At 71.9% G+C, this 57,671-nt stretch carries 37 protein-coding genes (1 of these 37 running past the window's edge); 20 read left to right on the top strand and 17 right to left on the bottom strand.

Translation table 11 applies throughout. From position 1 onward, the window contains the following. The 4 genes from PPSIR1_RS15125 to PPSIR1_RS15110 form a co-directional block, all read right to left on the bottom strand. On the bottom strand, positions 1–1,053 hold the 5' portion of the coding sequence (locus tag PPSIR1_RS15125; RefSeq protein WP_006971951.1) for a monooxygenase. Its footprint begins 390 nt before the window's first position; 1,053 of the gene's 1,443 nt are visible here — the first part of the coding sequence; the start codon lies at positions 1,051–1,053; the stop codon falls past the left edge of the window. Positions 1,054–1,200: 147 nt separating this feature from the next. Further along, entirely contained in the window at positions 1,201–1,959 is a 759-nt protein-coding gene (locus PPSIR1_RS15120) for a lytic transglycosylase domain-containing protein (RefSeq protein ID WP_006971950.1), read from the bottom strand. 90 nt (positions 1,960–2,049) lie between these two features. Next, entirely contained in the window at positions 2,050–2,538 is a 489-nt protein-coding gene (locus PPSIR1_RS15115; protein ID WP_006971949.1) for a hypothetical protein, read from the bottom strand. Between the two features lie 97 nt (positions 2,539–2,635). Then, a complete protein-coding gene (locus PPSIR1_RS15110; RefSeq protein WP_157595574.1) occupies positions 2,636–3,124 on the bottom strand; it encodes a hypothetical protein in 489 nt (162 codons plus the stop codon). Positions 3,125–3,218: 94 nt separating this feature from the next. On the opposite strand from PPSIR1_RS15110, the gene nadB reads away from it, so the two are divergent. The 7 genes from nadB to PPSIR1_RS15075 all read left to right on the top strand — a co-directional run bounded on the left by nadB (position 3,219) and on the right by PPSIR1_RS15075 (position 11,383). Next, complete coding sequence (gene nadB / locus PPSIR1_RS15105) at positions 3,219–4,829, top strand: L-aspartate oxidase (protein ID WP_045116044.1); 1,611 nt, start codon at positions 3,219–3,221, stop codon at positions 4,827–4,829. After that, positions 4,826–5,494 carry a hypothetical protein gene (locus tag PPSIR1_RS15100; protein ID WP_006971946.1) on the top strand — a complete coding sequence of 223 codons (669 nt, stop codon included), beginning with the start codon at positions 4,826–4,828 and terminating at the stop codon, positions 5,492–5,494. Before nadB ends, PPSIR1_RS15100 begins: the two co-directional genes overlap by 4 nt. Before the next feature lie 260 nt (positions 5,495–5,754). Then, positions 5,755–6,252: a CarD family transcriptional regulator gene (locus PPSIR1_RS15095; RefSeq protein ID WP_006971945.1), complete on the top strand. Its 498-nt coding sequence runs from the start codon at positions 5,755–5,757 to the stop codon at positions 6,250–6,252. A gap of 127 nt (positions 6,253–6,379) precedes the next feature. After that, positions 6,380–6,880, top strand: coding sequence for a macro domain-containing protein (locus PPSIR1_RS47845; protein WP_086001342.1), 501 nt, complete (start codon positions 6,380–6,382; stop codon positions 6,878–6,880). Between the two features lie 143 nt (positions 6,881–7,023). Beyond that, positions 7,024–8,601 carry a hypothetical protein gene (locus PPSIR1_RS15085; protein ID WP_157595573.1) on the top strand — a complete coding sequence of 526 codons (1,578 nt, stop codon included), beginning with the start codon at positions 7,024–7,026 and terminating at the stop codon, positions 8,599–8,601. Further along, positions 8,598–10,013 carry a hypothetical protein gene (locus PPSIR1_RS15080; RefSeq protein WP_006971942.1) on the top strand — a complete coding sequence of 472 codons (1,416 nt, stop codon included), beginning with the start codon at positions 8,598–8,600 and terminating at the stop codon, positions 10,011–10,013. The genes PPSIR1_RS15085 and PPSIR1_RS15080 overlap by 4 nt, the downstream gene beginning before the upstream one ends. Positions 10,014–10,045: 32 nt before the next feature. After that, a complete protein-coding gene (locus PPSIR1_RS15075) occupies positions 10,046–11,383 on the top strand; it encodes an MFS transporter (protein WP_006971941.1) in 1,338 nt (445 codons plus the stop codon). Here PPSIR1_RS15075 and PPSIR1_RS15070 read toward each other — a convergent pair. Further along, positions 11,337–13,226 (bottom strand): ArnT family glycosyltransferase, encoded by a 1,890-nt coding sequence (locus tag PPSIR1_RS15070; protein ID WP_006971940.1) that lies wholly within the window; start codon positions 13,224–13,226, stop codon positions 11,337–11,339. The two genes, PPSIR1_RS15075 and PPSIR1_RS15070, sit on opposite strands and share 47 nt — an antisense overlap. A 55-nt stretch (positions 13,227–13,281) precedes the next feature. On the opposite strand from PPSIR1_RS15070, the gene PPSIR1_RS15065 reads away from it, so the two are divergent. Next, positions 13,282–14,508: a hypothetical protein gene (locus PPSIR1_RS15065; protein ID WP_157595572.1), complete on the top strand. Its 1,227-nt coding sequence runs from the start codon at positions 13,282–13,284 to the stop codon at positions 14,506–14,508. 3 nt (positions 14,509–14,511) lie between these two features. On the opposite strand, the gene PPSIR1_RS42755 is transcribed toward PPSIR1_RS15065, so the two are convergent. Next, positions 14,512–15,393, bottom strand: coding sequence for an STAS domain-containing protein (locus tag PPSIR1_RS42755; protein ID WP_006971938.1), 882 nt, complete (start codon positions 15,391–15,393; stop codon positions 14,512–14,514). Between the two features lie 102 nt (positions 15,394–15,495). After that, the gene (locus PPSIR1_RS15055) at positions 15,496–16,668 is read right to left on the bottom strand and encodes a hypothetical protein (protein WP_006971937.1); all 1,173 of its coding nucleotides are present in this window, start codon (positions 16,666–16,668) and stop codon (positions 15,496–15,498) included. A gap of 270 nt (positions 16,669–16,938) precedes the next feature. On the opposite strand from PPSIR1_RS15055, the gene PPSIR1_RS15050 reads away from it, so the two are divergent. After that, positions 16,939–17,586, top strand: coding sequence for a 2OG-Fe(II) oxygenase family protein (locus tag PPSIR1_RS15050; protein ID WP_157595571.1), 648 nt, complete (start codon positions 16,939–16,941; stop codon positions 17,584–17,586). A gap of 70 nt (positions 17,587–17,656) precedes the next feature. Here PPSIR1_RS15050 and PPSIR1_RS15045 read toward each other — a convergent pair whose 3' ends face one another. The 3 genes from PPSIR1_RS15045 to PPSIR1_RS42750 all read right to left on the bottom strand — a co-directional run bounded on the left by PPSIR1_RS15045 (position 17,657) and on the right by PPSIR1_RS42750 (position 22,997). Continuing rightward, positions 17,657–18,709: a hypothetical protein gene (locus PPSIR1_RS15045; RefSeq protein WP_157595570.1), complete on the bottom strand. Its 1,053-nt coding sequence runs from the start codon at positions 18,707–18,709 to the stop codon at positions 17,657–17,659. Between the two features lie 244 nt (positions 18,710–18,953). Next, the gene (locus PPSIR1_RS15040) at positions 18,954–19,721 is read right to left on the bottom strand and encodes a LolA family protein (protein ID WP_006971934.1); all 768 of its coding nucleotides are present in this window, start codon (positions 19,719–19,721) and stop codon (positions 18,954–18,956) included. Between the two features lie 279 nt (positions 19,722–20,000). Then, positions 20,001–22,997, bottom strand: a complete 2,997-nt coding sequence (locus PPSIR1_RS42750) for an FtsK/SpoIIIE family DNA translocase (protein ID WP_006971933.1) — start codon at positions 22,995–22,997, stop codon at positions 20,001–20,003. Positions 22,998–23,149: 152 nt separating this feature from the next. On the opposite strand from PPSIR1_RS42750, the gene PPSIR1_RS15030 reads away from it, so the two are divergent. Both PPSIR1_RS15030 and PPSIR1_RS15025 read left to right on the top strand, forming a co-directional pair. Continuing rightward, positions 23,150–23,938 carry an OmpA family protein gene (locus tag PPSIR1_RS15030; protein WP_006971932.1) on the top strand — a complete coding sequence of 263 codons (789 nt, stop codon included), beginning with the start codon at positions 23,150–23,152 and terminating at the stop codon, positions 23,936–23,938. Positions 23,939–24,007: 69 nt separating this feature from the next. Beyond that, entirely contained in the window at positions 24,008–24,667 is a 660-nt protein-coding gene (locus tag PPSIR1_RS15025; RefSeq protein ID WP_006971931.1) for a transglutaminase-like domain-containing protein, read from the top strand. A gap of 252 nt (positions 24,668–24,919) precedes the next feature. Here the strand turns inward: PPSIR1_RS15025 and PPSIR1_RS15020 are convergent, their stop codons facing one another. The 3 genes from PPSIR1_RS15020 to PPSIR1_RS15010 are packed head-to-tail and all read right to left on the bottom strand — an operon-like array spanning position 24,920 to position 26,463. Further along, positions 24,920–25,198 (bottom strand): EF-hand domain-containing protein, encoded by a 279-nt coding sequence (locus PPSIR1_RS15020; protein ID WP_006971930.1) that lies wholly within the window; start codon positions 25,196–25,198, stop codon positions 24,920–24,922. 33 nt (positions 25,199–25,231) lie between these two features. Continuing rightward, positions 25,232–25,900 (bottom strand): hypothetical protein, encoded by a 669-nt coding sequence (locus PPSIR1_RS15015; RefSeq protein ID WP_006971929.1) that lies wholly within the window; start codon positions 25,898–25,900, stop codon positions 25,232–25,234. A 56-nt stretch (positions 25,901–25,956) separates the two neighbouring features. Then, entirely contained in the window at positions 25,957–26,463 is a 507-nt protein-coding gene (locus PPSIR1_RS15010) for a hypothetical protein (protein ID WP_006971928.1), read from the bottom strand. 63 nt (positions 26,464–26,526) lie between these two features. Between PPSIR1_RS15010 and PPSIR1_RS15005 the strand changes: the two genes are divergently transcribed. Continuing rightward, positions 26,527–28,185 carry a benzoate-CoA ligase family protein gene (locus tag PPSIR1_RS15005; RefSeq protein ID WP_006971927.1) on the top strand — a complete coding sequence of 553 codons (1,659 nt, stop codon included), beginning with the start codon at positions 26,527–26,529 and terminating at the stop codon, positions 28,183–28,185. A 6-nt stretch (positions 28,186–28,191) separates the two neighbouring features. Here the strand turns inward: PPSIR1_RS15005 and PPSIR1_RS15000 are convergent, their stop codons facing one another. Next, a complete protein-coding gene (locus PPSIR1_RS15000; protein WP_006971926.1) occupies positions 28,192–28,836 on the bottom strand; it encodes a 5-formyltetrahydrofolate cyclo-ligase in 645 nt (214 codons plus the stop codon). Between the two features lie 97 nt (positions 28,837–28,933). On the opposite strand from PPSIR1_RS15000, the gene PPSIR1_RS14995 reads away from it, so the two are divergent. Both PPSIR1_RS14995 and PPSIR1_RS14990 read left to right on the top strand, forming a co-directional pair. Next, positions 28,934–29,281 carry an STAS/SEC14 domain-containing protein gene (locus PPSIR1_RS14995; RefSeq protein ID WP_157595569.1) on the top strand — a complete coding sequence of 116 codons (348 nt, stop codon included), beginning with the start codon at positions 28,934–28,936 and terminating at the stop codon, positions 29,279–29,281. 69 nt (positions 29,282–29,350) lie between these two features. Continuing rightward, positions 29,351–30,889: an amidase gene (locus tag PPSIR1_RS14990; RefSeq protein ID WP_006971924.1), complete on the top strand. Its 1,539-nt coding sequence runs from the start codon at positions 29,351–29,353 to the stop codon at positions 30,887–30,889. 1 nt (position 30,890) lies between these two features. On the opposite strand, the gene PPSIR1_RS14985 is transcribed toward PPSIR1_RS14990, so the two are convergent. Beyond that, positions 30,891–31,949 carry an NAD(P)H-dependent flavin oxidoreductase gene (locus PPSIR1_RS14985; RefSeq protein WP_006971923.1) on the bottom strand — a complete coding sequence of 353 codons (1,059 nt, stop codon included), beginning with the start codon at positions 31,947–31,949 and terminating at the stop codon, positions 30,891–30,893. A gap of 121 nt (positions 31,950–32,070) precedes the next feature. Between PPSIR1_RS14985 and PPSIR1_RS14980 the strand changes: the two genes are divergently transcribed. Further along, positions 32,071–34,512: a GH92 family glycosyl hydrolase gene (locus PPSIR1_RS14980; protein WP_006971922.1), complete on the top strand. Its 2,442-nt coding sequence runs from the start codon at positions 32,071–32,073 to the stop codon at positions 34,510–34,512. A gap of 15 nt (positions 34,513–34,527) precedes the next feature. On the opposite strand, the gene PPSIR1_RS14975 is transcribed toward PPSIR1_RS14980, so the two are convergent. Further along, entirely contained in the window at positions 34,528–36,006 is a 1,479-nt protein-coding gene (locus PPSIR1_RS14975; RefSeq protein ID WP_006971921.1) for a flavin monoamine oxidase family protein, read from the bottom strand. A gap of 110 nt (positions 36,007–36,116) precedes the next feature. On the opposite strand from PPSIR1_RS14975, the gene PPSIR1_RS14970 reads away from it, so the two are divergent. Further along, positions 36,117–36,806, top strand: a complete 690-nt coding sequence (locus tag PPSIR1_RS14970) for a response regulator (protein WP_006971920.1) — start codon at positions 36,117–36,119, stop codon at positions 36,804–36,806. Further along, on the top strand, positions 36,803–37,831 hold the full coding sequence (locus tag PPSIR1_RS14965; protein WP_006971919.1) for an ATP-binding protein: 1,029 nt from the start codon (positions 36,803–36,805) through the stop codon (positions 37,829–37,831). Before PPSIR1_RS14970 ends, PPSIR1_RS14965 begins: the two co-directional genes overlap by 4 nt. On the opposite strand, the gene PPSIR1_RS14960 is transcribed toward PPSIR1_RS14965, so the two are convergent. Further along, positions 37,816–39,213 carry a hypothetical protein gene (locus tag PPSIR1_RS14960; RefSeq protein WP_006971918.1) on the bottom strand — a complete coding sequence of 466 codons (1,398 nt, stop codon included), beginning with the start codon at positions 39,211–39,213 and terminating at the stop codon, positions 37,816–37,818. The genes PPSIR1_RS14965 and PPSIR1_RS14960 overlap by 16 nt on opposite strands. A gap of 126 nt (positions 39,214–39,339) precedes the next feature. Here PPSIR1_RS14960 and PPSIR1_RS14955 point away from each other — a divergent pair, with 126 nt between their 5' ends. The 3 genes from PPSIR1_RS14955 to PPSIR1_RS14945 form a co-directional block, all read left to right on the top strand. After that, entirely contained in the window at positions 39,340–40,182 is an 843-nt protein-coding gene (locus PPSIR1_RS14955) for a tetratricopeptide repeat protein (RefSeq protein WP_157595567.1), read from the top strand. Between the two features lie 472 nt (positions 40,183–40,654). Then, the gene (locus tag PPSIR1_RS14950) at positions 40,655–53,533 is read left to right on the top strand and encodes a type I polyketide synthase (RefSeq protein WP_053335371.1); all 12,879 of its coding nucleotides are present in this window, start codon (positions 40,655–40,657) and stop codon (positions 53,531–53,533) included. Then, positions 53,530–57,671 (top strand): type I polyketide synthase (locus PPSIR1_RS14945; protein ID WP_006971915.1); only part of this gene is annotated, 4,142 nt, incomplete at its 3' end. The genes PPSIR1_RS14950 and PPSIR1_RS14945, both read left to right, overlap by 4 nt.

Raw genomic sequence — 57,671 nt, 5'->3', positions numbered from 1 at the left:
GTGCGTGACCCCGCTCTCTCCAGCCGGGATGGTCATCGGCGTGGCCCCGAGCACCCAGCCGTAGTTGACGATGGGGATGAAGTCACCGCGGCGCTCGACCTCGGGCTGAGTCTGAAAGGCCAGGGAGGTCAGGTCGGGCTGGGGCTCTCCGCCCAGGGCGCTGTAGTGGACCTGGACGATGAGCAAGGAGCCGGGCAGCACCCGCACACCCGTCCCGGCCGGGGCCTCCCAGCGCTCGGCCCCCGGGGCCCAGTCGCCGAGCCAGCGCGCGGACCAGTCGACCTTGCCCGGGCCGCCAAAGCAGCTGTAGCCCGGCCCCGGGTCCTCGTCGTCGAAGGCCTGGTAGGCCGGAGCTTCGTCCGGATCCGCGACGAAGGTGATGACGTGATGCACGAGCTCGGGCTGCCCGGGGAAGACCTCGTGGCCGACGACGAACTGCTCCTCGGTCAGCTCCTCGGGCCAGGGGATCGCAAAGCAGCGGTAGTCGTCGAGCTCGCCGGGCGCGGGGGAGTAGGGCTCGGGCAGCTCGATGATCAGGTCGGGCTCCCAGGGCTCGGGCTCCGGCGGCGGCTCGGGGGCGTCGGCGGGATCGCCCTCGGGGTAGCCGGCGTCGATCCACCCGAGCAGCAGCGCCTCTTGTTCGGCGCTGAGCGAGCGGTCGTGCTGGAAGCTGTTGCAGTCGGCGCTCGGTGGCCACGGGGGCATGGAGCCTGCGACGATCGACTCGCCGAGCAGCGGTGCGAAATTCTCGACCTGCTCCCAGGTCTCGAGGGCGAAGGGAGCGATGGCGCCCGCCTGGTGGCAGCTCACGCAGCGCGCGTCGATGACCGCCTTGGCGTCCTTCCAGTAGGTCAACCCAGCCTCGCCGGTGTCGGTCCCGGTCTCCGTGGTCGTGTCGGCCGAGTCCGTCGCCTCGGTGTCGTCGACGGGCCCGTCCTCTCCGGTGACCTCGCCGTTGCTGCCGACCTCGCCCGACTCCCCGAGCTCGTCGTCGCCCGCCGGAGCGTCCCCGCAGCCCACAGCCAGGGGAACGAGCAGGGCGCACAGCCCCATCCTCATCGAGTGTCCGAGAGCTGCCATCGCGGACCATCATGCCCGAAACGTCGGTTCCGAGGGAGTCAGCGCCCTTGGCGCGAGTCACTCTCGGGGGCCTCTGTCTACTTTAGCCGTCGTGGACGACGCTTGCGGGGCAAAGCAGCCTCAATTCGCGATGTGGCGCGCCGGCCCGCGACGTACCGCCGTGCCACCGCCCAGCTGGGTCTGACGCTCGTAGGCGTAGTAGCGGCGCAGCACCGACTTCACGTAGGCCCGGGTCTCGGCGTAGGGCGGCACGCCCTCGTACTTGAGCACCGCGCCCGCGCCCGCGTTGTAGCCCGCCGCGACCAGGACCATGTCGCCGTTGAAGCGGTTGGCGAGGAGGCGCAGGAGCTTGCAGCCGCCGTAGATGTTCTGGCGCGGGTCGAAGGGCTGGGACACGCCGAGGAACTTCGCCGTGCTCGGCATCAGCTGCATCAGGCCCATGGCCCCGGCCCGGCTGACGGCGCTGGGGTTGAAGCGGCTCTCGGTGTGAATCACCGCGCGCACGAAGGACTCCGGCAGCTGGTAGCGCCGGGCCGCGCCGCGGATGTAGGCGTCGTAGCGGTGCGCTCGCTCGGTGTCGAGGGTCCGGGTCTTGCGGTCCGGCCCGACGCGGAAGGCGTCGGGTGAGGAGCCGGTCCGGTTGGCCTTGACGCTCTTGTAGAGCTTCCAGTCCCCGCCCTTGCCCCGCGGCCGGTTGGTGATGTGGATGACCCCGTCCTCGTCGACGTACTTGAAGTAGTTGTTGTTGCCCGCGGGGCCCCGGGGCTTGCCTGCCTCGACGGTGTGGGGCTGGCCCAAGAGCACGGCCAGGCCCAGGCTCAGGGCACCCAGGGAGGCCAGGCGCAGCTGACGTCGGGTCACGCGAGAGAGCTTGGGCATGGGTGCGCATTTTAGCAGCACCTCGCGCGAGGGCGAAAAGATGTGCCCATCAGGCCAGGGGCGCGCTCGCCCCTCCCCCACGTCCACGCTTCAGGGCCGCGCGCTGGACTCGCCGAACAACGTCGCCGAACCCAGCGCGGGATCCAGGACGCCGCGCTCGCGCAACAGATCCCGCGCGAGCCCGAGGCCCTCGTCGAAGTCACCCACCGCCGTGATCGGGACCCACGGCATGACCCAGGTCAAGGTCTGCAGCATCGTGCGAACGGGCGCGTTGTTGGTCACGACGACGTCGTGGATGACCCAGCGATCGAGGACGGCTCTATGGCGGATGCGCAGCTTGATCAGCCCGCGCCGAAACACCCCCGTGGGCCGCTGCGCCAGGCGCATGTCGACGACCACGACGATCGGCTGCTGGGCGACACCGAGGTACTCGGTGAACTCCTCCACCCAGGCCGCGAAGCCCTCGAGCATCGCGGCGTCCTCCAGCTGGCCGGTCCAGCGCAGGCCCACGAGCGGGAACTGGCGCGCGTCGGCGGTGAAATTCCCCGCCGCCCCTTCGACCTCACACTCCGACCACATCCCATCTTCAGACTAGCTGGGCCACGGGGAATGCGCAGCCTCGAAGGTCCTTCGGGCGTCAAAAAAGTGACCCCGATCCGCATGGACCCAATGGCGCTCAAACGCCCCTGCCGGGCTCGCCAAAGAGCGCCGACGGAAACAGCTCGAGGTCCGCCTCGCCGCGCTCGCGCAGCAGACCTTCGGCGAGCTCGAAGCCCTCCTCGAGGGCGCCGACCGGCGAGATGTGTACCCACGGTGTCACCCACTGGAGCGTCCGCAACACCCTCCGCATCAGCACGTTTTCGGTCACCACGATGTCCCGGATGATCCAGCGATCCAGCCGCTCGCGCTGCCCCGCGCGGGTCCTGGTCAGCTCGCGTCGAAAGGCCGCCGTCGGCCGGCTCGCCTCGCGCACGTCGATGACGAGCACGGCGACGCGGCGCTCGGCCTCGAGGCGCACGATGAACTCGGACAGCCACTCGCCGAAGGCGTCGACGAGGGCGAGCTCCTCGAGGCGTCCGCTCCACCGCACGCCCACCACCGGAAACTGGCGTGAGTCGGCGATGAAGCCCCCGTGCGTCCCCTCGACCACCCGTCGTGCGCCCATCGATCTTCCAGCCTAGCTGGACTACGGGCAACGCGCAGCCCCGTGGCCCGTCGGGCCTCAAAAACCAGCAAATCTGATAGCGTGTCCGAAGCTCGTGCCTGAGACCTCGGTTCACCGCACCCAAACCCTCGTGCTCGGCAGCGGGCTCGCGGGGCTGTTCTTCGCCCTGCGCGTGGCAGAGCGCCGCACCGTCACCATCTTGACCAAGCACCGGCGCGAGTCCTCGAACACGCGCTGGGCCCAAGGGGGCATCTCCGCCGTGTTCGGGCCGGACGATGACTTCGACGCCCACGTCGCCGACACCCTGAAGGTCGGCGGGGGGCTGTGCCGCGAGGACATGGTCCGCCGCGCCGTCGAGCTCGGGCCCGGCCTCGTGGCCGGGCTGGCCAAGGAGTTCGGCGTGCAGTTCGATCGGGTCAGCGACGACGCCGACGCCCCCTTCGAGCTCGGCCGCGAGGGCGGACACTCGCGGCGCCGGGTCGTCCACCACCGCGACATGACCGGCGCCGAGATCGGCCGGGCGCTCATCGAAGCCGCCGAGCGCCACCCCAACATCACCATCCTCGAGCACCATGATGTGATCGACCTGCTGAGCTGGCGAAAGGTCGATGGTGAGGCGGGCTGCTTCGGCTGCTACGCCCTCGACATCGCGCGCGATCGCGTGGTCGCCTTCGTGTCACCGATTACCGTGCTGGCCACGGGCGGCGCCGGCAAGGTCTACCGCTACACCTCCAACCCCCACGTCGCCACGGGCGACGGGATCGCCATGGCCTACCGCATCGGGGCCGAGGTCTCGAACCTCGAGTTCATGCAGTTCCACCCGACGATCCTGTTCCACCCCGACGCCAAGAGCTTCCTGATCTCGGAGGCGCTCCGGGGCGAGGGCGGGATCTTGCGGCGCCGCGACGGCTCGGACCTCATGGCCGGGCGCCACCCCATGGGCAGCCTCGCCCCCCGCGACGTCGTCGCCCGGGAGATCGACGCCGAGCTCAAGCGCAGCGGACAGACCTGCGTCGAGCTCGACATGACCCACCTCGACCACGACTTCATCGTCGATCGCTTCCCCGCGATCCATGCCCGGTGCATGTCCCTGGGCATCGACATGCGGCGCACCCCCATCCCCGTCGTGCCCGCAGCCCACTACACCTGCGGCGGCGTGGTCGTCGATCCCTGGGGCCGGACCAGCATCCCGGGCCTCATGGCCATCGGCGAGGTCGCCATGAGCGGCATGCACGGCGCCTGCCGACTGGCCAGCAACAGCCTGCTCGAGGCCGTGGTCCTCGCCCACGGCGCGGCCGAGATCTGCGACGACTTTGGTCGTGAGCCTCCGGCGACCGGCCGCTTCGACCTGTGGAACGAGGGCGACGCCGTCGACTCCCACGAGGCGGTCATGGTCACCGCCAACTGGGAAGAGGTCCGGGCGCTGATGTGGAACTACGTCGGCATCGTCCGCTCGAACAAGCGCCTGGCCCGGGCGCGCCGGCGCCTCGAGGTCCTCCACCAGGAGATCCGCGAGTACTACTGGCACTACCGCGTGACCCGCGACGTCTTGGAGTTGCGCAGCATCGCGCTGGTCGGCTACCTCATGGTCGAGAGCGCGCTGCGACGTCGGGAGAGCCGCGGCCTCCACTTCACCCTGGACTACCCCGAGCTCGACGCGTCGATGGCCAGCGAAACCGTGTTTACCCGCCAGGAGGGCCCATGAAGATTCTCTCCACCGATATTTCGGTGCCTCTCGTGGGCCTCGCCCTGATCGCCCTTGGGCTCAGCTCGGGCTGTGCGGCCAGCGCCAAGCGCAGCCCCCAAGGCCTGCGCGAGGCCTACGCGGCGGCCCTGCGCGCCGACGACCCGGACGCGGCCTACGCCCTGCTCGCCCCGGAGGTCCAGGCCCGCACGGACATCGAGTCCTTCCGCGAGCGCTGGGCCCGCAACGGCGATCGCCACCACGACACCCTCGAGGCCATCGACGATCTCGATGACGACCGCCAGGGTGCGGTGATCACGGGGACGACGACCCACGAGGGCGGCGTCGTCATTCACTGGGCCCAGACCCGGGCGGGCTTCCTCGTCGTCGACGGCCTGCCTGGCATTCCCGACACCTCGACGCCGACCTCGGCCGCTCGCGCGCTGGTCGCCGCGCTCCGCTCGATCTCCGCCGTGCAGCTCGAGCGGGTCCTCGCCACAACCTTGATCGAGCGCCTCGGCGAGGACTGGAACGCCCGCGCGGACGCCATCGAGGCCGCCCTCACCGACCCTGGCGCGATCACCTACTCCGGCGACAACACCCGGGCCATGCTGCGCTACGGGGGCGGGCGGCTGATCACCTTCGAGCAGACCCCCCAGGGCTGGCGCGTCTCCGACCTGCGCTGAGGCGCCGACATTTCGGTGCCCCCGCACGGACGCGCAGCTGCCATTTAGGCGGTCCTCACAGGCCTTGCGCACATCGGGGTGGAGGCCCCGGACTCTGGACTCATTGAGCGCCGCGAGCTAGTCTGTCTGGCCTCTGGGGAAGGGGCCGGCGCGCCGGTGACCCGTCCAGAGGTCAGGGTAACGTCGTTCACCCCATGACACCCAACACGGGTGGACGACGTCCACGCGTCGGGCCACGAGCTCGACGCACGAGGACCGAGATGATCGCAGCGCAGCGTTTCGACATTGGAAGCACCGCAGTCTACCCCGCCCATGGTGTCGCCGACATCATCGGCGTCGAGACCAAGACCGTGGGCGGCCACGACCTGAGCTTCTACCAGCTTCAAGTCCGCGGCAGCGGCTTGAAGATCATCGTCCCCGTCAACAAGGCCAACGAAAACGGCATGCGCCCCCTCGCGGGACCCGATGCCATCGATCGCACCTTCCAGATCCTCCGCGATCACGACGTCCCGATCGATCGCCAGACCTGGAACCGGCGCTACCGCAACTTCATGGACAAGATCCGCGCAGGCGCCATCGAAGGCGTGGCCGAGGTCTACCGCGACCTCGCCCTGCTGCGCTCGCAAAAGACGCTCTCGCACGGCGAGCGCGAGATGCTGCGCACCGCACGCGACCTGCTCGTGGGCGAGCTCGCGGTGGCCCGAGAGACCAGCGAGTCCGAGGTTGCCGAAGAGCTCGATTCCATGTTTAAGAACTAGCCTGAGAACGCACCGTCGACCCTGCGAGAGCCGAGTCGTGGTCCGCTCCCTTCAGCTCTCGCCTCCGCGGCTTTGCGGGGGCGCTTCGCGTTGAGCGCGTGCGCTCGGCTTCCGTGAGGGCCTCGTCATCGAAATCCAACTTTCCAAAGAACCCTGGGAGCTCGTCGAGGTCGACGCCTTCGTCTGCCCCACGAACTCCAACTGTGTCTACGACACCTTCCCTGGCTCGCGCCTGCGCGAGCTCTCGGGCCTGCCCCTCGACAGGCTCCTCGCCCCGCACACGCCCCTGGCCATCGGCGCCGCGTTCGTGACCGATGCGGGCAAGATGAAGGCCAAGAACCTCATCCACGTGCCCAACACGCCCAAGCCCGGCGAGCAGGTGCAGGTCGAGGACATCGCCCGGGCCGCCTCGGCGGTCATCGTGGTCTGCGAGCTCAAGGGCTACCAGAGCGTCGCCGTGCCCCTCATGGGGGCCTTCGATACGGGCATTCCGGCAGAGGAGGCCGCCCGTGCGATCCACAGCGAGTTCCGCAGCCACCGCGGCGAGCGTCCGAGCCGGGTCCTGTTCGTGGCCCGCAACAAGGACGAGGTCGACGTGTTCGAGATGGCCATCGACGGCATCGGCTGATCTTCGAGCGCTCGCGCCCGGCTCTCGGCGAGACTCGGGCGCTCCCCAAACAACCTGGCGCGGGTGTTTCACCCGCCACGGCGGTGCTTCGCTAGTCAGATGTAACCCTGCCCGGCCGCGACGAAATGTGATAGTCGCGGTTCATGAGCGCAATGTTGGTGCTCCTCGCGATCGCGGGTGTCGGTGTCGCCGTCGGCTGGCGCATGACCCCTCGCCGCGATCACGGACCCTCGCCCGAGGGCCTCGCGCGGCTGTTGCAGCTCGGCATCGCCATGGTCGGCCTGGCCGGCCTGGTGCTGCTCCTCGTCCCGTGGTTCCTCGCCATCCCGAACATGGAGTGCACCCCCGAGCTCGAGCGCGCGAGCGGGTGCGTGCTCGGGCTGCGCGAAAAGGCGCTGTTCGGGGCGTCCACCTTCGCCTGCGCGGTCGGGGCGGCCTTCGCCTACGTCCTGCGCAAGGGCGTGTTCGACGGGCCCGAGCCGGCGGCGGTCCGCGACGATGGGGCGCCGCCGCCCAAGCCCAAGCCGGAGCCCAAGCCGGAGCCCAAGGACGACCCGCCCGCCGAGGATGACAAAGCCGACGACGACCCGCCCGCCGAGGATGACAAAGCCGACGACGACGCCAAGACCGACGCCGAGCCGCCAGCCGAGGACGAGCCTCCGGCCGAAGACGAGGGGGACAAAGCCGACGAGGCCGCACCCAAAGCTGACGACCAAGCCGACGACGGCGAGGACAGCGCTAGCGAAGGCGAAAACAAAGACGCCCCCGCCGAAGACGACGCCAAGGCCGACGACGAGGCGCCCAAGCTCCCGGGCCACCGCAAGCTCGAGGGCCCGGTCTTCCAGGCCTTCGTCGACGACGGCACCGTCGAGCTCGAGGCCGCCATCCGCACCGCCGTCGAGCGCCTGCGCGAAGGCGGCAAGCGGGTCGCGGTGGTCTTCTCCCGGGGCGCGAGCCAGGACGCCAACTTGGCGCTCAACGAGCTCGCCGAGGCCTTCAAGGCCTACCGCTACGTGCTCGAGGGCACCGGCGAGGTGACCGAGGGGCTGCCCAAGGGCGAGGCGCCCGACCCCACCGAGACCGACGCCATCGCGGGCGCCCAGGCCCGCCACGCCGGCGAGCTCGCCCTCGACCTGGCCGGCACGCTGATCGAGACGGTCATGCTCCTCGACACCCGCGTGGCCTTCCCCCGCTACGTCCTCGATCGCCTGACCGAGCTGCAGTCGGTGTGCATCGCCCACGCCCACGACGACGTGAGCGCGGCTTGCCAGGTCATGCTGCCCGGCACCAACCCCGGCGAGCGCGAGGGTGAGCTGGTCGACAGCGCCGGCAGCACCAACAACCGCCGGCCCCGGGCCTGGCTGGTCAAGCGTATGGTCGAGGTGCTCCACGAGCTCGAGGCCGACGAGTCTGGGGAGGCCGGGGGCGACGACGAGGAGACCTCGCCGAGCTCCGATGGCTCGCTCTTCTCTCCGCCCGGGAGCCTGTTTGGGCCGTCCTCGCTGTTCGCGACGCCGAGCCTGAGCAAGCCGATCCCCAAGGCCGACTCGAAGCCCATCCCGCTCTTCGACGCCAACTCGCCGGACGACTCGCCGGACGACTCGAAGGCCGACGAGAAGGCCGACGACGCCAGGGCCGACCCTGACGCCAAAGCCGACGACGCCAGGGCCGACGACGACGCCAAGACTGACGCAAAGGCCGAAGACGAGAGCGACTCGTGAGCGCGACCCGCCGCGCCGCCCTCAGCTTCCTCGTCGCCTTTGTCCTCGCGCTCCTCGGCGGATGCGCGGCCGAGCCGAGCGAGGGCCCGCTGTGGGTCGACCCCGGCGCGGTCCGGATGAGCCCCGAGCGCACCCGCGTGGAGGTGGTGCTCCACAACCGCACGGCCGTCGTCCGCCCCGTCGCCGACTTCGCCCTGCGCGGGCCCGACTGGGGCGCCTTCCGCATCGTCGACGAGTCCTTCCCGCGGACCATCGGCGGAGAGGACTGGGCGCGGATCACCCTCGAGGCCTCGCTCGAGAGCTTCCGCGGCGAGGACGGCCGCTTCCGCGACGGGACCGCCCAGCTCGAGCTGCGCTCGGACAGCCACCGCGTCCGCGTGCCCATCGAGTTTCGGGGCGAGGAGCCCGAGCCCCTCGCGTGGCCGGGCGTGCTCGCGGCGGCGCTCTTGGTGGTGCTCGGCGGCGGGGCGGCCTTCGCCTTGCCTCGCTCGCTCCGCCGCGATGACGCGCCCGCTCGCGCCCTGGGCTCCCGCAGCTTCGTCGCCGTCGCGGCCGCGAGCGCGGCGATGTTGCTCGCGCTGATCCCCCTCGGCCCCTCGCTGTGCGCGGGTCGACTCGGCGCCCGCGTCGGGCCCGGGGAGCTCAGCCAGTGCGTCGAGCTCGGCGGCGGTCCCCTGACCGGCCTGACCCTGCCCGCGTCCCTGCCCACCCTCGCCTGCGTCGCCGTCACCCTGCTCATCGGCGCGGGGGCGTGGGTCGCCAGCCAGACCGACGCCCCCCTGCGCAGCCTCGCGCGGACCCTGCCGCTGGTCCGCGCCGTCGCCATGCTCGCCCTGCTGACCGCGGCCTTCGCCGCCCTCGCGCCGGCCGATCCAATCTCGGGCGCGCCCGCGGACCCCAGCTTCCGCGACCTGGTCTGGGCCCAGACCGCGACCGTCCCCTTCGCCGGACTGCACGCGCCGCGCTGGGGCGCGCTCGTCCAGCCCCTCGGCTTCGCCCTGGCCCTCGCCCTGCTCGCCCTCGCCGGCCCCGACCCCGGCGCGCTGTTTGGGCTCAAAGGAGACGAGCCAGCCAGCGCCATCAGCCAGGACCCCCTCGCGGCTCGGCTCGACGCCCTCGCCCTCGCGGCCCTGGTGACCACGGTCTACCTCGGCGGCTGGACCGTGCCCGGTCTGTCCGCCGGCCTCGCCCGCCCCGTCCCGGCCCTCGTGCACGGGGCCGAGCTCGGCCTCGGCGTCGTCGTGCTGGGCCTCGAGGTCGCCCTCGTGCTCTACCTCGCCGCGCAGCTGCGGCGGTGGTTCGAGGACAGCCAGCGCCGCAGCGCGGGCGGCCGCGCCCAGGCCGAGGCCCGCCGCCTGGCCGTGTGCACCCGGTGGCTCCTGCCGCTGAGCGTCGTCAACCTCTTCCTCTGACGCGCACGCCCCCGCCCAATCCGGAGCCCGCCATGTCGCCGACGCCCGCCCGCCACCGCAGCCCGCTGGCCGGCCGCGTCGCCATCTTGGCGGTGTTCTACTTCGTCCAGGGCTTGCCCTTCGGCTTCCAGTCCAAGGCCCTGTCGATCTACCTCGCCGCCATCGGCGTGTCCCTGACCAACATCGGCTTCGCCGGCGCGCTGTCCCTGCCGTGGCTGCTCAAGCCCCTGTGGGCGCCGCTGGTCGATCGCTTCTACAGCGGCCGACTCGGCCGGCGGCGCAGCTGGATCATCCCCATGCAGGCCGCCCTGGCCAGCACCTGCCTCAGCGCCGCCTTCGTCCCCGCCGAGCACCTCGGCGCGCTGCTGACCACCGTCGGCCTCGCCAACGTGTTCGCCGCGACCATGGACATCGCCGTCGACGGCCTGGCCGTGGACCTGCTCGACCGCGAGGAGCTCGGCTACGGCAACATCGCCCAGGTCGTCGGCTACAAGGTCGGGATGCTCATCGGCGGCGGCGTGCTGGTGTGGGCGAGCCAGTGGATCGGCTGGCAGGGGCTGTTCCTGGCGATGACGGGGCTGATCGGCGTGGCCCTGGCGGTGACCCTGGCGTGGACCGAGCCGCGCCGCTCGAGCCCCGCGCCCAGCAGCGACCCCGAGAAGTCCGACGACCCGAGCTTCCGCGAGGTCCTCCAGACCCTGCTGCGCGCCCTGGCCAGCCCCGGCGGCCTCGCCCTGCTCGCCGTCGTCGCCACCTACAAGACCGGCGAGGCCATCAGCGACGCGATGTTCGAGCCCTTCCTGGTCCGCCACGCCGGCTGGGTCGAGTCGCGCATCGGCCTGGTCGTCGGCACCTGGGGCATGGCCTTCTCCCTGACCGGCTCCTTCCTCGGCGGCTGGCTGGCCAGCAAGCTCGGCATCTACCGCGCCGTCGTGGGCTTCGCCATCGCCCGAACCCTCGCCATCGCCGGCGTGGTCTGGCTGGCCAGCTTGGCCCCCGAGGCCATCGGCGAGCGCGAGGTCCTGCTGGTCAAGGGCTTCGAGGAGGTCGCCGGCGGCGGCCTGACCACGGCCATGTTCGCGTTCATGATGGCCCGGGTCGACCGCCGCATCGGCGCCACCCACTACACCGTGCTCGCGGGCGTGGAGGTGTTTGGCAAGGCCCCGGGCGGCCTGTTGTCCGGGGTGCTCGCCGACCGCATGGGCTTCGTCGGCGTGTTCGGCCTGGGCCTGGGCGTGTCCGCGCTGTGCCTGCCGCTGCTGGCCCTGGTCCGCAAGTCACCGCCGGCCGAGCCCAACGTGCTCGAGCCCCACGCGCTGCCCGCTACTGAATCGGCTCCGCCGACGAGCGAGGCTTCGCCCGAGGATTGAGCGGGCCGAGCTTCCCGGGCTGGGCCGACCTTCCGTCCGCCTTCCCGTCCAGCTTCCCGTCTGCTTTCTGGGCCGCCTCCCGCCGCTGCATGGCTCGCTTGCGCCGAGCCTGCTCCGCGTCCCGGCGTCGCTCGTCCGCCGCCTCCTGGCGCTCGCGCTCTTGGTCCAGGGCCCGCTGCTCGCGCTCGGCCTCCGTCAGCAGCTCCCAGACCTCGAGGTCCCGGCCCCGAAAATGGATGCTCCCCAGGCGGCGGCGACCCGTGAGCAGCTCGGGCGTGCTCTTTTTGAGCTGGCGCTCGACGAAGTCGCGCTCTTCGAGGACGAGGTGGGTGATGCCGAGGGCGTGGATGACCTCGGGGCTGGTGTTGAACTGGCGCGGGCGCACGTAGAAGTGCCAGTAGTCCGTCTCGAACACGGCCTGGGCCGCGAACTCGCCCACGACCACGGCGTGGCGATCGCCGATCAGCGCCTCGAGCTCCCCGCCCATGTCCGCCGCCGAGGACTCGCCCTCGCTCAACCACAGGCCATAGCGCGCGCCGGTCGTGCCCGCGCCGAGCAGCCCCAGGACCACCAGGCCCGCGCGCACGCCGTGGCCCAGCCACACCCGCGGCCACTCGTGGGCCCAGGCCCGCGCGACCATGCCCGCGGCGAGGTAGGCCGCCGGCGGGAGCATGACCAGCTGAAAGCGGATCGCCCGGTGCGGGCTGGCGAGGTTCGCCGCCAGGCCCAGGCCCAGCCACGCGAGCATCCACAGATCCATGGCGTCGATCGAGCCGCGCAGGCCCGCCTCGTCGACGGGCGTCGGCGCGACGGCCTTGCCCTTTCGCTCGCGTCGACGGGCTCGCCAGCGCTGGACCACCCCTCCGCCGACCCGCGCGATCTCGAGGGTCGCCAGCCACAGCATGACCGGCGCGAACACCATGAACATCAGGCGGATGCGGTTGCTGAACAGGCCCCGGGCGAGCAGCTTCGACGCGCGCCCGAGCACGGTCACGCTCTTTTTCTGCGCGCCGGTGAAGTGCTCGGCGTTGAAGGCCAGGCGCTCTTGGTACTCGGGGTTGAGCAGAAACACCGCGAGCACGACCCCCGTCACGAGCACGCCCAAGAGCGCCGACCACAGCTGCGGGCGGCGCAGGAGCTCGGTCCAGCTCGGGTCGACCTCGCGGCTGGTCGCCCGAGCGGCGCGCCAGCCCAGCCAGGGCAGCGCCACGCAAAAGGCCGGGACCAGGAGCAGCCCCGTCTGCTTGACGAGGCAGGCGACGAGCAGGCCGAGCACGGCGAGGGCGGACCAAGCCGGCGCGCGCTCGGGTCGGCGTTCCATCTGCGACAAGGCCACGCTCGCGACCAGGAGCCACGCCAGCAGGGCCCCCTCCATGAGCGCCAGGCGCGAGTAGACGAGGTAGGCCCAGTTCAGCCCCAGCAAGCCCGTGGCCGCGATCGCGGCGACGGGACCCCGGCGGATCAGCGCGAGCCAAAACAGCAGCGCCAGGGTGACGAGGGCGTGGACCACGACGAAGGCCCGCGCCTGGAGCACGCCGACGCCGAAGACCCGAAACCACAGGCACTCGCCGTAGACCCAGGCGGGGCTCTGGATCCGCCAAAAGCCGTACTCGTCGGCCTCGGATAGGCGCCAGCTGCCGAACTTGGCCTGGTTGCGGGCCTCGTGGGCCTTGGCCGGCTCGTCGCGGAAGTGGGCCTGGCCGCGGTAGCCGGGGACCACGACCTCCGGCGGGTCGAGGTCGAGCTGCCACACCCGCAGCGCGCCCATGAGGGTCAGCAGCGCGAGGGCGAGGACCCAGGGCCCGAGGCGCCGTCGTCCCTGCTGTGCCGCGCCCTCGCTCACGGCGGCGAGTATGCACGACTTTACAAGCAGGGCCTCGCGGCGGAGCATGGACCGCGTGCGAGGGTCCGAACAGGCGCGGCGAAAACCCCCGCTGACGGCCGCCCTCGTCGCCCTCGCGGCGCTCGCTTGCACGCCCGGCTGCCGCCACCGCGGGCCTGGATGGACGCCCGATCCCGCCCGCGCGACCTCCACGCAAGAGCGGGCCGAGGCGCCGTCCGAGGCTGCGCTGGAGCTCATCGTGCTCGGCTCGGTGCGCCCGGGAGACAGCCCCCGCGCGCGCCGACTCGGCGCCCGGCTCGAGACCCTCCTCGACGGCGACGAGCTCGTCTTGTGGCTGGGCACGGACCTGGGTCGAGCGGGCCCGGACGCGCGCGTGCGCGACTGCTCCAGCGAGAGCGGCGAGCCCGTGCTCGCCCTCGTCGAGGCCCAAGCAGGCTCTGTGTGGCGCCTGCCTGGCCCCGACGAGTGGCGCTGCTCCCCCGAGCCCGAGGCGCCGAGCAGCTGGGTCGTCCGCGTGGGCGCCGACGGAGCGGCCCGGGCCGACTGGAGCTGCGGCGCGGACGGCTGCGCCCTCGCTCCAGCCCGCCTCGACGATCGCCTCGAGCTCGTCGGCCTCGAGCTCGCGACCTGGGCCTACCCCGAGCTCCTCGACGACGCGCGCCGGAGCGCGCTGCACCAGCGCCAAGCCGAGCTCCTCGACGCCCTCCCCTCCCCCGATCGCGATCCCGAGCGCCCGGGCGGGCCGCCCCGCCTGCTCGTCGCCGCCGTCCCGGTGGACTCCGCGGGCGCCCACGGCCACGGCGGACGGCTCGAGCGCGCCGGCATGCACCGCTTGCCCGAGGCCGTGCGCGACGCGGTCCAGGCCGGCCAGTTCGCGGGGGTCCTCGCCGGCCTCGAGCCCAGCTTGCAGCTCAGCGAAGACCTCGGCCCGGCGATGATCCGCAGCGCTCGCAGCTTCCCGAAGGCCCCGGTGTTTCAGGTGATCTCCGGCGCCGCCGGGGGAGGCCGCCCCGCCCTGCCGACCAGCCGCGGGCGCGCGTTGATCCCCGAGCTCGAGAGCGAGCACCTCGGCTTCGCCCGCTTGCTCGTCGACCCCACCTCGAGCTGGGCCGAGGTCGAGCTCCACGCCCACGTCGGCGGCCGCTGGCAGGTCGCCCGCGCCCAGGTCTCCCTCGAGCCCCCAGCCCACGGCGCGGTCCGACCCGCCGTGCCCATTCAGCCCTGCCTGCGCTGCGACCCCGTCAAAGGTGCCGCCGACGGGCCCGTCTACGTCCCCCGCTGACTGTCAGGCTCGGGCCGCCTGCTGGCCGCCGCCCGAGATCACGCGCAGCGCGTCCTTGAGCGTCCGGACGCACATCCCCGGCGGGATCGACTGGCTCAGGTTCGAGATCGTCTGGGCGTTCGCTGGCGAGATGCCCGTCAGGTAGGCCTTCGCCCCGAGCATGCCCAGGGAGGTCGTCAGCCGCAGCAGCTCGCTCGCGGTGAGCTCGTCGACGACCCCCAGACCGGTCAGGTCGATGATGACCCGCCGCGCCTTCGTGCTGCTCACGGCCTCGAGCAGCTTCTCGCGCACGACCTGGCTGCGGTTGCCGTCGAAATGTCCCGCGAGCGGAACGGCGAGCACGCCCGTCCAGACTTCGATGATCGGAGCGGTCAAGGTCAGGATCTCGCGCTTTTGGGCGCCGATGACCTGGAGCTTCTCGTCGAGCTCCTTGGCCGAGCGGGCGAAGCGGTTGGCCTCGGCCCGGGCCGACTCCGCCTCCTCGAGCTTGGCCTTGGCGTCGTTTTGGGCCCGCCGCTCCTGGGTGACGTTGGTGAACTCGACGACGGCGCGGTTGTGGGAGATGGGCCGGACCAGGATCGAGAACACGCCGTCCGGGACGACCTCGTCCTTGTAGGGGACGTCGCCGAGGGCCATGGTCTCCCCCGACTCGATCACCTTGGTGAACACGCTCGGCAGCGGCGTCTCGAGGGCGCCGGGGAAGCCCTCGTTGATGAACTTGCCGAGCACCGCCGAGGGCTCGACGCTCAGAAAGCGCCCGGCCGCCTGGTTGCACACCCGCAGCACGAGGCTCTCGCGGTGCCCGGGGCGGGTCAGCTCCCACACGCACACGCCAACTTCGAGGCCCGCGATGACCTCGTGCAGGGTGACCTCCGTCTCTACCATCCCTCCATGTTAGGGCCTTGCGTTTTGCGCATCAGCCAAAGTTTGCTGCTGACATTCGTCAGACAGCACCGAGCACTTTCTGCACACCGAGGCCAAGACCGCTCAGCCTGACGACTCGTCGCTCGGCGGGCAGCCGTCGTAGCCGTCGGCCTCCCCGGTCCGCGGCGGCTCGACCTCCCAGCGGTAGACCTCGCGGGCGCAGTCCCCCAGTAGGGACTCGATCTCCGAGGCCACGCCCATGCCCTGGGACAGCGCACAAACGCGCAACACCGCCTCTGCCTGGGCGAACACGGGCCACTTCACCACGCCTGGATCGATCACCTCGTAATCGACACTGAGCGTCAGATAATGGCGTTTCCCGTCCTTTTCCTGGGCCACCGAATTGACGATTGCGCGGGGCTCGGTGCCGCCATCATCCATGGTCAATCCGCCCGTGTACCAGTTGGCCGCGCACGCAAAGGGGGTGAAGGAAAAGTCAGCCTGGGTGTGTACCCCCGACGCCATGTCGGGCGCGGGGTAGAGCGCCTCCGGGTTCCCCTGCGCGCTCCCAGCCTCGAGGATGTAGAAGCTCGGGACCTCGTCGTCGGCGTTGGTGAAGGCCAGGAAGATCGAGATCGGCGAGAAGCGATCGAGGTCCAGGTGGCGCGCGCCGGTGATGAGGTCGACACGCCCGACCGTCGGCGTCGAGCCGAAGGCCTCGGCGTAGCACTGGACCACTCCGTCGACGGAGAAGACCAGGTGGTCGCTGGCCTTGACCACGCCGAGGTAAGTGATGAAGGACGCGTCGGGATCGGCGCTCTGCGGCACGGTCACGCGTACGGACTGGCAGTCATTTCCGACCCAGTCCGCCTCGTAGGGCTCGACGCGGTGGTGCCGAGCGGTCAGCGCGTAGAGGGTGTGCCGGCCCTTGGCCTCGCGCTGTCGGGCGACCAGCGGGTCCTCGCCCGCGGCCCGATCGGCCGCCAGATCGCCGAGCTTGGCGTCGAGCTTGGCGCCGAACTTTCGCAGCTGCTCCGGGCCCTGGTCCAGCTTCGCGCGGGCCCTGCTCGCGCCCTGGGCGACCGTGTTGAGCCCCTGCGACCGCGCCTTTTGACGGCCCTCGAGGAGCTCGCGCAGCTCGTCGCGTTTGCTCAGCCGCGGATCCGGGTCGTCCTCGAATTTGGCGATGCGGGCCTCGATGTCCTCGCGGGTGACTCGGGCGTCGGGCAGGGTCCGCTGCACGATGTCGATGAGGGCGTCGGAGTCCAAGAGCGCTTCGAGCTGATCCTTGTCCATGCTGGCGAGGCTACCAGGGCAATGCGCGAGTCCCGTGTTCTTTGATGGTCGATTGCGAACACCTGGTGCTCCAATACGCCCCCCGACCACCTCCCCACGCGCGCGAGCCAGGGGTGGGATAGGCTCCCACTGACGCCTGTGCCCTTCCTAGGTGGCAAGTCGCTTGGCCAACCTGATCGCGCTGGCGGGCGCGCTCGGGCCACACGCTGCGAAGCGCCGCACCCACAGGGGCCTCGGCAGGTGTTTTGGGGCCTTCTCCGGGTTGGCACGATGCCTGCTTTCCAAACGGGCATGGATCTCAGCTTCGAGAGTCACGCCGCGCCCCTGTCGTCGCCCGCCCTGTTCGCGGTCCTCGACTCGGTCCTCGACGAGCACGACTGCGAGGCGCTGATTCGCCGGGTCGAAAATCAAAGCTGGCTATCGACGACCTGGGACGGCTCGGGGGACGCGCTGCCACGCCGAGTCTCCGACCCTGACCTCCCGTGCCGCTTCGTCGACGACGACGTCCGCCCGCCCTTCGCCTCCGTCGTCGATCCCGTCCTCGCCCTGCGCCTGTTCTATCGGCTCGAGGCGATCTTGCCCGAGACCATCGGCGAGGCCCAGCTGTCCGGGCTCAAGCCGCTGATGCGCTGCGTCCACCTCAGCGCCGGCGAGGCGACCACGACCCACCGCGAGCCGCTGCGCGCCTGCCCGGACGGACAGATCAGCGCGCTGAGCTTCATCCTCTTCCTCAACGACGCCTTCGAGGGCGGCTCGGTCGAGTTCCCCGGGGTCAGCCGCAGCGTCGATCCCCGCGCCGGCCGGGTGGTCGTGTTCGCCAACGACCTGCTGCACACCGACGCGCTCGTGACCGCCGGCGACCGCTTCACCCTCGAGGGCGAGGTCTTCTACACCCAGCGCTGGCGGCCCTATCGCTGACTGCCCGAAACAAACGAAGAGCCCACGGCTTTGGCGGCCGCGGGCTCTTCGTCTTGGTTGACGACCGCGCTCAGGGCGTGGCGTTGAAGATCAGCGTGAAGATGGCCCCGCCCGCGGTGGCCGAGCCCGCGCGCGCGACCAGATCCTGAGCCACGCCGCCGATCTCGACGTCGAACTCCTCGCCGAGGCCCGGCTGGATGAGCACGAAGATGCCGTTGCTCGAGGTCTCCGTGTCGGTGAAGCCGTCGCCGGCCTCGTTGAGGTAGCGGAGCACCGCGTTCGAAGAGTCCGGCTCGGTCGGCACGACGACCGCGCCCGCGACCGGATCGCCCGTGTTCAGGTCGCGCACGCGCCCGACCACGCCGCCCGCCACACCCAGGGGCAGGTAGTTCTCGAACTCCGGATCCGCCTCGAGGTAGCCGCTCCACTCGGTCAGCGAGGCCTCGGGCACGGCCCAGATGTCGCGCTGGGTGGTCGCGGGGCCGTACTCCGTGGACCCGACCGGCGAGGCGAGGCCCGTCGCGGTGATGAAGTAGCCCTCGCCCGAGGTCAGGGCGACCAGGCCGATGGGCGCCGCGAGGGGCTCGGTGCTGGTCGCGTCGAACTGGCCGTTGGCGTCGGAGGTCGCGGTGATCAAGCCCGCCGCGCCCTCGGGGTCGCCCGCGGCCGTCAGCGCGGCCTCGGCCCGGACCTCGATGCCCTCGACGACCTCGCCCGAGGCGAAGTCGAGCACGCGGCCGTAGGTCCGCGTGTTGCAGTCGGCCGGGGTCTCCTCGCAGGTCCCCTCGACCGGGGGCGAGGCCTGGAACTGCAGGCACACCTGGGTCGAGCAGTCCTCGTTGGTCGAGCAGGCCTCGCCGACCGCCGCCCCCTCGATGGGATCGTGCTGCGGGCACTCGGCCCCGCCGGTGGTGTCGGTCTCGGTCTCGGTGGTCTCGGCGTCCTCGGTCGCGTCGTCCGTGGTGTCCTCGGTCGTGTCGTCCGTGGTGTCGTCGGTCCCGTCCTCGGTGGTCGACTCGGTGTCGTCGCCTACCTCGTCGTCGTTGCTCCCGCCGTCGTCGGTGCACGCGGTCATGGCAAACGCCAAGATCAGCCCAAGGCAAGCCCCATCAAATTTGTTCATGCGCATTGATTCTCTCCAGCCGGCCCTCGTCGCCGGGGCACGTCCGCGCAGCCTAACAGTCCGCTCACGGCGCAAACAAGCGCCCACGCCCGACCGCGCGCCCACGCCCATGCACGCAAAAACCCGGCATCCTGGGGGATGCCGGGCTTGAGCTAGCGAACTCTCGAGGGGTTCGGGCGAGGGCTTCGGGCGAGGGCTTCGGGCGAGGGCTTCGGGCGAGGGCTTCGGGCGAGGGCTCCGAGGCTCACTCTTCGGTCTCGACGTAGCCGCGGGGGACCTTGAAGTCGAACAGCTTGTCGTTCAGGCCGACGTTGGTCTTGATCCCACGCAGCTGGAAAAAGTTCGACGATCCGTCGGTGTTGTAGACCACGAACTTGTCGACGCGGCCCGTGCTGGCGTGGACGATGAGCAGCAGCCCCTTGTAGTGCTTGTTGTCCTTCTTGGGCCGCAGCTGGAGGACGTAGTGGTCGGCGTCGCCGTAGCGCTCGACCTTGTCAGCCTTGGCGTAGCGGACCTGGAACTCCTTGAGCAGCTTCTGCCCGCCGAACAGGAACTTGAGCGCGGCGTTGACCTCGGAGTTGCCCTCGATGTCGGTCTTGATCACCTGGCGGGTGTCGTGCTCGACCATCCACAGGTTGGTCCCGTTGGAGTAGTAGTCCGCGTCCTGCCCGTCGTTGTAGTCCCAGACCATGTTGCCGGGCTTTTTGAGCTTGAGCTTGCCGCCGGTCTTGCGCGACTCGCCGTAGGTCGGGTTCCAGTAGACCTGCTTGAACTTGGCCTCGAGATCGTCGGCGCTGTCGTAGAAGCTCTGGACGAGGACGAGCACTTCGGACGCGTTGTCCGGGCGCCAGGCAGGCTCCTTGGCTTTGGGTGCCTTCTTCTTGGTCTCGGCCGGGGCCGACTCGGGTCCTTGGACGCCGAGCAGCTCAGCGACCGAGCCGGGCCCAAAGCCAAAGCCGAGGCCAGGGCCGAGGAGGGTCAGGGACAGGAGAAAAGCGATGGGGGCGTTCATGGTTGGGTCCGGTTGGGTCCTGTCGTTTGGGACGGCGCTGCTGCCCAGCTTATTTGCCAACGGCCGTAAAGGCCATGTGATCGAAGAGCGCGAGCGCCGCTGACGAGGGGGATGGCCCGCTGACGGGGCCCGTGAGCCGGGGATTCCCCTGCATACGCGGGCGCGGCCAGGAGGCTCTCCCCGCCCAACGCCGGGCCCGGGCGGCAGCTCACAGCAAAATGCCCGCCGGTGTCGAAACTCCGAGCGGGCAGCGTGGGGGCGGCGGGACTGCCCCTCCGATCAAGCAGGCGCGACGTAGACCTCGCGGGGCTTCGAGCCATTCGAGGGCCCGATCACGCCGTCCTCCTCCATGCGCTCGACGATCTTCGCGGCGCGGTTGTAGCCGACGTTGAGGCGCCGCTGCAGCATGGAGGTCGAGACCTTCTGGGCGTCGGCGACGATCTGCACGGCCTTGTCGTAGAGCGGATCCGCGGGGCGCTCTTCGATCTCCGCGCCGGGGTCGGCCTCGGCCTTGGTGATCTCCATGTTGTAGGCCGGCTTGGCCTGCTTGCGCACGAAGTCGACGACCTTCTCGATCTCGGCCTCGGACACGAAGCAGCCGTGCACGCGCTGGGGCTCCTTGCCGCGGTCCATGTAGAGCATGTCGCCCATGCCCAGGAGCTGCTTGGCGCCCTTTTGGTCGAGGATGGTGCGCGAGTCGATGTCGGAGGTGACCTGGAAGGCGATGCGCGAGGGGAAGTTGTTCTTGATCGTGCCGGTGATGACGTCGACGGAGGGGCGCTGGGTAGCGAGGATGAGGTGCACGCCGGCGGCCCGGGCCTTGGCGGCCAGGCGCGCGACGTTGGCCTCGACCTCCTTGCTCGCGACCATCATCAGGTCGGCGAACTCGTCGATGACGATCACGATGTAGGGCATCTTGTCCGGGCGCGGCGGCAGCTCGACGCCGCCGGTGATCGCCACGGCGTTGCCCTGGGCGTCGAACTGGACCCCGGACATCAGCGCCCCGTTGACGCTGTCCTCCCCGTCCTCGCTGGCCTCGTCCTCGAGCCCGCGGGCCTCGGCGAGCAGCGCCCGGCTCTCGGCGTCCCACTCGCCCTGGAGCTTGGGCAGCTTCTTGTTGTAGCCCTTGATGTCGCGGACCTTGGCCTCGCTGAGCAGGGCGTAGCGCCGCTCCATCTCGTTGACCGCCCAGCGCAGGGCCAAGTTGGCCTTCTCCGCGTCGGTGATCACCGGCAAGAGCAGGTGGGGGATGTCCCGGTAGATGCTGAACTCGAGCATCTTGGGGTCGATGAGGATCATCCGCAGGTCCTCGGGCGTGCACGAGTAGAGCAGCGAGCACAGCATCGAGTTGACGCCCACGGACTTGCCCGAGCCCGTCGCGCCGGCGACGAGCAGGTGCGGGGCCTTGCCGAGATCGATGGACACGGCCTTGCCGGTGATGTCCTTGCCGAGCACCAGCGGCAGGTACTTGGACTCGCCGACGTAGGCCGGATCGGCGAGGTTCTCCTGGACGTAGACGGTCTCGCGGGTCTTGTTGGGCACCTCGAGGCCGACCGTGGACTTGCCGGGGATGGGCGCGAGGATGCGGATCCGGATGGCCTCGAGGGCCATGGCCAGGTCGTTCTCGAGGTTCTGGATGCGCGAGACCTTGACCCCGGCCTCGGGCTTGAACTCGTAGCGGGTGATCACCGGGCCGGGGTGGATCTTGGTCACCTTGCCCTTGATCTTGAAGTGGTGCAGGGCCTCGACGATGCGGTCGGCCTGGCTGTAGATGAACTCCTTGTCGATCTTCGCCTTGCTCTTCTCGACGGCCGCGAACAGGTGCAGGGGCGGCAGCTCGTAGGCGCCGTTGGTGTAGGTGATGGGCTGGGCGCCGTCGCGCTTGCGCTCGGCGGTGGCGCTGGCAGCCGCCGCGGCCGCTGCCTCGGCGCGCTTTTTCCGGGCCCGCTCGGCGATCTCGGCGGGGGTCAGCGGGGCCCTCTTGCGCTTCTTGCCCCCGTCGGCCGCGTCGTCCGAGGCCTCGCCTTCTGCTTCTTCCGCGTCCTCGGACTCGGACGCTTCCTCGGCCTCCGCCTCGGGGCTCGGCGCCTCGGGCAGGCTGAGCTCGGGCTCTTCGGTCACGCAGATCTCGGGGCGCTCCTCGACGGGCTCTTCCTCCGCTTCGGCCTCCTCGAGCTCCGCCTCCTCGGCTTCTTCGACCGCCTTGGCCTTCGCCTTGCGCTTGCCCTTCTGCTTGGACTTGGCGGCGGGCTCGGCCTCGACCTCGGCTCCTTCGACCTCGGCCTCCTCGCCCTCTTCGAGCTCGAGCGCCTCGCCCTCTTCGAGCTCGGCCTCGGCCGACAGCTCCCCGCTGCTCACGCGCTTGCGGTTCTTGCGGGCCTTCTTGCCCCGAGAGGTCGACGCCGCGCCCTTCTTGCGTCGGCTCCGACGCGAAGATCCGCGCAGGCGCGACGCGAGCTCACGCTCAGCCTCGCGCACCGCCTCTTCTTCCTCGACCTCCTCGGCCCCAGCCTCGAGGGCCGCAGCCTCCTCGGCCTCGAGGGCCGCGGCCTGAGCCTCGAGCTCGTCCCAGGCCAAGCGCTCCTCGTCGTCGAGGCTGTCCTCGGCCTCTTCGGACGCCTCGTACTCGCAATCCTCGACCTCTTCAGCGTGCTGGCGCTGGGCCTCGACCACGCCGACCATCGCCGAGTAGACGGTGCGCCCAACCCACAGCCCACCCCGACCGATGGCGACGGCCCCGGTGCGCAGGTGGGCAAAGCTCAGCGGCGTCGACGCGATCAGCCCGAGGGTCATGATCGTCACCGTGATCAGGTAGGTCCCGGCGTGCTCGAACAGGCCGAGGCTGACCTCGCCCAGGAGCTCGCCCGAGAGCCCGCCCGCGGTATAGCCGTGGACGCGGTAGACCGGGAACATCACGTGGAGCAAGACGCAGCCCGCGAGGGTGGCCGAAGAAAAGCCCATGCCCTCGCCCATGTTGAGCTCCATGCGGTGGCCGAGCAGGGCCTTGACCCCGATGCCAAACACGCCGAGCACCACGAGGTAGGCGGCCATGCCGAATCCGGCATAGAGGGCCGCGGCGACCAACCGACCGACGGGTCCCATGAGGTTGCCGTCGCCGAATTGATAGGAAGACAGGCCACCGAGCATCAGCGCTCCGATGGCGAGCAGGGCCACGCCCAGGAATTCGCCCCAGCCCCGAGGGATCCCTCCCTGGGGCTCGCGGGGCGCGGGCTCGATCTCCTCGGGCTTTTGGCTGCGCTTTTTCCTCTTGGCCATTTGCTCAGTGGGTTCGGTGGGAAGCAGGACGGGATCCGCCTGGCTCCGAACTCCAGCATGAGGTAAGATAAACACCTACATCAAGACTGAATTTTCGTCCTTGCTTCGTCGATGGGGTGCGACCTGCGGCGAAGGACGGTAGTGTCCGTCCCATGATGCGACGCGTCGCCATCCTGCTCCCCCTTTTCGCCCTCCTGGCCGGAGGCTGCAAAAAAGTAGACGAACTCCAGGCTGCCCTGGACGCGTCACAGGCCGAGCTGAAGAAAACTCAAAAGGAGCTCGAGGCCGAGCGCCAGGCCAACGTCGAGCTCGAGGCCGAGAACCAGACCCTCCAAGAGCGCATCGCCGAGCTCGAGGCCGAGATCGAGCAGCTCGAGCGGCAGATCAAGGATCTGGCCGAGAAGGCCGGCCTGACCGAGAAGGAGCTCGCCGAGCTCCGCGCCGAGAAGGCCAAGCGCGAGGCCGAGCTGCAGGTCTACCGCGACCTGTTCGCCAGCCTCAAGAAGATGGTCGACGCCGGCACCATCAAGGTCGGCTTCCGCGAAGGCCGCCTGGTCGTCAAGCTCGACGAGGGCATCCTGTTCGACTCGGGCCGCGCCAAGCTCAAAAAGGAGGGCCAGGCCGCCCTGACCGAGCTGATCGCCCCGCTGCGCGACGTCAACCGCGACTGGATCGTCGCCGGCCACACCGACAACGTGCCGATCAAGACCGCCAAGTTCCAGAGCAACTGGGAGCTCAGCTCGGCCCGCGCCGTCGAGGTCGTGACCTTCCTGATCGACACCGGCATGCCGGCCGAGCGCATCGGCTCCGCGGGCTACGCCGAGTTCGACCCGGTCGCCGACAACAGCAGCCCCGAGGGCCGCGCCCAGAACCGTCGCATCGAGATCGTGCTCATGCCGACCATCCCCAAGAACCTGCAGGACATGCTGAGCAACGGCTGAACTCCATCTCCTCGAACGCGGGGCCGAACCCTCGGCCCCGTTTGCAATTGTGCGGGTCCCCCCCAGCCCATGACCGAACAGCCCGACCGCGCCTACCTCGAGCCCAACGCCTTCGTCGACAGCGACCACCCCGCGGTGCTCGCCTACGCCGAGACCAAGGGCGTCGGCGAGACCCCGCGCGAGCGGGCCGTGGCCCTCTACTACGCCGTCCGCGACGAGTTCCGCTACTCCCCCTGGCACGTGCGCTTCGTGCCCGAGGCGTTCACGGCCAGCGGCGTGCTCGAGCGCGGGCCCGTCGAGGGGGCGCACTGCGTCGACAAGGCCAACTTGCTGGCCGCGGTCGCCCGCGCCCTCGGCGTGCCCAGCCGCCTGCACTTCGCCAACGTCCGCAACCACATCGGCACGGCCAGCCTCGAGCGAAAGCTCGGCACCGACCTGCTCGTCTATCACGGCTACTGCGAGCTGTGGCTCGAGGGCCGCTGGGTCGCCGCCACCCCGGCCTTCAACGCCCAGCTGTGCGCGCGCCTGGGCGTCGCGCCGCTGGACTTCGACGGCCGCGAGGACTCCGTGTTCCAGGAGTACGACGCCCAAGCCGGGCGCTTCATGGAGTACGTGACCGACCATGGCCACCACCCCGACATCCCCTTCGAGGCCATGGTCGCGGCGTGGCGCCGCCACTACCCGAGCATCGCGTCGACGGGCCGGTGGCCCAAGCCCGGTCAGGGCTGAGCGCAATGGGCAGGAGGGCATCTGCCCGACCGCCGGGGAGGAGGACCCGGGACGGCTTTGCCGACGCGGGGGAGGGCCTGCGAAGGCCCTCCATCAAATCTACCGAGAAAGGCAGCCGCCCACGGGTTCAACGCCAGCTGAGTCCGTGGACGATGCTTTCCTGGATCATGGGTCCCGGCGTGGCCGGGGTGGGCGACTGCTAGAGGCTGGCCCCCGCGGCCGAACTTCCAGAGGAAGTTCTGATGCGGGAGGCTAGCCGTTCAGCAATTCTTCGACCTCTTTGAAGTCGAGCTTGGCGTTGGCGTCGAGGTCGAACATCTCGAGCACGCCCTCGATGAACTCGGCGACCTCGCGCTCGGAGGCCTCCATGCCGCCCGCGCTCAGCAGGTCACCGAGGAAGCGCTCGAGCTCCGGGCCGACCTCGATGAAGCCCGAGCCGTCCGCGTCGTAGTGCTTCCACACGGCGTCGAGGTCCTCCCGACTCAGCTTTTGAAGCCCGGCGTAGCGCTCGAGAAAATTGCTGTTGGCCACGACCCACGAGTAACACGCCGCCCCGCGCTTCGCCTACTCGGCGGCCGCGGCCGCTTCCGCTTCCGCGCGGGCGCGCTCGAGGGTGTAGGGCTCGACGGCGCAGGCAAACTCACCCGCGCGCAGGCTCAGGGGAGGCGCGGACCCGCCGGGAGACTCCTCCGTCACGTGCAGCCCGAGGCCCTCGCAGGCGAAGCGGCCGCGCACGGTCCCGTCCTCGGCCCAGTCCAGGCTCACGCGGCACTCGGAACCGCCCGCGGCCCCGTTGTTGAACGCCCGCTCGTCGGCGTGCCACCACACCGCCGCGCCGGGCTCGGGGCCGCAGCGGCTCCCGTGCTTGCCCGCGTCCATCTCGGGGTAGTCGGCCCGCTCGCCCGGGGCCTGGGCCGCGCTCACCCGGCACACATCGAGGTCGACGTGGGGCCCGGCGTCGCCGCGCTCGGCCGCGCTCTCGGCCAGGCGGATCCACAGGTAGTCGCCCTCTTCGGGGAGGTGGAAGTGCTGGCAAGACACGAGGCCGCCGGCGTCCGCGGACCACTCGAGGGCGCGCTCGGGGCCCTCGCCCGTGTCCAGGAGCATGCGCGCGCTCCCGAGGTCGAGCGCCTCCTCCGAGTTCGCCTCGGCCGGAGCCGTCGTGGGTGCCGGCTCCGGCTCGGGCTCACTCGGGGGCTCCGGGCTCTTGGCGCAGCCCGTCACCAGCACCACACCGAGCCCTCCAACCCAGCGCCGCCTTCGTATCCTTCGTCCCTCGTCGTACACGCTCATCGCAGCACCTTGAGATACACCGGAGCGCCGGTGGTTTCGACGCGGACCCGCAAATTCGCCTGCCCGGCGACGTGCCAGCGATCCCCCGGGGTCGAGGGCTGCAGCTGCAGCAGCGGCGTGGCCTTGACGGGCGCGGTGTCGATGGCCTCCCCGGCGTAGTCGCGCAGGTGGTAGAGCGCGGCGTAAGGGGCGTTGGCGACGGAGCCGTGGATGACCAGCTGGATGTCGAGCGCGCCGGCCTCCCTCGCCCCCGCGGCGCGCACGACCTCGCGGCAACGAGCCGTGTTCGCCCGCAGGTAAACCGGGTTCTCGTCGAGCTCGCGGCGGTAGACGATGGTCGGGCCCAGCACGGAGTTGCGGTTGAGCAGCAGCTCCACCCGGGTCCCCTGCCCCGGCGGATCGTCCGGGCTGGGCGGCTTCTCCATCGCCACCCAGCGCAGCCAGACCACGAAGCAGTCCTCGCTCAGGTCGAAGGTGAGCGTGGGGAAGCGAGCCGTCGCCATGGGCCCAGTCTACTGCGAGTCGACGCCGCCCCGTCGTGAGTCGTGGCGTGTACACTCCGCGCCATGTCGACGAGCGAGCCCGCCGCGGAGATCGTGATCCCCGATCGCCTCAACATGGTCCAGTTCTTCCTCGACGCCCGCCTCGACGAGGGCCTCGGAGACAAGGCGGCCATCCACTACCACGGCGACCCCGCGCTCGCGGCCGACCCCGGCCGGACCCTCAGCTACGCCGAGCTCGTCGCCGACAGCTGCCGGGTGACCAACCTCCTGCGCGAGCTCGGCCTGGGCATCGAGGACCGCGTGCTGATCCTGATGCCGGACACCCCGGCCTGGGTCGCGGCCTACTTCGGCATCCTCCGCGCGGGCTGCGTGGCCGTGCCCGCGAACGCCTGGCTCAAGGCCAAGGACTACGCCTACTACCTCGAGTACGCCCGGCCCAAGGCGGTGATCGTCGACGCGAGCATCTGGCCCGCCGTCGACGAGGCGCGCAGGGCCGAGGGCCGCCACACCAAGCACTTCATCGTCCACGACCGCTCGGCGGGGCAGCAGTGGAGCGTGCCCGCGGGCACCGTCGACCTGGCCAAGGCCCTGCGCGAGCTCCCCGGCGAGGCCCAGACCGAGCCGACCTACCGCGACGACTTCTCGACCTGGCTCAGCTCGAGCGGGTCCACGGGCAACCCCAAGTGCGTGGTCCACATGCACCACGACTTCGTGTGGAACACCATCGCCTACGCCCAGCGGACCCTGAAGCTGACCCGGGACGACCGCACCCTCGCGGCGCCCAAGCTGTTCTTCGGCTACGCCCTGGCCAGCAACATGCTGTTCCCCCTGAGCGTGGGCGGCAGCTGCGTGCTCTTGCCCCACCGGGTCAAGCCCGCCGACTACTTCGAGCTGCTCGCGCGCTACGAGGCCACGCAGTTCGTGACCGTGCCGACGACCATCGCCAAGATGGTCGCCGCCGCCGAAGAGGGCGCGGCCGAGGGCAAGAAGCTCGACAAGCTGCACTCGCTCATCTCCGCCGGCGAGGCGCTCCCGGCCCGGGTCTACCGCTCGTGGCGAGACCGCTTCGGCGCCGAGATCTACGACGGCATCGGCTCCGCCGAGATGTTCCACGTCTACATCACCAACCGCCCCGGGGACGTCAAGGAGGGCAGCCTGGGCAAGATCGTCGAGGGCTACGACTATGAGCTGCGCGACGACGCGGGCAAGGTCATCGAGGGCACCGGCGAGATCGGGACCCTGGTCATCAAGGGGCCGTCCGCGGGGCTGTGCTACTGGCGCATGCGCGACAAGTCGCGGGCGACCTTTCAGGGCGACGCGGTCGTCGGCGGCGACAAGTTCATGCTCGATGCCGACGGCTACTTTTGGTACTGCGGCCGCGGCGACGACATGCTCAAGTGCTCGGGGGTCTACGTGTCCCCGGTCGAGGTCGAGAACGCGCTGATCGGCCACCCCGCCGTGCGCGAGTCTGGGGTCGTCGGCTACCGCGACGACGCCGGGCTCGAGAAGACCATGGCCTTCGTCGAGGTCCACGACGACCACCGCGCCCAGCTCGACGACGAGGCCAGCGAGGCCGCCCTCGCCGAGGCCATCATCGAGCACTGCCGCGGGCAGATCGCGGCCTTCAAGGCGCCGCGGCGCATCGAGTTCGTCGACGATCTGCCGCGCACGGAGACCGGGAAGATCCGCCGGGCGGCCCTGCGCGAGCTCGCGAAAGACTGACCCGCGTCAGCGTGGGCACTCGCGAACGCCGGCCTCGCTGACCAGCGCGTCCATGGGCAGGTCGTGGGCCTCCGCGGGCAGGTCGTCGACGATGAACTCTTCCAGGCAGGTGCCCATGGCGAGGGCGCGCGCGCCCTCGCGGCCGGCCTCGGCCCAGCGCGCGGCGGGCCATCGGCTGCCGAAGGCGCGGTCGTAGTGCCCCGCCCCAAAACCCAGGCGCAGGCCCCCGGGCGAGAAGGCCAGGCCGGGGACCAAGATCAGATCGACGCCCTCGGCGGGTCCCGGCGCGGGGCTGCTCCGCCCGCGCTCGGCCGGCTCGCGCAGGCCCATCTTGCGCCGCTCGAGGGCCTCGAGATCGGCGGGTTCGCGCAGCTCCCAGAACACCATGCGCGGCCCGTCGACGCGGGGCAGCCACAGGCCCTTGCCCGCGCTCAGGGTCTGCTCGAGGAGCGCCCAGGTGTCGGGCTCACCGCGCACACCGACGAAGGCGGCGACGCCCCGGGCCGCTCGCCAGCGCGCGTCGGCGAGGACCTGGGCGACGAGCCGCGCCGAGGCTGACGCGAGCACCTCGGGCTCGGCGCGGCGCAGCTGCTTGCGGCGCGCGAGGACGCGCTGGCGAAGGGCTATCTTGAGCTCGGACACGTCGGTCATGCGCGGGCGCGAGCTTAGCAGCTGCGAAACGCACAGCGCTCGCGCACGCTGCGCTTGTCGATGTCCCTACAATGAGGCGCCGACCATGAAGCACAGCATGCAATGGCACGACGACCTGCTCGTGGTCGCCGTCGAAGGTCTGGTCAAGCCCGAGGAGGCGCGCAGCCTCGGGCTCCAGATGATCGAGATGCTGAGCGACGTCCGACCCCGCCTGGTGCTCCTGGACTACACCCGCATGACGGTCGCGCTGAGCCTCGAGACCCGCCGGGCCACCCGCGAGGTCGCCGAAGGCCTGACCTGGGACCGCGCGGCGATCTACGGGATCACCAACATCAACCGCATGGTCCTGCGGGTCCTCGTGACCCTGCTGGGGATGGCCAACAACACCCAGTTCTTCGCCACCGAGGCCGAGGCCCGGGCCTGGCTGCAGGCCCACCACGCCTGACGCGGCCGGCCACGGCCAGACACGGCGGGCTCGGGTCCCGTCGGCTCGGGGCGTGCGATACAACCGGGCGTGCCCAGCTTCCCCGAATACGACGACTACGACGCGACGGGCCTCGCCGAGCTCGTGCGCGGCGGCGAGCTCTCCCCCCGCGAGCTCGTCGACGCGGCGATCGAGCGCATGAACACCCGCAACCCCGGGCTCAACGCCGTCGTCCACCGCATGGACGAGGTCGGCCGGGCGCGGGCCGAGGACCCCGAGCTGCCCGACGGCCCCTTTCGCGGCGTCCCCTTCCTGCTCAAGGACCTCAAGGCCTACGACGCGGGCCAGCCGGCGACCAACGCCTCCCGCCTCTACCGCGACTTTCGCCCGGACCACGACAGCGCGCTCGTGCGCCGCTTCAAGCGGGCGGGGCTGGTCATCTGCGGCCGCACCAACTCCCCCGAGTTCGGGATCATGGGCGTCACCGAGCCCGAGCTGCACGGGCCCACGCGCAACCCCTGGGACCCCAACCACACCCCTGGGGGCAGCTCCGGCGGCTCGGGGGCGGCCGTCGCCGCGCGCATGGTGCCCATGGCCCACGGCGGCGACGGGGGCGGGTCGATCCGCATCCCCGCGAGCTGCTGCGGCCTCGTCGGGCTCAAGCCCAGCCGCGGACGCACGCCCCTGGCCCCGGCCTACGGGCGCTGGGGCGAGTTCGTCGTCGAGCACGTGCTGACCCGCAGCGTCCGCGACTGCGCGGCGATGCTCGACTGCGTCCACGGCCCGGCGCTCGGCGATGCCTACACCGCGCCGCCTCCCGCCGAGCCCTTCGCCGCCGCGCTCGACCGGCCCCCCGAAGGTCGCGGGCAGCGCTCTGGCGGCAAGCTGCGCATCGCCTTCACCACCGACGCGCTCATGGGCCCGCCCGACCCGACCGCGCCGGAGTGCGCCCGCGCCATCGAAGAAGCGGCCAAGCTCGCCGAATCCCTCGGCCACGAGGTCGTCGAGGCCCGCCCCAGCTACGACGCCGAGCTGCTGACCCGGGCCTACTTCAGCACGGTCTCCGTGGGCATCGCGGCGGCCGTCCGCGTGGCCGAGCGCAGCTTTGGACGCAAGGTCCAGTACGCCGAGCTCGAGGGCGCGACCTGGCTGTTGCGGGCCATCGGCGAGGCGATCAGCGCCGGCGAGTTCCTCGAGCTCCGCTCCCGCCTCGAGGACGAGTCCCGCCGCGTCGCGACCTTCTTCGAGGACTACGACGTGCTCTTGACCCCCACCCTCGCGCGCCCGCCGGTCCGCGTCGGCGAGCTCCAGCGCAGCGCGGCCGAGCTCGCGGGCGTCCGCCTGCTCACCGCCGTGCCGGTCCGCGCCGCGCTCATGAAGGTGCTCGAGACCATGGGCAGCGAGGCCCTCGCGCCCAACCCCAACACCCAGCTGTTCAACATCACCGGCCAGCCCGCGATCAGCTTGCCGCTGTGGTGGACCGGCGACGCCACCCCAGACGACGGCGCCGCCGGGCTCCCGATCGGCACCCAGTGGGCCGCGCCCATGGGCCAGGAGAAGCTGCTGCTCCGCCTGGCCCGGCAGTTCGAGCAGGCGCGCCCCTGGGCCGCCCGCCAGCCGAACCTGTGAGCTACTCGGCGACCGCCTCGTCGACCGCCTCGTCGACCACCGGGACCACCCCGGTGGGCGCCTTGGTCTGCGCCTCGATCAGCGCGGCCTCGAAGCGCTCGACGATCTCCCCGGCGCCCTCGACCGCCCCGATCCCGTCGACGCTGCGCCCGGCCTGGAAGTAGTCCTTGTAGTTCGTGCCCTCGAGCGAGGCGTTCTTGAGCTGGAACATCGAGCGCAGCGAGTAGAAGGTGCGCATCCAGTGCTTGGCCTTGCGGTGCTGGAGCAGCCGGCGGGCGATGGGCCCGGCCTCGGTGCCCACGGCGCGCACGTAGTCCGTCTCGATCACCGCCACGGGCACGCCCGAGATGCGCACGGTGAGCACGATGTCCTCGGCCTTGGCCCGCACGATGGCCCGCTTGTAGTCGTCGTGGGCGCGGCACTCCTTGGTCGCGATGAAGCGCGTGCCCAGCTGGCAGGCGGCGTAGCCCATGCCCATGGCGTCGACAAAGCCGGCCGCGTCCCCGATGCCGCCGGCGCAGACCAGCGGCACGCCCAGATCGCCCATGTCGTCGAGCAAGCGCCGCGGGTCGTGGTTGCCCGCGTGCCCGCCGGCCCGACGGTTGACGCAGATCAGCCCGTCGACGCCGCCGTCGAGGGCCTTGAGCGCCCACTTGCGCTCGGTGACGTCGTGGTAGACCACCCCGCCGACGGCGTGGACCTTGTCGACCACCCAGCGCGGGTTGCCCAGGGCCGTCACGAAAAAGCGCACCCCCTCCTCGAGGGCCACGTCGATCCACTTGCGCATCCGGTCCTCGTAGGCCTTCACGGACTGCTCGACGATGGCGTTGAAGCCCAGGGGCTTGTCCCCCGCGAGCTTCTTGATCTCGCGCAGGCCCTCGCGCAGGTCGCGGTTGTGGACGTAGATCATCGACAGCGGCTGGACCACGCCGATGCCCCCGGCCGCCGACACGGCCGCGATCAGCTCGGGGTTCGAGCACGGGTACATCGCGCCGCAGATCAGCGGGACGCGGGCGCCGGTGTGGCGCGTGAACGCCGTCGGTTCGGGGGAGAGCTCCACGAAACGCCGTATAGCAGACGCTAGGGCCCTCTGCGAGGCCACACAATCGCGCCCGGGGGCGCGCGCGGCTCCCCTTCGATCGGGTGTTGATCCGCGCTTCGCGGTGCTAGCGTCGGTGGCCATGGACCTGCGAACCTGCGCTCCACTGTCGCTCTTGGTCGGCACTCTGAGCCTCCTCGGCTGCGGCTCGGGGGCGGGATCCGAGGACGCCAACGAGGACGGCGCGGACGAGGCGGCCCAGGGCAGCGACGAAGACGAGACCCACGCTGGGGAGCCCGACCTTCCGCCCGACCTCCCCGGCGAAGAGGGCTTCGATCCCTACCCCTGGCCCGAGGAGGCCCTGACCGAGCTCGTCGATCCGCGCATCGGCAGCGGCGGCGCGGGCTACACCGTCGGCAGCATGAACCCCGGGCCCGCCCTGCCCTTTGGCATGGTCAAGGCCGGCCCCGACACGGGCATCGGCCCGGTGCAGCTGGGCTTCCTCAATTGCACGGGCTACCACGCCGAGCAGACCCACCTGTGGGGCTTTTCCCACTCGCGCCTCAACGGCATGGGCGTGCCGGACTACGGCGCCGTCCAGGTCACGCCGGCCGTGGGCATGAGCCCCGAGGCGGCGGCCGTGGGCGGCGCGCGCTCGCTCTTCGACCACGCGGACGAGGCCGCGCTCCCGGGCTACTACGCCGCGACCTTGATCGAGGCGGGCGTCCGCGCCGAGCTGACCACGGGCATGCGGGCCGCCCGTCACCGCTACACCTTCGACGCGCCCACGCCCGAGGCCACGCTGGTCATCAACCTCGCCTACAACCCCGGCGGCGCCCTGTCCTCGGCGAGCCAGATCGAGGTCGACCTCGAGGCCGGGATCGTCCGCGGGATGAGCACGGTCCAGGGCAGCTACTCCAAGCGCTTTGGCGGCCTGCCCACCTACTTCGCCGCGCGCATCTCCAAGCCCCTCGCCGGCGTGGGCGCGTGGACCGACGAGGGCGAGCTCGTCGACGGCGCGACGAGCATGAGCGGGGCCGAGATCGGCGCGTGGCTGACGGTCGACCTCAGCGGGACCGACCCCGACGACCCCGCCAACTCGCCCGTCGTCGACCTCGACCTGGCGATCTCCTACGTGTCCATGGCCGAGGCCGAGGCCAACCTCGCCGAGCTCGACGGGGCCGACTTCGGGGCCACGCGCGCGGCCGCGACCGCGACCTGGCAGACCGAGCTCGAGCGCATCCGCGTGCTCGGGGGCAGCGACGAGCAGCGGCGGCTGTTCTACTCGGCCCTGTACCGCACCTTGTTGACGCCCACGGTGTTCACCGAGGCCAGCGGGCAGTACCGCGGCTTCGACGGCCAGGTCCACGACGCCGGCGCGCGCACCTACTACAGCGACTTTTCGCTGTGGGACACCTACCGCACCGTCCACCCGCTGTTCAACCTGATCCAGCGCGACCGCCACGCGGACATGCTCGAGTCTCTGGTGTGGATGGCCGAGCAGGGCGGCGACCTGCCCAAGTGGCCCCTGGGCATCGGCTACACCGGCGGCATGGTGGGCACGAGCGCGGACCTGGTGCTCGCCGACGCCTACCTCCGAGACGTGGTCGACTGGGACGTCGAAGCCGGCTACGCCGCGGCCCGCCTGCACGCCCTCGAGCCCCGGCCCAACGCCGGCCGAGCTGGCGTCGAGGGCTACCGAACCCTCGGCTGGGTGCCCAGCGACGAGCACGGAGCCGCGGCCTCGCGCACCCTGGAATTCGCCCACGCCGACTACGCCCTCGGGCGCTGGGCCGAGGCCATGGGCCTGTCGGAGGACGCCGCCTTGTTTGGCGACAGCGCCGGCAACTGGACCAACCTGTGGTCGCCGGAGCTCGAGTTCCTGATCGGGCGCCGGGCCGACGGCAGCTTCGAGGTCGAGGGCTTCGATCCCCTCGTGTGGGAGGACTACTACTCCGAGGGGACCGCCCTCCACTACCTGTGGGCCGCCCCCCACGACACCGCCGGCCTCGCCGAGCTGCTCGGCGGGCGAGCGGCCGCGCGGGCCCGCCTGAGCGCCTACTTCGAGGACTCCAAGACCTTCCTCGAGGGCCCGGAGTACAGCGCGCTGATGCCCGTCCCCTACTACTGGCAGTCCAACGAGCCCTCGCTCCACGACGCCTACCTGTTCACCGAGCTGGGCGACCCGTCCGAGACCCAGCGCTGGGTCGCGTGGGCCCGGGAGCACCACTACGGCCTCGACCCTGGGGGGCTGCCCGGCAACGACGACGCCGGGACCATGAGCGCCTGGTACCTGTGGTCCGCCATCGGCCTCTACCCCCTCGTCGGCGGCGAGGGCTACTGGATCACCGCGCCGATCTTCGAGCGCGTCGAGCTCGACATGGGCGACGCCGAGGCCCCCGAGCGGCGCCTGGCCATCGTCGCCGAGGACGCCGGCCCCGGGCAGATCTACGTCGCCGCCGCGCGCTGGAACGGGCAGGAGCTCGAGCGCCCGTGGTTGACCTGGGAGCAGCTGCGCGAGGGCGGGACGCTGCGCCTCGAGCTCGACGACGCCCCCTCGGAGTTCGGGGCCGACCCCGCCTGACTATTGCTCAGCTCATCAAGGCGAGAGCTCGGCGACCTCGTCGGCGGCGCGGACCCCCGCTCGAAGGGCGCCGTCCATGTAGCCCGTCCACACCCCCGCGGTCTCCGTCCCCGCCCAGTGCACGCGACCCACGGGCTCGCGCAGGGCAGGGCCCGGCCCGGTCAACACCCCCGGAGGCAGGGGCGAGACGCAGCCGGTGGTCCACGCCTCGCTGCCCCAGTCGCGCTCGTCGTAGTCCAGGGGCGCGGCGGCGCTCGGTCCAAAGTAGACGACCATCGCGTCGACGACAGCCTGGCGTCGGGCGTCCGCGTCCGCGGGCAGCTGCTCGGGCTCGATGAAGGCCAGCAAGACCCCGGGGTCGTCGGCGTCGGGCCCGGAGTTGTCGTGGGTGAAGGAGACCCCGGGGAGGTCGCCGAAGGCCTGCCCCGACAGGCCCACCTCGCGCCAAAAGGGTGTCTCGTAGACGAGGTGCGCCTTGGCCCCGGGCGCGGTCACCCACAGGTCCTGGAGCTGCGCGCGCGCGTCGGGGAGGGCCGGCTCGAAGGCGATGCGATCGGCGTCCAGCGGCGACATGGCCACGATGACGCGGCGGGCGAGGGTCGGCCCGCTGGGGTGCTCGACGCGGACCCGCTCGCCCTCGTCGACGACGGTCGACACCGGCTCCGAGAGCCACAGCGCCGGCCCGAGCTCGTCGGCCATGCGCACCGACAGCTCCTGGGCGCCGCCGCGCAAACGCAGGCTCTGGGCGCCCTCGAGCAGGGCGTCCAGCGAGCCGGCGGCGTGGACGTAGTACAGAAAGTAGAGCCAGGACAGCTGCCCGGGCTCGGCGGACAAGGTCGCGCCCACGCCAAAGCTCAGGGCCTGCTGGGTCTCGCTGGACAGGTCCTGGCTGTCCATCCACTGGGCGACGGTGATGGCGTCGAGGGCCGCCGCGTCGGGGGCGGTCCAGGGGGCACCCAGGGGAACGGTCATGGCCAGGCTGTCGATGTCGGCGAAGGTCGCCGCGGTCTCCGGGCTCGGGCTCACGCCGCCGGGCTCGGTGAAGGTCAAACCGCCCAGGTGCAGGACGGTGTCCCCCGTCGCGTGATCGGGGAAGGTCTCGACGCCCAGCTCGTCGGCGAGCTCGAGGATCGCCGTCTGCGTCGGGCCGACCCACTGCCCGCCCCCTTCGGCGAGGGCACCCCCGGCGAGCTCAGTCGTCACGGTCCGGCCGCCCACGCGATCCCGAGCCTCGAGGACTGCGACGCTGTAGCCCTGGGCCTGGAGGCGCCGGGCCGCGCGGAGACCCGAGAGGCCCGCCCCAACGACGGCCACGTCCACGTCCACCTCGACCTCTTCGCCGGACTCGCCAGACTCGGTGGCCTGCGTGTCCGTGCCAGGACCGGTCTCACCGGCCTCGTCGGCGGCTTCCCCAGGCGCCCCTGCCCCCGAGGGACAGGCACACAGGAAGGTCAGAGAGGTCGCGCCAAGGAGCTTGGCCAGGGTCGGAGGCATGGCTCCAAGCTGCCGCAGCGCCTTGGCCGTGTCCGTTGGAGATTGGTGACCGATCGTGAGCGTTTGTAAGCAATCTGCGAGCTCCGCGGAGCCTTGACTAGACTCGAGCGATGCCGGGACACACGATCTTGCTGGTCGAGGACGACCAGCGCCTCGCCGACCTGGTCGCGGGCTTCCTCGCGCGCCACGGCTTTCGGGTCCGGGCCGTCGCCAGCGCGGAGGCTGCGGAGCAGCAGTTCGCCCGCCTGCGCCCGGATCTGTGCATCCTGGACATCCACCTCGACGGACCCGTGGACGGCCTGAGCCTGTGCCGGGGGCTCCGGGCGCGCTTTGACGGGCCGCTGCTGTTCCTGACCGCCCGGGTCGAGGACGAGGACGAGCTCGCGAGCTTGGCCGCGGGCGCGGACGACTTCCTGCGCAAGCCGGTCAAGCCCGAGATCCTGCTCGCGCGGCTGCGGGCGCTGCTGCGCCGGGCGGGGCCCCGCGCCCGCGTCGAGGTCGGGGCGCTGCGCATCGACCCGCGCGCCCGGGAGGTCCGCGCCCGCGGCCAGGTCCTCGCCCTGACCGACGCGGAGTTCGACCTCTTGTGCTTCCTGGCCACCCGGGCCGGGCGGGTGGTGAGCCGCGAGGAGCTGGTCTGGGGGCTGCGGGGCATCCCCTACGACGGCCTCGACCGGTCCATGGACGTGCGCGTGTCCAAGCTGCGCCGGAAGCTGAGCGGGCCCGGGGCGAACGCCGCGACGATCAAGTCCGTGCGCGGGGCGGGCTACCTGCTGGTGCCCGCGGAGGCGCCCCGGTGAAGCTCTACGCCCGGACCGCCGTGGCGGGGGTGGTCTTGTTGCTGGCCTCGACGGCCGCGTTCTTTTTGCTCCGCGCGGGGCCCCTCGCGTCGGGAGACGCCGGCGCCCTCGAGCGCGCCGAGTCCCTCAGCCTGCTCGTCGACGCCGGGCTCATCGCGGCGGTCACGGCCGCCTGGGCCATCCCCTTGCGGATCCGCCTCGCGCGCCTCGAAGACTGCTCTCGCGCCGTCGCCCGGCGGGACTTCTCGAGCCGCGTCGGGGACACCCGCCGCGACGAGCTCGGCCGGGTCGCCCGCGCCTTCGACGAGATGGCGGGGGAGCTCGAGACCCTGCTCGCGGATCGTCGCCACGTCCTGGCCGCGGTCTCCCACGACTTCAAGACCCCCCTCGCGCGCCTGCGCTTTGGCCTGCGCGAGCTCACCGCTCCCCTCACCCCCGAGCAGCGCCAGGCCCTCGCCGAGGCCCTCGACGGCGACCTCGAGGAGCTCGATCAGCTCGTCGAGCGGCTCTTGCTCCTGGCCCGGGAGAACGCCCCGCCGCGGGAGCCCCCGAGGGCGGTCCAGCTCGACGCCCTGGTCGAACGCAGGCTCGAGCGGCTCGCCGATCCCCGGGCGAGGCTGCGCGTCGAGGCCGAGCCGCCCGGGCCCCACTTCGTGGTCCACGCCGGGCCTCGGGGCACGGCGAGCCTCGTCGACAACTTGTTGCTCAACGCCACCCACCACGCGGCCCGACGCGTCGAGCTCCGCCTGCGTCGAGAGGCCCTCGAGCGCGGCGTCCCGGGCTTCGTGCTCGAGGTCTCCGACGACGGCCCGGGCGTCGCCGAGGCCGAGCGCGAGCGCATCTTCGAGGCCGGCGTCAGCGAGCACGGGGCTGGCCGCGGGCTGGGCCTGGCGATCGTGGCCGAGCTCGCCCGGACCCACGGCTGGCGCGTGGGGGTCGAGACCAGCGCCTATGGTGGCGCCCGCTTTTGGGTCCGCGGACGGCTGCTCGGCTCCTCGTCGCCGGAACGTCAGTGTTCGGGATAGGCCGTCCAGTTGGCCGTCCACGGCGTCGTACCGGGGGCGAAGGCGCCGGCGTAGGTCGCCGCCTCGTCGAAGATCCCGTCGCCGGGCGGCTTCACGCCGACGCCGGCCGCCGCGGCCGAGGGCACCCAGCCCGGGTTGCGCAGGTCGTAGGGGTTGGCGATCCCCGGATCGCTCCCGAACACGTTGCCGAGGGCCTCGGCCATGAAGGCCACGGCCTCGTCGAAGCCCTCGTCGTCGTCCTCGAGCATCTCCTCTTGCGCCGTCGGGAAGTAGTGGGTCCCGTCGGGCCCGGCCGCGAAGAACATCGAGTGGCTGACGACCATGGCGCCGTCCGTGACCTGGGCGACCGTCGCCGGATCCTTGAGGTCGATGCTCTCGACGGGGTGGCCCATGAAGATCGCGTTGCGGACCTCGCCAGCGGTGCCCTCCTTGAAGGTCGCGCCGCGCTGGCTCGCGCCGATGGTGTTCGAGCCGATCAGCGTGGCGTTGTAGACCCGCGGCATCGAGCGGGGCTCGGCGTCGTTGTCGTCGCTCCAGTTGTCGCACTCGAAGCCGTTGTCCCCCTCGGCGTCCTGGATGATCGCGATGAACTGCGCGTCCCCCCGCCAGCCGCGGTCCCAGTCGAGGGAGTCGTCCTGGGCCTGGGAGATGACGACGTGATCCATGCTGACGGTCCCGCCGAAGATCTCGACGCCGTCGTCCTTGCCCTGGTGGACCTGGACATGGTTGATGATCGTGCCCGTGCCGCAGCCGCCGAGGGTCAGGCCGTTGAGCTCCTCGTCGGTCTCGAGGGGGAAGCCCGCGAACTCGACGCGGACGTACTCGAGCGCGCCGCAATTCCAGCTGTCGTCGGTCCCGCCGAAGCTCGCCCGCTGGACGTCCTCGAGCCCCTCGAGCACCGGGTTGGGCTCGTTGACGGTCGCGCGGCCGAGGAGCGCGAGGCCGCCCCAGTCGCCGCTGATCCGCATCCCCTCGGGCTGGGCGCTGGACAGCACGATCGGCTCGAATTCCGTACCCCGGGCGTCGAGGCGCGCGCCGCTGGTCGAGACCAGCGCAGACCCAAACCCCCCGCGGATCTGCGTCCCGGGCCGGATGCTGAGGGTGACGCCAGGCTCGATGTAGATGACGTCCTCGAGCAGGTAGGTGCAGCCCTCGTCCCCGGGCTCCCAGGTCTGATCCTCGGTGATGTTCTCGCGGACCGCGACGACGCAGCCGCCGAGCTCGGCCTCGACGCAGGTGTTGTCCTCGCCGCAGATCTGGCCCTCGTCGCAGTGCTCGTCGCGCTCGCACAGCTTCCAGTCGTCGGCGAAGGTCAGCGTGCAAGCGCCGACGGCCATGGCCGCGAAGGTCGTGCAGGTCAGGGTGAGGGAGGCCTTGCGCATGGCGAGAGGGTCCGGGGTGTTCGCTTCAACGGCGCGCCCAGGGAGTGACAACTGCGAGACAGGGGGCGCCGAGCTTCTCGCACTCCCGTAACGCCACCGGCACAGCGCCAGCGCAGTGTGCCCGACATGTTCCATGCCTCTCGCGCTCGCTTCGTCCTCGCGCTGTGCACCGCGACCGTCGTCGGTGCCCCCACCGCCCACGCCAGCTTGGCCATCCAGCCCGCCGAATCCGGCGCGGCGCCAGCGGGCGAGGCCCACCGCTTCACCGAGCGCGCCGTCGCCGACTTCGAGGCCGGACGCTACGAACAGGCCGTCGAGAACTTCGAGCGGGCCTACGCCCTCGACGGCAACGTCAACAACCTGTTCAACATCGGGCGCGTCTACGAAGAGGCGGGCGATCTCCCGGCGGCCATCGACTACTACACGCGCTTCCTCGAGCAGCCCGGCGTGAGCCTCGAGTACCGCGAGGCGACCCTCGAGCGCCTCGAGGTCCTCGAGCGCACCCTCGCGGCGACCCGGAAGAACGAAGGCGACGACGCGGCGGCCGAGGGCGCCAGGGCCGGCGCGACCGAGCCACCGCCGCCCGCGGTCGAGGGCGAGGACGATCCCCCGCCGCCGATCGACGACGCGGCCCAGGCCCGGGCCCGCAAGCAACGCGTCGCCGGCTGGGCGGTGCTCGGGGTCGGCGGGGTCGCGCTCGTCGCTGGCGGCGCGATCGCGGGCGTCACCGCCTCGACCGCCAGCGCCCTCGCCGACGAGACCGACCCGAGCGCCCGCGCCGACCTGATCCTGCGCGGCCAGTCGCTCGCGCCGGCGGCCGACGCCCTGCTGATCTCGGGCGGAACGCTCGCGCTCGTCGGCCTCGTCGTCGCGCTCACGGCCAAGCCCGAGCGCTCGGCGAAGGCCACCGCCCTCGCTCCGACGATGCTGCGTCGCGGCGCGGGCCTGAGCTTCGCGACGAACTTTTGATTCCACTCCAACGCGAAGCAGATTGGGCACGAGCGGTCAACCGTTCGTGCCCTTTTCGATCGCCCACACCCCGAAGCCGGGTCGCCCCGATCTTGCGCGCGTTCACCACTCCAACGCGTATTTGAGCGAAGGTGCGAGAGTGCTCATAGGGCCCCCTGAACGACCCTCCAGTCTCGCGGGGCGATTTGCCCCGATCTGGGCGGTCACAGCGGAGTGCGCCCTCCCCTCACGGGCAGCCTCTGCTGCTGCGGCCATGTTTTTGAGCGCGATTCGGGGCTAAGAGAAACGCCACCTTCGAACCCAACTTTGGGCTACAGCGCAACTGGGTCCATCGATACACTGACCACCCCCGCCCCAGCGAGTCGGACCGGACGCTTGGTCGAAAGATCAACCCTCCAGCACTCCCGGAGACCTCCCTCGTCTCCCGCGGAGGTCGAGCCGCCACGAGAGATTCGATCCGTCGAGTGACCAGATGATCCAGGACCCCCGAGAGCCGCGGACGAAGGGCTCGAGCCTCGATCCGGAGTCAGTGCTGACTTGGCTCAAGGACAGCATCGCTCGCATGCTCGAGGTCGAGGCTGGACGCGTCGATCCGCAGACCCGCTTTCGCGAACTCGGCCTGGACTCCTCGCAGATCACCGAGCTGCTCTCGCGGCTGTCGAGTCACTTCGGGACCACCCTCTCGGCCCTCGCCCCCTGGGAGCACCCCACGCCCCAGGCCCTCGCCAAGTTCATCAGCCAGGCCGGCGAGGGCAGCCCGCGGCTCAGCGGCAGCGCGCCGAACCCCCGCTCCTCCGTGTCCGCCCTGGCCACCCACGACCCCATCGCGATCGTCGGCATCGGCTGCCGCCTGCCCGGCGGGGCCAACTCCCCGCGCGAGCTGTGGTCGATGCTGCTCCAGGGCGGCAACGGTATCGTCCAGGTCCCGCCCGAGCGCTGGGAGGCCAAGAACTACCTCGACGTCGATCGGGCCGCGCCCGGCAAGATGACGACGCGCTGGGGCGGCTTCCTCGACCAGGACGTGGGCGAGTTCGACGCGCCCTTCTTCGGCATCTCCCCCCGCGAGGCCCAGCAGATGGACCCGCAGCAGCGCCTGACCCTCGAGCTGGCGTGGGAGGGCCTCGAGGACGCGGGCATCGATCCCCTCGGCCTGCGCGGGCGCAACGTCGGCGTGTTCATGGGCTCGATGTGGTCCGACTACGCGCGCATGACCTCCGAGGACCCGCTGGCCATCGACCAGCACAGCTCGACCGGTCAGGACACGGCGATCATCGCCAACCGCGTGTCCTACACCCTCGGCCTCGAGGGCACGAGCATGACCGTGAACACGGCCAGCTCGGCCTCGCTGAGCGCGGTCCACCTGGCCTGCCAGAGCCTGCGCCTGGGCGAGACCAGCATGGCCCTCGCGGGCGGCGTGAACCTCATCTTGATGCCGCACAGCACCATCTTGATGAGCAAGCTGGGCACCCAAAACCCCGCGGGCCAGTGCCGGGCCTTCGACGCCTCGGCTAACGGCTACGTCCGCGCCGAGGGTGGCGGCGTCGTGATCCTCAAGCCCCTGAGCCGAGCGATCGCCGACGGCGACCGCATCTACTGCCTGATCCGCGGCACGGCGACCAACAACGACGGCTTCTCCAACGGCCTGACCGCGCCCAACCCCAAGGCCCAGGAGGCCTGCATCCGGGCGGCCCTGGCCAACGCCCACGTCGATCCGGCGACCATCCAGTACGTCGAGGCCCACGGCCCCGGCACGATCCTCGGCGACCCCCTCGAGGCGAGCGCCCTGGGTGCGGTGATCGGCAGCGCGCGGCCCCGGGACTCGCCCCTGCGCATCGGCTCGATCAAGACCAACGTCGGCCACCTCGAGGCGGCGGCGGGCATCGCCGGCCTGATGAAGGCGGCCCTGGCCCTGCACCACCGCATGCTGCCGGCCAACCTGCACTTCGATCAGCCCAACCCGCACATCCCCTTCCGCGACCTCAACCTCCAGGTCCAGACCGAGCTCGAGGGCTGGCCGGCGAGCGACGACATCCCCCGGGCCGGCGTGTCCTCGTTTGGCTTCGGCGGGTCCAACTGCCACGTCGTGCTCGAGGCCGCGCCCAAGAGCGAGGTGCTGATGCTCCCGCTCGTGGCCGAGTCCGCCGGCATGCTGCGCATGCAGGTGCTGACCGCCCTCGACTTCGGCTTCGAGCTGCACAACTGGAACGAGACCGCGGCCCTGTGCCGGGCCCTGAGCGAGCGCGCCGGCGAGGGCCCGCACCGCGCGACGCTGACCCTCAACGCCCCCGATCAGCTGGTCAAGGGCCTGTCCGACCTCCTGCGCGGGCAGCTCAAGGCCCTGCCCAAGGCCCCCGACCCGCGCCCGCGGGTGGTCTTCGTGTGCTCGGGCCACGGCTCCCAGTGGCTGGGCATGGCGCGCACGCTGATGGTCGGCGAGCCCGTGTTCCGCAGCGAGCTCGAGACCATCGACCGGGCCGCCTCGGAGTACACCGACTGGTCGATCATCGACGAGCTGCTCGCCGACGGCCTGCGCTCGCGCCTCGATCGCACCGAGGTCATCCAGGTCGTGCTCGTGGCCATCCAGATGGCCCTGGGCCAGCTGTGGAAGACCTGGGGCATCGAGCCCGACGCGATCGTCGGGCACAGCATCGGCGAGATCGCGGCGGCCTACCACGCCGGCATCTTGTCGATGCAAGACGCCATCCACGTGGCCATCGCGCGCGGCCAGCTGATCAGCGAGCTGGCCGCGGGCCGGGGCGCGATGCTGGCCGTGGCCCTGCCCGAGTCCGTGCTCCTCGAGCGCCTCGGCGACGCCGCCCAAGAGCTCGTCATCGGGGCCTTCAACGGCCCGCGCAGCACGGTGCTCTCGGGGCCGCGCCCGGCCATCGAGCACGCCGAGTCCCTGCTCAAGCAGCGCAACATCCAGCGCACGCGCCTCGACATCGACTTCGCCTCGCACAGCCCCGAGATGCTGGCCGTGCTCCAGCCCTTCGAGGACGCCATCGCCGACATCTCCCCGCGCGTGGCCAAGTGCGCGATGGTCTCGACGGTGCTGGTCGAGAAGCTGCACGGCAGCAACTGCGGCCCGCGCTACTGGAGCCGAAACCTGCGCAGCCCGGTGCGCTTTCGCCAGGTCATCGAGCTGCTCGCCGAGGACGGCCCCACGGTGTTCATCGAGCTCAGCCCCGACGCGGTCCTGCTCGAGGACATGCGCCAGACCCTCGAGGAGTCCCGGCACGAGCACCACTTCCTGGCCTCGTGCGACCGCAGCCGGGACGAGCGCGGGGTCATGCTCGAGAGCCTCGCGCAGCTGTTCAACCTCGGCTTCAACCCCGACTGGCGGACCGTGTGGGCCCAGACGCCGCTGCTGTCTTCGCTGCGCGAGGACCTCGACCAGCGCATGAGCGAGACCCTCGGCGAGGCCAAGAGCGAGCCCAGCTCGGCCCGCCACTACAGCGTCCCGCTGCTGCTCTCGGCCCGCTCCGAGACGGCCCTGCGCGCCCAGGCCGAGCGCCTCCAGGCGCACCTCGAGGCCAACCCCGAGCTCTCGCTCAGCGACATCGCCCACTCCCTGGCCACGACCCGCGCCCACTTCACCCGGCGCGCGATGATCCTCGCCGAGCAGGTCGACGACACCCTGCTGGCCCTCGACGCCCTCGCGCGCGGGGCCGAGGACCCGCGGGTGATCACCGGCGACGCCCTGGTCGAGGGCAAGGTCGCGTTCGTATTCTCGGGCCAGGGCTCGGAGTGGGCCGAGATGGCGCGCGAGCTGGCGCGGGCCTCGGACCGCTTCCGCGAGCACCTCGTCGCCTGCGAGCGCGCCCTCGAGCCCCACGTCGACTGGTCGCTGCGCGCGGTCCTCGAGGGCCACGAGGGCGCCCCCGGCCTCGACCGCGTCGACGTCGTCCAGCCCGTGCTGTTCGCGGTCTCCTCGGCCCTCGTGGGGCTGTGGCGCATGGTCGGCATCGAGCCCGACGGCGTCGTCGGCCACGGCCTGGGCGAGCTGACCGCGGCCTACGTCGCCGGCGCGCTCAGCCTCGAGGACGCCGCCCTGCTCGTCGCCCAGCGCAGCATGGTGCTCGCCGAGCTCGCGGGCCAGGGCGCCGTCGCGCGGGTCTCGATGCCGCCCGACGACCTCGCCACGGCGCTCGAGGGCTGGGACGGCCAGCTGACCATCGCGGCCATCGACGGGCCCAACTCGGCCCTCGTCGCGGGCCTGCCCTCGGCCGTCGCCGAGCTCACCGCCCAGGTCGCCGACGCGACCCAGCTGCCCATCGACTACCCCCGCGGGACCCCGGCCCTCGACCCGCTCCGCGACACCATCGTCAGCCAGCTCGAGGACGGCGAGATCAGCCTGTCCGAGCTCGACATCCCGCTCTACTCGACGATCCGCACCGACAAGATCGTCAGCCGAGAGCTCGACGCCGAGTACTGGTTCCGCAACCTGCGGCTGCCCGCGCGCTTCTCCGACACCATCGAGAAGATGCTCGACGACGGCTACCGCTTCTTCCTCGAGATCAGCCCGACGCCGCTGCTGCTCGAGCCCCTCAACGACCTGCTGCGGACCATCGAGCCCCCGGGCGTGGCGATCGCCTCGCTGCGCCCCGGGCACAGCGGGACCGGCCAGCTGATGCGGGCCCTCGGCGAGCTGCACACCCGCGGCTTCGAGCTCGACTGGCGGCGCGTGTCCTCGGGCCGCCGCGTCGACCTGCCCACCTACCCCTTCCAGCGCCAGCGCTACTGGCTCGACGTCGCCAAGGCCCACGAGATGGCGACGGTCCAGGTCGCCGCGGCCCCGGCCGCCGACGCGGGCTTTTGGAACGCCGTCGAGTCCGGCGAGGTCGACGTGCTCGCGGCCGCCCTCAACGTCAGCGACCGGGCCCAGCGCGACTCCCTGCAGACCCTGCTCCCGGCCCTCGGCGCGTGGCGGCGGACCCACCAAGAGCGGACCTCGCTCAACGCGTGGCGCTACCGGGTCAGCTGGAAACCCAAGACCGCGAGCTCCTCGTCGAGCACCATCGACGGCCTGTGGCTGCTGATCGTGCCCTCGGAGCCGCCCAACGCCGAGCTCGAGACCGCCCTGCTCAGCAACCTCGAGAGCGCGGGCGCGAGGCCGCTGCGCATCCCCGTCGACGAGGACGAGCCCGACCGCGAGGACATCGGCGATCGCATCGCCCGCAAGATCGCCCAGCTCGAGGACGTCGGCGCACAGTTCGAGATCAAGGGCGTCATCTCGCTGCTCGCCCAGGTCGAGGAGTCGCTGCACGAGGCGCCCAACTTGCCCGCCGGCCTGGCCCTCAACCTCGCCCTGGTCCAGGCCCTCGGCGACATCGAGCTCAAGGCCCCGCTGTGGATGCTGACCCAGGGCGCCGTGTCCGTGGGCGGCGCGGAGCAGCTCCGGCGCCCGCTCCAGGCCATGGCCTGGGGCCTCGGCCGCGTCGCCGCCCTCGAGCACAGCGAGCGCTGGGGCGGCCTGATCGACATCCCCGAGGAGCTCGACCTCAAGGCCGCGCGGCGCCTGGTCACGGCCCTCGGCCAGCTCGGCGACGAGGACCAGCTCGCGCTGCGCAACACGGGCCTGTTCGTCCGCCGCCTGCACCGGGCCCCGTCCGTCGACTTCGGCGAGAGCAAGCCGTGGAAGCCCCGCGGCACCATCCTCGTCAGCGGCGGCGTGTCGGCCTTCGGCGGCGCCGACTTCACGCGCTGGCTGGCCTCGGCCGGCGCCGAGCACCTCGTGCTGGCGACCGCCGGTGGCCCCGACGCGGTGCTCACCGAGCGCGGCGCCCGGGTCACCCTGCGCTCGTGCGACACCACCGACCGCGAGGCCCTGGCGACCCTGCTCGACGAGCTCGACGCCGAGGAGCAGGAGCTGACCGCGGTCATCCACCTCAACGCGGTGCCCCAGACCACGCCGCTGGCGAACATCACCATGGACGAGCTGATCCGCGTCGCCTCGGCCAAGGTCGTCGGCGCCCGGCACCTCCACGAGCTGACCAGGGACTACGACCTCGACGCCTTCGTGACCTTCTCCTCGGTCACGGGCGTGTGGGGCAGCGGCAACCAGGGCGTGTACGCGGCGGCCAACGCCTACCTCGACGCCTTCGCCCAGAACCGCCGGGGCCTCGGGCTGCCCGCGACCTCGATCGCGTGGAGCTCGTGGGCGACCTCGACCAACGAGGCGGCCCAGCACGAGCTGCGCCGCCGGGGCCTCGACCCCCTCGACGCGAAGATGGCGATGTCCGCCCTGCAGCAGAGCCTCGACAGCGACGACGACGTGATCGTCGTCGCCGACGTCGACTGGTCCCGGTTCGCGCCGACCTTCACCGCCAACCGCCCCAGCCCCCTGCTCGACGACCTGCCCGAGGCCCGCGCGGCCCTGGGCGAGGGCGACGCGGACGGCGAAGGCGACGAGGCCCGGCTGCTCGCCCGCCTGCGCCCGCTGTCCACGAGCGAGCGCGAGCGAACCCTGATCAACCTCGTGCTCGCCGAGACCGCCGCCGTGCTCGGCTACGACGACACCGCCCGCCTCGACTCGCACACCGGCTTCGTCGACCTCGGCCTCGACTCGCTCATGGCCGTCGAGGTCCGCCGCCGGCTCCAGCGCGAGACCGGCCTGACCCTGCCGGCGACCCTGGTGTTCGACTACCCCTCGCCGCGCCACGTCGCCGAGCTCGTCTACCAGAGCCTCGCGCCGGCCCTGGGGGTGATCGACACGGACATCGACGAGAGCGGGCCCCAAGAGCGCATCGACAACCACGAGCCCGTGGCGATCATCGGCGTCGGCCTGCGCATGCCCGGCGGCATCCTCGATCTCTCGCAGCTGTGGTCCTTCCTGTCCGAGGGCCGCGAGGCCGTCGGGCCCCTGCCCCAGTCGCGCTGGAACGTCGACGAGTTCTACGACCCCGACCCCGAGAGCAAGGGCCACAGCTACGTGCGCGAGGGCTCCTTCCTCGACCAGATCGACCAGTTCGATCCGGCCTTCTTCGGCATCAGCCCGCGCGAGGCCAAGAACATCGACCCGCAGCACCGCTTCCTGCTCGAGTCGGCGTGGGAGGCCCTCGAGGACGCCGGCGTGGTGCCCAACGACCTGCGCGACTCTCGGACCGGCGTGTTCGTCGGCCTCGGGCCCAGCGACTACGACCTGCTGCGCCAGGGCCCCGGCGAGGCCTACACCTTCACCGGGACCCAGACCTCGTTCGCGGCCGGGCGCATCTCCTTCGCCCTCGGCCTCCAGGGCCCGGCGCTGGCCCTCGACACGGCCTGCTCCTCGTCGCTGGTCGCCTTCCACCTCGCGGTCCGCTCGCTCCGCGCCCGGGAGTGCGAGCTCGCCCTCGCGGGCGGCGTGCAGATCCTCGCCGCGCCCGACGTGTTCGTGCAGCTGTCGCGGACCCGAGCCCTCGCCCCCGACGGGCGCTGCAAGACCTTCTCCGCCAACGCCAACGGCTACGGCCGCGGCGAGGGCGTGGTCGTGTTCGCCCTCGAGCGCCTCGCCGACGCCCAGGCCAAGGGCCGCGAGATCCTGGCCGTGGTCCGCGGGACCGCCGTCAACCACGACGGGGCGAGCAGCGGGATCACGGCGCCCAACGGCACCTCCCAGCAGAGCCTGCTGCGCGACGCCCTCGCCGACGCCGAGCTGACGCCCACGGACATCGACTACGTCGAGTGTCACGGCACCGGCACCTCCCTCGGCGACCCCATCGAGGTCCAGGCCATCGCCGCCGTCTACGGCGACCAGCGCCCCCCGGACCACCCCCTGCTGCTCGGCGCGATCAAGACCAACATCGGCCACCTCGAGGCCGCGGCCGGGCTCGCCGGCGTCGCCAAGGTCGTGGCCAGCATGCACTACGGCAGCTTGCCGGCGACCCTGCACACCAAGCCCCGCAACCCGCACATCGACTGGGGCACCCTGGCCATCGACGTCGTCGACGAGCACCGCGAGTGGCCGGACTCGGAGACCGAGCGACCGTGGCGCGCGGGCGTGTCCTCCTTTGGCATGTCGGGCACCAACGCCCACGCCATCCTCGAGGCCGCGCCACCGAGCGCGCCGCGGCCCGAGGCCATGGCCGCGCCGCCTCCGGAGCTGCCCCTGCTGATCTCCGGGCGCTCGCGCAACGACCTGAGCGCCCAGGTCCGCAGCCTCGCCCAGCACCTGCGCGAGCACACCGGCCCGGTCTCGGCCCTGAGCCTGGCCTACTCCCTGGCCACGCAGCGCACCCACTTCAACACCCGCCTGGCCGTCGCCGTCGACAGCGAGAGCTCGCCGGACATCATCGTCGACCTGCTCGACAACTTCGCGGGCACGGGCACCCCGGCGCGCGGCTCCGTGCTCACCCCCGAGGACCACCGCCCGGGCAAGCTGGCGATCATGTTCACGGGCCAGGGCTCGCAGCGCCCGGGCATGGGCCGCGAGCTCTACGAGCGCTACCCGACCTTCCGCGACGCCCTCGACAACGTCTGCGCCCACCTCGACTTCCACCTCGAGCGCCCGCTCTTCGAGCTGATGTTCGCCGACCCGGACAGCCCCTCGGCCTCGGTCATCGACCAGACCGAGTACACCCAGCCGGCCCTGTTCGCCCTCGAGGTCGCGCTGTTCCGGATGTGGGAGGCCTGGGGCATCCAGCCCGACGTGCTCATCGGCCACTCCATCGGCGAGATCTCGGCGGCCCACGTCGCCGGCGTGCTGTCCATCGAGGACGCCTGCACCCTGGTCGCCGCGCGCGGCCAGCTGATGCAGCGCGAGCTCCCCGGCGGCGGGGCGATGGCCTCGCTGCAGGCCGCGGAGGAGGAGGTCGAGCCCCTGCTCGACGCCCGCGTGGGCATCGCGGGCCTCAACGGGCCGATGTCCACGGTCATCTCCGGCGACGAGCAGGCCGTGCTCGACATCATGGCCCACTTCGAGCAGTTCGACCGCAACGTCCTGCGCCTGACGGTGAGCCACGCCTTCCACTCGCCGCGGATGACCCCGATCCTCGACAAGTTCCGCAAGGTCGCCGAGAAGCTCGAGTTCAACGAGCCGCGCATCCCGATCATCTCCAACGTCACCGGCGAGCGGGCGAGCGGCGACGACCTGCGCTCGCCCGAGTACTGGGCCCAGCACATCCGCCAGGCCGTGCGCTTCGTCGACGGCGTGCGCGCGCTCGAGCGCGAGGGCGTGACCACCTTCCTCGAGCTCGGGCCCCACGCCGTGCTCTCGGGCATGGTCCCGCCCTGCCTGTCCGACGACGCCCAGGCCAAGGCCGTGGTCCTGCCCAACCTGCACAAGCGCAAGCCCGAGGTCGAGACCATGACCCTCGCGCTCGCGGGCCTGCACGCCCACCACCACAGCCTCGACTGGGAGGCCGTGCTCGCCCCCTTCTCGCCCCAGCGCATCCCCCTGCCCACCTACGCCTTCCAGCGCCAGCGCTACTGGCTCGAGCGCAGCGTCGGCCGGGCCGCGGACGTCGCCTCCGCGGGCCTGTCCGACGCCGAGCACCCCCTGCTCGGCGCCAAGGTCCAGCTCGCCGACTCCGACGCCGTGCTGTTCACCAGCCGGCTGTCCATGGCCGAGCACCCCATGCTCGGCGGCCACGTGGTGTTCGACGCGACCATCATCCCGGGCACGGCCTTCCTCGAGCTGGCGATGATCGCGACCTTGCGCGTGGGCCTCGACCGCGTCGAGGAGCTGACCATCGAGCGCCCGCTCAAGCTCCCGGCCAAGGGCGGCCTGCTGCTGCAGCTCTCGCTCAGCCCGGCCAACGAGGCCGGCTCCCGGGAGCTGACCATCTACGCGCGCTCGACCGCGAGCGAGCACGCCGGCTGGTTGCGCCACGCCAGCGGCTCCATCGGCCAGGGGCCGCGCAGCGCCGACTTTGCCCTCGACGCGTGGCCGCCCCCCGGGGCGACGCCGCTGCCGGTCGCCGAGGACCTCGAGTCGGCCTACGCCATCCTCGAGGAGATCGGGCTGCGCTACGAGGGGGCCTTCCGCGGCCTCGACAAGGCCTGGCGCCACGGCGAGGAGCTGCTCGTCGAGGTCTCCCTGCCCGAGCAGCACGGCCGCTCGGCCACGGACTTCGCCATCCACCCGGCCCTGCTCGACGCCTCGCTGCACCCCCTGGTGCTCGAGACCATCGAGTCCGACGCCATCCCCCTGCCGGTCTCGTGGTCCAACGTCGAGCTCTACGCGACCGGGGCCTCGCGCCTGCGCGTGCGCTTCTCGCCCACGGGCGCGAGCGGGACCTTCGCCGTGGCCATCGCGGACGGCTCCGGTCAGCCCGTCGCCGCGATCGAGGCCTTCGCCACGCGCCCGGCCACCGCCGCGCAGATCCAGTCCGCAGGCAACGTCGGCATCCTCGACAACCTCTACCACGTCGAGTGGACCATCCCCCTCGACACCGGGGCGTTCAGCTCGAGCGGCGAGTGGGTGATCGTGTCCGAGGGCGACCCCCTCCAGCTGTCCGACACCCTGTCGCGCTCCTCGCTCCAGACCCGGCCGGTGGCCAGCTTCGACGACCTGATCGCCGACCTCGATCGCGGGCACGCGGCCCCCGAGGCGGTGCTCATCCCCTGGCTCGGCAGCGCGGCCCTGCCCTCCGGCGCCCACGAGCTGAGCATGCGCGCCCTGGCCCTGCTGCAGCGCTGGCTCGAGGACGCGCGGCTCGAGGGCAGCCGGCTGATCTTCCTGACCCAGCGGGCCGTGTCCGTGGGCGAGGGCGACGACGTGCTCGACCTGGCCACGGCGCCGCTGTGGGGCTTGATGCGCGTCGCCCAGGTCGAGAACACCGAGCGCCAGCTGACCATCGTCGACATCGATCACAACGAGGTCTCGGCCTGGGGCCTGCCCGCGGCCCTGGCCTGCGACGAGGAGCAGCTCGCCCTGCGCGACGGGATGATGCTCGCGCCCCGGGTCGAGCGCCCGCACCTCCAGGACGAGCTGTTCCCGCCCATGGGCCACCTCGCGTGGCACCTCGACGTCACCGCCAAGGGCTCCCTCGACAACCTCGAGCTGGCCCCGGCCCCGCACGCGCGGGAGAAGCTCGCGGACTACGAGGTCCGCGTGGGCGTGACCGCGGCCGGGCTCAACTTCCGCGACGTGCTCAACGCCCTGGGCATGTACCCCGGCAAGGCCGGCGCCCTGGGCATCGAGGGCGCCGGCGTGGTCCTCGAGGTCGGCTCCAAGGTCAACGGCCTCGCCCCCGGCGACGAGGTCATGGGCCTGCTCGACGCGGCCTTCGGGCCCCTCGCGGTCACCGACGTCCGCAAGCTCGCGCCGATCCCCACGGGCTGGACCCACGAGCAGGCCGCGGCCGTGCCGATCGTGTTCCTCACGGCCTACTACGCCCTGGTCGAGGTCGGCCGGCTGCGCGCCGGGGAGCGCATCCTGATCCACGCGGCGACCGGCGGCGTCGGCATGGCGGCCACCCAGCTCGCCCGGCACATCGGCGCCGAGGTCTACGGCACGGCGAGCGAGCCCAAGTGGGACACGATGCGCGAGATCGGCTACGACGACGCCCACCTCGCCAACTCGCGCACCCTCGAGTTCGAGCAGAGCTTCCAGGCGGCGACCAACGGCCTCGGCGTCGACGTGGTGCTCAACTCCCTGGCCCGGGAATTCGTCGACGCCTCCCTGCGCCTGCTGCCCCGCGGCGGCCGCTTCCTCGAGATGGGCAAGACGGACATCCGCGACCCGGAGACCGTCGCCGAGCAGCACCAGGGGGTGCGCTACACCGCCTTCGACCTGATGGTCCTCGACCCCGAGCTGGTCGCCAAGATGCTCACGCAGCTGGTGCTGCTGTTCGAGCGCGGCGCCCTGAAGGCCCCGCCCGTGCGGACCTGGCCGATCCAGTCCGCCCAGGCCGCGTTCCGCTTCGTCAGCCAGGCCCGCCACATCGGCAAGGTCGTGCTGACCATGCCGCGCACCCTCAACCCCAACGGGACCGTGCTGATCACCGGCGGCCTCGGGGCCCTGGGCTCGCTGCTGGCCCGCCACCTCGTCGAGCGCCACCAGGTCCGCCACCTCCTGCTCGTGTCTCGGCGCGGGCCCGAGTCGCCCGACGCCGGGCGCGTCCAGGCAGCCCTCGAGCTGCTCGGCGCGCGGGTCGAGATCGCCGCGTGCGACGTCAGCGAGCGCGATCAGGTCCGCGAGCTGATCACCCGCATCCCCCGGGAGCGCGCGCTCACGGCGGTGTTCCACGCCGCCGGCCTGCTCGACGACGGGCTGCTCGCCTCGCTCACCGACGCGCGCCTGGCCAAGGTGTTCCGGCCCAAGGTCGACGCCGCCATCGCCCTGCACGAGGCCACCCACGACCAGCCGCTGGCCTTCTTCGTGCTGTTCTCGTCGATCGTCGGCGTGCTCGGCAACCCCGGCCAGGGCAGCTACGCGGCCGCCAACGCCTTCCTCGACGGGCTCTCGGCCCACCGCCGCGCCCAGGGCCTGCCGTCCATGAGCCTGGCCTGGGGCCCGTGGGCGAGCGGGGGCATGGCCGCGCGCTTGAGCGACATGGATCGCGCCCGCATGCGCCGGCGCGGCATGGTCCCCCTCGATCCCGACGAGGGCCTGCGCCTGCTCGACGCCGCCCTCGCCCACCAGCACGCCACGCTGATCCCCGCGCAGATCGACACCAACGCGTTCACGGCCGAGCAGGCCGAGCCCCCCGCCATGCTCCGCGGCATGGTCCGCGTCACCGCCCGCCGCCAGGCCAGCGTCGGCGCGCCCAAGGCCGCGCCCACGAGCAGCCTCGAGCAGCGCCTCGCCGCCATGGCCCGCAGCGAGCGCGAGCAGGCCCTGCTCGACCTGGTCCGCACCGACGTCGCCGAGGTCCTCGACCTCAACCGCCCCGAGAGCCTCGGCCCCGATCGCCCGCTCAAGGATCTGGGCCTCGACTCCCTCGTCGCCGTCGAGCTGCGCAACCGCCTGCAGGCGACCACCGGGCTGCGCCTGCCCTCGACCCTGCTGTTCGACTACCCGACGCCGGCCGCCCTCGCGGGCCTGATCGCCGAGGAGCTCAACCTCGACGACGTCGCCCCGGCGGCGAGCCGGCCGCTGCTGTCCGAGTTCGGCCGCCTCGAGACGATGCTCGCCTCCCTCGGCCCCGAGGACGTCGAGCGCATGGGCCTGAGCGAGCGCATCCGAGGCATCGCCGCGCGCTTCGCCCCCGGCGTGCTCGCGCCCGCGTCGGCCCCCTCGCCCGCGCCTTGGGCAGCCCCCGCCCCAGCCCCCGCCCCCGCGCCGAGGACCGCCCCCGCCGACCCCGAGCCCGAGGTCGAGGTCGAGGTCGAGGCCGACGGCCCCGCCGACGAGGACCTGTCCCAAGTCAGCAACGATGAGCTCTTCGAGCTGATCAACAGCGAGATCGAGGGGCTCATCGACCCATGAGCGCGGAAGAACAGAAGCTTCGCACCTACCTCGAGAAGCTGACGACCGCCCTGCGCCACTCCAAGGCGCGCCAACAAAAGCTCGAGGGAGAGCTCGAGCGCCACCACGAGCAGCTGCGCGAGCCCATCGCCCTCGTCGGCATGGCCTGCCGCTTCCCCGGCGGCATCGACAGCCCCGAGCGCATGTGGGAAGCCCTCGACGCGGGCTTCGACGCGACCACGTCCTTCCCCGAGGACCGCGGCTGGGACCTCGACGCGCTCTACGACGCCGACCCCGACCACGCCGGCACGACCATCACCGAGCGCGGCGGCTTCCTCCACGACGCCGCGCTCTTCGATCCCCTGTTCTTCGGCATCAGCCCCCGGGAGGCCGAGACCATCGACCCCCAGCAGCGCGTGCTGCTCGAGCTCAGCTGGGAGGCCCTCGAGCGCGCGCGCATCGTGCCCAGCGCGCTCCAGGGCAGCAACACCGGGGCCTACGTCGGCATCATCTATCAAGACTACGGCGGCCGCTTCATCGCCACGCCCGAGGCCCTCAACGGCAACGTGTGGATCGGGAGCTCGGGCAGCGTCAGCTCGGGCCGGCTGTCCTACACCCTCGGCCTCGAGGGCCCGGCGGTCAGCGTCGACACGGCCTGCTCGTCCTCGCTGGTCGCGATCCACCTGGCCTGCAACGCCCTGCGCCGGGGCGAGTGCGACCTGGCCCTGGCCGGCGGCGCGACCATCATGGCCGCGCCGATCATGTTGATCGAGTTCAGCCGCCAGCGCGGGCTCGCGCCCGACGGCCGGTCCAAGGCCTTCTCCAGCGCCGCCGACGGCGTGGGCTGGGGCGAGGGCGCGGGCATGGTCGTGCTCGAGCGCCTGTCCGACGCCCTGGCCAAGGGCCACCCCGTGCTCGCGACCATCCGCGGCTCGGCGGTCAACCAAGACGGGCGCAGCCAGGGCCTGACCGCGCCCAACGGGCCGGCGCAGCAGCGGGTCATCCGGGCCGCCCTCGAGCGCGCCGGCCTCGAGCCCGACGCCATCGACCTCATCGACGCCCACGGCACGGGCACGCGCCTGGGCGACCCCATCGAGGCCATCGCCCTCCAGCGCGTGTTCGGCAAGACCCGCCCGCCCGAGCGCCCGCTCTACATCGGCTCGCTCAAGTCGAACACCGGGCACAGCCAGGCCGCGGCCGGGGTCGGCAGCTTGATCAAGGCCGTGGTCGCCATGCAGCACGGGCGCATGCCCAAGACCCTGCACGCCGAGGACCAGAGCGGGGAGGTCGACTGGGAGGGCGGCGGCGTCGACGTGCTCGCCAAGGCCCGGCCCTGGTCCACGGCCGCGGGCGCGCCCCGGCGCGCGGGCGTGTCCTCCTTTGGCATCTCGGGCACCAACGCCCACCTCGTCGTCGAAGAGCACGCCTCGAGCGCAGCGGCGCCGGCGGGCGCGCGCGCGGACGCGGGGAGCTTCCCGGTGCTGCTCTCGGCCCGGTCCAAGGCCGCCCTGCGCGGCCAGGCCTCGCGCTTGGCCGAGCACCTGCGCGCCCACCCCGAGCTGCCCGTGCCGGCCGTCGCCCAGGCCCTGCTGCACACGCGCAGCCACTTCGAGCAGCGCGCGGGCGTGCTCGCGAGCGCGGACGACCGCGCCTCGGTGCTCGCCGGCCTCGACGCCCTCGCGGCCAAGACCCCGCACCCGCTGACCGTCGAGGGCAGCGCCCTGCGGGGCGGCAAGCTGGTGTTCGTGTTCCCGGGCCAGGGCGCGCAGTGGCTGGGCATGGGTCGGGCCCTGCTCGAGCAGTCCAAGGTCTTCGCCGACACCGTGGCCGCGTGCGCGGCCGCCCTGAAGCCGCACCTGGACTGGGACCTCTACTCGATCCTCCGCGGAGACGAAGGCGCCCCCTCGCTGCAGCGCGAGGACGTCATCCAGCCCGCGCTGTGGACCATGATGATCGCCCTGGTCCGGGTCTGGGCCGAGCTCGGCGTCGAGCCGGACGCGGTCGTCGGCCACTCCCAGGGCGAGATCGCGGCGGCCTGCGTGATCGGGGCCCTGAGCCTCGAGGACGGCGCGCAGATCGTCGCCCGGCGCAGCAAGGTGCTGAGCACCATCGCCGGCTCGAGCGGCATGGGCCTGACCTCCCTGTCCAAGGCCGAGCTCGAGCCCTTGCTGGAGCCCTACGGCGACCGGCTGAGCCTGGCCGTCGACAGCGGCCCCGCCTCGACCGTGGTCGCGGGCGAGGTCGCGGCCGTCGACGAGCTCCTCGCGACCCTCGACGCCCGCGGCGTGTTCGCCCGGCGAGTCAAGATCGACTACGCCTCGCACACCCGCTACGTCGAGCCGATCCGCCCCCAGGTGCTCGAGAGCCTCGCGGGCCTCCGCCCCCGCCGCGGCCGCGTGCCGATGCTCTCGACGGTGACCACGGACTTCGTGACCGGCGAGGAGCTCGACGCCGAGTACTGGTACGCCAACCTGCGCAACCCGGTCCGCTTCGCCGAGGCGACCCGGGCGTTGATCGCCGCCGGCCACGACCACTTCGTCGAGGTCAGCCCGCACCCGGTGATGAGCGTGGCCGTCAACGCCACCCTCGAGAACGAGGGCCGCCGGGGGGCCGTGGTCGGCAGCCTGCGCCGGCAACAGGGCGCCCTCGAGCAGGTGCTGCTCGGCGCCATGGGCCTGCACTGCGCCGGGCGCCCCGTCGACTGGAGCGCCCTGCCCCCGCTCGCCAAGCCCAACACCGTGGCCGCGCTGCCCGAGCTGCCGACCTACGCCTTCGACCGCCAGCGCTACTGGATCGACCCGCCCCGGTCCCAGGCTCGAGCCCAGCCCCAGGCAAACCCCCAGCGCGCCCGCGTCGGCGCCTCCTCGATCGCCGCGCCTGCCGGGGGCGACCACCCGATCCTCGCCGAGACCGCGCCGCTCTCGGGCACCACCGGCGTGCGCGTGTGGGAGGGGCAGCTCGACGGCGAGCGCCTGCCCTGGGTCCACGATCACCAGGTCGGCGGCGCGACCTTGTTCCCCGGCGCGGGGACCATGGAGCTGCTCCTCGGCGTCGGCCAGGCCCTGGGTCCGAGCGCCGTCGAGCTCCGCGACCTCGAGCTGCTCGAGCCCCTGGTGCTCGGCGAGGACGCGGCGCGCTTGCAGGTCGTCACCCAGGAGTCGGGGCCCAACGAGTGGCGCGCGACCCTATCCGTGGCCGACTCCAGCGGCGACGCGGGCTGGACCGCCCTCGCCCGCGCGACCTTGCACCGCGCCAACCCGGACGCCGCCGCGCCGGGCTCCCTCGACGCCCTGCGCGGGCGCCTCGAGGTCCAACGCGTCGAGGACCTCTACGATCGCCTGCGCGCCGCCGGGCTCGAGTACGGCTCGGCCTTCCAAGGGCTGCGCGAGCTCGCCCTCGCCCCGGCCGACGACGGCGTCCTCGAAGGCCTCGCGCGCGTCCGCCTCGACACCGAGCTGCCCGCCCTCGCGCCCGCGGCCCGGACCGGCTTCGCCATCCACCCCGCGGCCCTCGACGCGGCCTTCCACCTCGCCGCCGCCGCGATCCTCGACCAGCACCCGGACCAGGGGACCTTCGTGCCGACGGCCATGGAGCGCCTCGAGTGGTACGCGGGCGACGACGACCGCCCCCTCGCCGCCGATCCTTCCGGCGACCTGTGGGTTCACGCCCGGCTCCGCCGCGGAGCCGAGCGCGGCCGCTTCCTCGCCGACTTCGAGCTGTGGGCCGCCGACGGCCAGCGCCTGGGGCGGTTGACCGGGCTGGCCCTCGACAGCCTCGACCCCCGCGCCGCCGCCTCGACCCAACCGAGCTCCCTGCTGCAGCTGCGCTGGCAGACCCACCCCGAGCCGGCCCCAGCCGCGGCCCCGCTCGGACGCTGGCTCGTGCTCGGCGGCGGCCCCTCGACCGAGGCCATCGCCAGCGCCCTGCGCGAGCGCGGGGCCACGGTCGAGGTCCACGCGCCGTCGGCCCTGGCGACGCCGCTCGTGCGCGCCTTCGTCGAGGGCGCCGAGGCGGCCAAGGAGCGCGCCGGCGTGTTGGTGCTCGCGGCCCTCGAGCTCCCGAGCTTCGACGAGGCCTCGGCCGACCCCAGCTACCCACGCGCGCGCGCGGCCGAGCCCGCGTGGTCCTCGACCCTGGCCGCCGTCCGCGAGCTCGCGGC

The sequence above is a fragment of the Plesiocystis pacifica SIR-1 genome (genome assembly GCF_000170895.1).
GTDB lineage: Bacteria > Myxococcota_A > Polyangia > Nannocystales > Nannocystaceae > Plesiocystis > Plesiocystis pacifica.
The sequence above is the reverse complement of the archived record's forward strand: the minus strand, read 5'-3'. Positions and strand labels throughout refer to the sequence as shown.

What these genes read in the sequence shown, in the direction of transcription:
- PPSIR1_RS14995 (WP_157595569.1), top strand. Translation starts at nt 28,934, where the DNA reads ATGCAATGGCACGACGACCTGCTCGTGGTCGCCGTCGAAGGTCTGGTC.
- PPSIR1_RS15120 (WP_006971950.1), bottom strand. Translation starts at nt 1,959, where the DNA reads ATGCCCAAGCTCTCTCGCGTGACCCGACGTCAGCTGCGCCTGGCCTCC.
- PPSIR1_RS15115 (WP_006971949.1), bottom strand. Translation starts at nt 2,538, where the DNA reads ATGTGGTCGGAGTGTGAGGTCGAAGGGGCGGCGGGGAATTTCACCGCC.
- PPSIR1_RS14975 (WP_006971921.1), bottom strand. Translation starts at nt 36,006, where the DNA reads ATGCCTCCGACCCTGGCCAAGCTCCTTGGCGCGACCTCTCTGACCTTC.
- PPSIR1_RS15055 (WP_006971937.1), bottom strand. Translation starts at nt 16,668, where the DNA reads ATGGACAAGGATCAGCTCGAAGCGCTCTTGGACTCCGACGCCCTCATC.
- PPSIR1_RS15000 (WP_006971926.1), bottom strand. Translation starts at nt 28,836, where the DNA reads ATGACCGACGTGTCCGAGCTCAAGATAGCCCTTCGCCAGCGCGTCCTC.
- PPSIR1_RS14950 (WP_053335371.1), top strand. Translation starts at nt 40,655, where the DNA reads ATGATCCAGGACCCCCGAGAGCCGCGGACGAAGGGCTCGAGCCTCGAT.
- PPSIR1_RS42750 (WP_006971933.1), bottom strand. Translation starts at nt 22,997, where the DNA reads ATGGCCAAGAGGAAAAAGCGCAGCCAAAAGCCCGAGGAGATCGAGCCC.
- PPSIR1_RS14970 (WP_006971920.1), top strand. Translation starts at nt 36,117, where the DNA reads ATGCCGGGACACACGATCTTGCTGGTCGAGGACGACCAGCGCCTCGCC.
- PPSIR1_RS15075 (WP_006971941.1), top strand. Translation starts at nt 10,046, where the DNA reads ATGTCGCCGACGCCCGCCCGCCACCGCAGCCCGCTGGCCGGCCGCGTC.
- PPSIR1_RS42755 (WP_006971938.1), bottom strand. Translation starts at nt 15,393, where the DNA reads ATGGTAGAGACGGAGGTCACCCTGCACGAGGTCATCGCGGGCCTCGAA.
- PPSIR1_RS15045 (WP_157595570.1), bottom strand. Translation starts at nt 18,709, where the DNA reads ATGAACAAATTTGATGGGGCTTGCCTTGGGCTGATCTTGGCGTTTGCC.
- PPSIR1_RS15040 (WP_006971934.1), bottom strand. Translation starts at nt 19,721, where the DNA reads ATGAACGCCCCCATCGCTTTTCTCCTGTCCCTGACCCTCCTCGGCCCT.
- PPSIR1_RS14955 (WP_157595567.1), top strand. Translation starts at nt 39,340, where the DNA reads ATGTTCCATGCCTCTCGCGCTCGCTTCGTCCTCGCGCTGTGCACCGCG.
- PPSIR1_RS15050 (WP_157595571.1), top strand. Translation starts at nt 16,939, where the DNA reads ATGCCTGCTTTCCAAACGGGCATGGATCTCAGCTTCGAGAGTCACGCC.
- PPSIR1_RS15030 (WP_006971932.1), top strand. Translation starts at nt 23,150, where the DNA reads ATGATGCGACGCGTCGCCATCCTGCTCCCCCTTTTCGCCCTCCTGGCC.
- PPSIR1_RS15005 (WP_006971927.1), top strand. Translation starts at nt 26,527, where the DNA reads ATGTCGACGAGCGAGCCCGCCGCGGAGATCGTGATCCCCGATCGCCTC.
- PPSIR1_RS15085 (WP_157595573.1), top strand. Translation starts at nt 7,024, where the DNA reads ATGAGCGCAATGTTGGTGCTCCTCGCGATCGCGGGTGTCGGTGTCGCC.
- PPSIR1_RS15100 (WP_006971946.1), top strand. Translation starts at nt 4,826, where the DNA reads ATGAAGATTCTCTCCACCGATATTTCGGTGCCTCTCGTGGGCCTCGCC.
- PPSIR1_RS15010 (WP_006971928.1), bottom strand. Translation starts at nt 26,463, where the DNA reads ATGGCGACGGCTCGCTTCCCCACGCTCACCTTCGACCTGAGCGAGGAC.
- PPSIR1_RS14980 (WP_006971922.1), top strand. Translation starts at nt 32,071, where the DNA reads ATGGACCTGCGAACCTGCGCTCCACTGTCGCTCTTGGTCGGCACTCTG.
- PPSIR1_RS14960 (WP_006971918.1), bottom strand. Translation starts at nt 39,213, where the DNA reads ATGCGCAAGGCCTCCCTCACCCTGACCTGCACGACCTTCGCGGCCATG.
- PPSIR1_RS15110 (WP_157595574.1), bottom strand. Translation starts at nt 3,124, where the DNA reads ATGGGCGCACGACGGGTGGTCGAGGGGACGCACGGGGGCTTCATCGCC.
- PPSIR1_RS15025 (WP_006971931.1), top strand. Translation starts at nt 24,008, where the DNA reads ATGACCGAACAGCCCGACCGCGCCTACCTCGAGCCCAACGCCTTCGTC.
- PPSIR1_RS15095 (WP_006971945.1), top strand. Translation starts at nt 5,755, where the DNA reads ATGATCGCAGCGCAGCGTTTCGACATTGGAAGCACCGCAGTCTACCCC.